This window comes from Flavobacterium sp. AK-345, from assembly GCF_058310175.1.
Window position 1 is genome coordinate 191,902 of the sequence record NZ_JBZEER010000004.1, and the last position, 57,671, is coordinate 249,572.

Here is a 57,671-nt window from a genome sequence, read left to right on the forward strand (position 1 = left end):
TTTAAAATCATAAAAATCAAAAAGCCCTTAATAAATATTAAGGGCTTTTAATTTTATAAATGTTTATTTATCCAATTTTTGAAATTTGAAGATCCAATTGAAATTTGCCGTCAGCTTCGTTTCCGTTAATCAATTCAAAAAGCTCTAAAGCTCTTCTTGCGTTCTTCTCTTCTTCTCTTTGCTCAGCTACATACCACATCATAAAATCTTCTGTAGCATAATCATTCTCAGCTCTACATTTTGCAATTACTTTATTGATTGCCTGAGTAACTGCAATTTCGTTTTGCAAAGCAATTTCAAATACTTCCCTAAAAGAAGCAAATTCTTGCTGTACTTCTGGAACAGATGGTGTAATTGCAATCCCTCCCATATCTGTAATGAATTTAAAAATTTTTAGAAAATGTTCTCTCTCTTCTTCAGCCTGCTTATACAAGTACGATGCTGTATTGGCATAACCATTTCTATCCAGCCATGCAGCCATAGCTAAATATTTATTAGAAGCGTCACTTTCTATTTTTGCTTGTAAATTCAATATATTTTCTATTCCTTCAACTAATGAAGTACTTGTTCTTAGTAAATCTTTCATAATCTTCAATTTTTATACATGTAAAATTACAAAATTAAAGACGACAACTGTAAATACCTGAAAATTTGGATTTAATCTAAGTAAGAATCTAAATAAGCTCGACGTTGACAGTATTACAAAGCAACGAATGTAAAGTAAGGGTAAATTTAGTTCCGTTTAATAAATCTCTCAACTGCACTATTTCGCAGATCGTAAGATTTCTGGAAAAATTTCTTTTGGTAGTTTCAATCAATTGTGCATCTGACTGATCAGACAAGTCATAAAGCATATTGAGAATGTCAACGCTATTAACCTTTCTTTGAAAAATCAAAAAATCATGAATTTTATAGCTTGACACTGTATCAACAAAATTGATAATTATACTATTAGTCAAATCACATTGATAACTGTATCCTTTTTCGGTTTCAAATAATACTTTGGTGGTCAAATCACTAACTAATCCCATTCTGATAAAATATAATAATGGTGCAAAAATATAGAATTTAAAGCAATAAAAAATATAATTAAGACTAATTTAAAATAACAAAATCATTTAATGTACTTAAAAACAGCTGAAGTCTCTCAAATATTGTAACATTCTACAGTATTATTAGTCTAATTTTAAAAACAAAAAATTAGAAATTATGCAAGCGCACGAAATAGATTATCAGATTTTTGGAGAAGAAATGCAGTACGTTGAAATTGAACTAGACCCTCAGGAAATTGTAATTGCCGAGGCTGGGAGCTTTATGATGATGGAAAACAACATCCAGATGGAAACTATATTTGGAGACGGTTCTCAACAACAAGGTTCAGGTTTGTTTGGCAAACTTTTAAACGCAGGTAAAAGAGTTCTTACTGGTGAAAGTTTGTTTATGACGGCTTTTTTAAATCAAGGAAATAGCAAAAGCAAAGTTTCGTTTGCATCCCCATATCCCGGAAAAATCCTTCCGATTGATTTAACTCAATTTCAAGGTAAATTTATCTGTCAAAAAAGTTCCTTTTTATGTGCTGCCAAAGGTGTTTCTGTCGGAATAGAATTCTCTCAGAAATTAGGACGCGGATTATTTGGTGGAGAAGGTTTCATTATGCAAAAAATAGAAGGAGATGGAATGGCTTTTGTCCATTCTGGTGGAACAATGGCAAAAAAAGAACTAGCGGCAGGTGAGGTCTTAAAAGTGGATACGGGTTGTATTATTGGTTTTACCAAAGATGTCGATTATGACATTGAATTTATAGGCGGAATTAAAAACTCTATCTTTGGAGGAGAAGGTTTGTTTTATGCAACCTTAAAAGGCCCTGGTGTTGTTTACATACAATCTTTACCATTTAGCAGATTAGCTGACAGAATCATTGCATCGGCACCGAGATCAGGTGGAAATGACCGTGACGAAGGAAGCTTGCTAGGCGGAATCGGGAATCTTTTGGATGGCGATAATCGCTTTTAAATTAATACGATTTACAAACGGCTTTCAGAAATGAAAGCCGTTTTTTTTATTTCAAAACAATTTATACTATAATAAAAATGATATCACTATCGAATAAATATTAACTCAAAAGCATATATGTTTCTTACACAGCCTATGCTTTCTTATATTTGTACTTTAAAATTTAAATTATCATTTTGAAAAATATCCTATATAAAAACACCAAAATATCCTTTACTGATTCTGGCGAAGGGACAGCAATTATATTTCTTCACGGCTTTTTGGAAAACAAAAAAATGTGGAAGGATTATGTTGCTCTTTTCTCAAAAAAATATCGTGTAATTACCATCGATTTATTAGGTCACGGCGAAACAGAGTGTCTGGGCTATGTACATGAAATGGAAGAAAATGCAAACGCTGTTAACCAGGTTTTAGAACATTTAAATATCGAAAAAGCGATTATTGTTGGTCATTCTATGGGCGGTTATGTTGGTTTGGCTTTCGCCGAATTATACCCGGAAAAGATCCAGAAATTGGTTTTATTGAATTCTACTTCGAAAGAAGACAGCGCCGAGAAAAAATTAAACAGAACACGGGCCATTAAAGCGGTAAAACAGAATTATGTAAATTTTGTTAGCCTTGCAATTGCAAATTTATTCAGTGAAAACAACAGAACGCGTTTTGCTTCTGAAATTGAAAAAGCAAAAGTACAAGCTTTAAAAACGCCTTTGCAAGGAATTGTAGCTTCGCTTGAAGGAATGAAAATAAGAAAAGACAGAGAGACTCTTTTACAAAAAAATCTTTTTCCGGTTTTACTCGTTTTAGGCAAGAAAGATCCCGTTCTAAATTATGAGGAAAGCCTTGCCCAAATCGAAGATACAACCGTAGAACTTGTTTCTTTTGAAGACGGGCACATGAGTCATATCGAAAATAAGGAAGAGTTAGAAATTGTACTGTCTGATTTTTTCAATAAATAAAAATCAAGAAAAGCTGTTCCAATAGTATTGGAACAGCTTTTTTCTTATTAGTACAGCTTAAAATCAAATCAATAATTTCAAAAACTGTTTAAGGGATTTTTTCTTCGAAAGGAATGTCAATATCAAAAATCTCGTTTAAAAGCAAAGCTATTTGTTCTAAATAATTATTGAGAATTTCCGGAGTTATTGTAATAGTAAGTTCCTTATCTTCCTTAAAACCAAAAGGGAGAAATCCGGATTTTAGATTTTTAAACGAAATAATTCCAACTTCAATCGGAATATCTTTCATTTCATTTTCAAACATAAACGCATAAGCCAAAACCTGGATAATTTTGTCGTTTTTAAGCTCTTCTGTCAATCCATTCCACGATTTCAGTATAACGTTTGTTTTTTCTACTTTTCCGGTCTTATAATCAATAATTCGTATTTTTCCGTTACGCAATTCAATTCTATCGACATTTCCTTTAATTAAAACCGGGAAAGGCAAACTCGGATGATTGAATTCACGACCAAAAGTTTGTTCTAAAGCAATAATCTGAACGGCATCTCCATTTTGAATTGATTCTAATTCCATTCTCAGAAAATTTGAAACATTTCGTTTTGCAACTTCAAAAGCCAGAAGATTACGACCTTTTTTAATTTCACCTTCTTTATAAACTAATTTGAACTGCTTTAAAACTTCATTATCCAATAATTTAAAGCAATTTGAAATATCTGTCTCTGAAATAAATTTACCAATAAATGGCTCGTATAATGTTTTTAAAGTCTCGTGAATTATAGTTCCAAGAGTATTTAGAGCAATATTTTCCTCAACTTCTTCGACTTCTCGAATCCGCAGAATTTTTTGAAAATAGAAATCAATCGGATTTCGAATATAACTTGTTAAAGCCGAAGGAGAAAAACCCGTCAAAGCAATTTCTTTTAAACGCTCCATTACTGCCTCAGACTTTGGTACCACCATCGGTTGATATGCCGTTGTAGGCAAAGCAGGATTATAAATATCAAAAGTAAGATTGTGCTTCGGTTGTTTTTCAACTTCCAATTGCGTGATAAAACGACTGCGTTCACCGGCATCCAAACCGTCGTTTTCGGTATTATATATAAGATAAATGTTTTTGGCCCTTTGCAATAAATGGTAAAAATGATAGGTATAAATAGCGTCTTTTTCTTTAAATGTTGGCAAACCTAACTCTTTCTTGACATCATAAGGAATAAATGAATTCTGGGATTTCCCGGCAGGAAATTTCCCTTCGTTCATAGAAGTTACGATAACTGTATCGAAATCTAAAACACGACTTTCCAGAACCCCCATAATCTGCAGTCCCCGAAGCGGTTCGCCTTCAAAAGAAACCTCTGCAACGTCTATAACTTGTTTGTAAATGGCATACAAAGTATCAATATTATCAATATGGTGATGTTTAGAATAATAATTAATCAATTTGTTGATTACCTTAAAGATTGCATAAACAAAAGCTTTAGCAATTTTCTCTTCTTCATTATCGTTGCTAAAATTTTCTTTTATCAAAAGCAAAAGTGCCGAAATATTCTCCAAAACAGCAACTGCACCACTTTCCCATTTTTGAAACAATAGCTGAAATAAAGCCGTAGAGTTAGATCCAAGTTCAATAAGTCTGCTATGGGTTATAAAAGTGTAATTATTCTCTTTAATAATCTTTACTAAATTGTTTGCATTTGCATAAGGCTCAACCAATGGATGTGTTAAAACATCAAGTACATCTTTATAATAAAACACATAGCTCTCCCCTTTTCTGAAAAGCGCATTAGTATGCATCTTAAACAATTTTGCAATTAATATTTGCGATGGATTATTTTTACCCGAATAACCCATTGTTATATTTAATGCTCCAACCGAAGATGGCAAAGCATACAAAACCGGCATTAATAAATTTTCTTCACCTAAAACAATTGCAACTTTGTCAAGAGATGTTTCTGGCATTTCCTTTATTATGCTATCTATGATATTACCAGCCAATTTAGCCTGCCCAATAGTCTTGGGAGTTCCAATTACCTGAATGTTTTTAGATTGAGAAAAATCATCTACAATCCACTCAAAAGGATTTGATTTATAATATTTCCAGTTCTCTTTAAAACGTCTTACAAATAAACCAGCATCATGATATGGATCATTTAAAAAAGTTTGATCAGCATCCCAATAAATTTTAGCCTGATCAAGAGCTAAAAGATGCTGTACAATTTTTTCTTCAGCTGCATTCAAAGCATTAAAACCCGCAAATACAAAAACACGATTTGAAATAGTATTCGAAAAATGATTTAGATTATTAACTGCTTCGCGATAAATTAAACCTTGATAACCAATTGCTTTATTTAATAAATGATCATACAATGAATTGTAATAAAGCGGAAGAAGTTTCCAGAAATCAATGTAATTTTCTAAAAGCTTAGTTTTATTTTCAACTTCGATTCCCCATTTTTTAATGTCTTCAATATCTTTCAGGTAAGATAAAACATGAGATGGCTCTAATAAATAACGATCGATTTCATTAAAATCCTGTAAAAGAGTTTTGGCCCAATTAGCAAACAATTCAAACGACTGTTGATTTTGTTTTTCTGTTACAGAAAGATAAACTTCATAAAACTCAAACAAAAGCTCAATAGAGTCAACAGATCTGATTGATGCCACATCCTGAACAAATTCTTCAATACTAATAATTTCAGGAGAAAGAATGGTGTGCTTAGTTTCTTTTTTGAGAGCTTCTATTAAAAAAACTTTTGCTCTTTTATTTGGGAGAATAATAGTAGTTTCCGCCAATTTAGCCGAATAGTTCTGAATTATAACATTAGCTATTTTTTCGAGAAAAGAAGAATTTATCATTTGATAAAAATAAAAAAAGCCATTCAATTAAGAATGGCTTTTCTACATTATTTACAAAGTAAATTATAGTTTACCTTGGTATTTAGAACCAATGTGTCTAATTTCAGTTCTTCTGTTTTGTGCTTTACCTGCAGCAGTTTTGTTACTTGCAACTGGTTGAGACTCACCGAAACCTTTAGATACTAAGTTATCAACATTTACTCCTCTTTCGATCAAAGCGTTCATAACAGCAGCAGCTCTCTCTTCAGAAAGTTTTTGGTTCAATTTATCAGAACCATCGCTATCTGTGTGACCTTCAATAGAGAATTTCGCGTTTGGATAGTTTTTAAGAATTTCTTTGATAGCATCTAATCTAGCTGGAGTTTCTTTGTCTCCTGTTTTGAAAGTAGCTTTACCTGAGTTGAAGTAGATTGCTCTAGCTTGAACTTTAAGATCTTCTAAAGCTTCAGAAGTAACTTCTGGACAACCTCTGTTAGAAGCAGGACCGTAAACTGTAGGACAATCATCATCTTTGTCTAAAACACCATCTTTATCAGCGTCTAAGAAAGGACAACCACCATTTTCTTTAGGACCAGCAACTGTAGGACATTTGTCATCTTTGTCAGCGATACCATCACCGTCAGCATCTGGACAACCTTTTAAAGCAGCTAAACCAGCAACATCTGGACAAGCATCATCTTTATCAGCAATTCCGTCTCCGTCAGTATCAGGACATCCGTTTAATGCAGCTAAACCAAATACATCTGGACAAGCATCACTAGCGTCAACAATTCCGTCTCCGTCAGTATCAGGACATCCGTTGAATTGTTTTAAACCTGCAACATCTGGACAAGCATCATCTTTATCGTAGATTCCGTCTCCGTCAGTATCTTTACCTCCAAATTTGAAGATAAGACCTGCAGTGTGTTGAAAGTGAGATGGAGCATCTGGAACACCAGCAGCATCTTGTCTATCTCCACTAACTGCCCATTTGTATTTTGAAGCAAGTTCAAGACCAATAGCATCTGTAAACCAGAAAGTAACTCCAGCACCTGGATTTACTGTTCCGTAGCTACTATCACCAAAGAAAGTATAACCTCCACCAACAGATAACGAAGGATCAATTACTTTAGATTTGATTAATTCCTGGAAGCTATATTTAATAGTAGCATCAATTCCATAATACATCAAATCACCAGGATTACTAACAACGTTACCTCTCGTATCATGCCCTGGAGCAGTTGGAAGAAAAGTAACATATTTGTCAATTTTGTTTACTGATCCTTGTAAACCTACAGAGAAACCACTCCCTACGTATCTAGACACACCAATGTAAGATAAAGAAGGAAGAATATTCCAGTTGTCTTTTACAGCAAATGGCTGCGAAAAATGTTGATCAAAGAACCCACTTCCAGCACCAGAACTGGTTCTAGTGTCTACGGCATTAACTCCAAAAGAGATAGCCCATGGATTGTTACTGTCTTGCGCGTGAGAAGTTAACCCCATCACCATCATCACAGCAACTAAAAGTTTGTTAAGATGTTTCATACTTAATTTTTTTAATTACAATTTAGTTAATTACAGACAAAAGTAACACCAAATTTTTTAAATACAAAATGAAATGTTAAAAAAAACCTACAAAAATTATTTAAAATGGGAATTATATAACTTTTAACATTTTTCCTACTGATATAAACGCATTTATTGCTTTATCCAAATGTTCTTTAGTATGAGCAGCCGATAACTGAACTCTAATTCTTGCTTTTTCTTTTGGAACAACCGGAAAGAAAAACCCAATTACGTAAACTCCTTCTTTCAAAAGCTCATTAGCCATTGTCTGTGATAACTTTGCATCATATAACATAACAGGTACTATAGCAGAATCACCATCTATAATATCAAAACCGGCTTTCTTCATACCTTCTTTGAAATAGTTGGTATTCCATTCTAATTTATCTCTTAAGGAAGTATCTTTCTCTAGTAACTCAAAAACTTTAATCGAAGCTCCAACAATTGCCGGAGCAAGTGAATTTGAAAACAAATAAGGACGTGAGCGCTGACGTAGCAATTCGATAATTTCTTTCTTCGCAGTAGTGTATCCTCCCATCGCACCACCTAATGCTTTACCTAGAGTTCCAGTGATAATATCGACTCTGCCCATTACACCTTTTGCTTCAAGAGTTCCTTTTCCTGTTGCACCAATAAATCCGGCAGCGTGGCATTCGTCAACCATTACCATTGCATCATATTTATCTGCCAAATCGCAAATTTTATCCAAAGGCGCCACAAGACCATCCATTGAGAAAACACCATCGGTAACAATTAATTTAAAACGGGCACCAGCTTCATTGGCTTTAATTAATTGTTGTTCCAAATCTTCCATATTGCTATTTTCATAACGATATCGAGCCGCTTTACACAAGCGTACACCATCTATAATAGAAGCATGATTTAAACTATCAGAAATAATAGCATCATTTTCTCCCAATAAAGGCTCAAAAACCCCACCGTTAGCATCAAATGCTGCTGCATAAAGAATCGTATCTTCGGTACCATAAAATTCTGCAATCTTTTTTTCCAATGTTTTATGAATATCCTGTGTACCGCATATAAAACGTACAGACGACATTCCGAAACCATGTGTATCCATCGCGTCTTTTGCAGCCTGAACAACATCCGGATGCGAAGAAAGTCCTAAATAATTATTGGCACAAAAATTCAAAACTTTTTCTCCTGTCGAAATTGTAATTTCTGCATCTTGTGCAGATGTTATAATTCTTTCTTTTTTGAAAATCCCGTTTTCTTCAATTGTCTGCAGCTCACTTTGCAGATACTCTTTAATTTTACCGTACATTTTAATATATTTAATATGTTAAAAATTAACAAGTTAACCTCATTAAACTCTTAACACCTGATTAATTTTATCACAAATTTACCACATCGATTTCGGTTCCGATGTACACTAATGCCCTTTTTAACACTTTGTATCCTAAATCCTCAATTGCATCCTGGTATTCTTGAATTTGCTGTGTGTATTTTGAATTTATTGCTCCGGTTTTATAATCCAACAAATATGCTTCTTTGTTTTGGGTTAAAACGATTCGGTCCGGCTTTAAAATCTTCCCTTCTTTTTGTACGATTGTCTGTTCGTTCAGAATTTTATTTTTTCCATCAAAACAAATATTCAATTCAGGATGATTTACTATTTCCAGAAGTGTCTGCAAAACCTTTTCGGACTGATCAAAATTTATCAAACCATTTTCTAATGCTTTTGTCACCGCCAAATCAACATCTGATTTATCTTTTATAAAAGCTAAAATCTCATGAACTATATTCCCATAAGATATAGCCTCCTGTTGATGTGTTCCCCACATTAAGGATTCTCTTTGTGCAATTTTTATATTTTTAGGATTTAAAACTTCTGAAACAACAGGAATAGTTTTAACCAAATTTAATACTTCACCTGAAATGGAAAGTCTTTTTCTATCTCCAAATTCGTATTCTAATTTTTCCGAATCATAAACTCCTTTGTGTATCAAATATTTAATAAAGAAAGAGGCCATATTATTCGGAAATTCTCCATCCTTTTTCTCGTTTAAGGATTGGGATATCACATATAGTTGCTCCTCGGCACGAGTTAATGCGACATACAAGACATTAATATTATCCAGTAATTCTTCTTGTTTTTTCAGATTAAAAACCGCCGAAGCACTTTCGCCAAAACCTTCAACTGCACTGCTATTATCTATCAAAGCTTTTGGAACGCCTAAATCAGCATCTTCGGCATCAAGCCATAATTTATCTTTTGGTTTTCTACTATAATCTTCTTCTGCAAAGGGCATAATTACGACAGGAAACTCCAAACCTTTTGATTTATGGATAGTCATAATTCGAACAGCGTTATTTCCTTCCGGAGATGGGATACTGAATTTGTGTGCATTTTTATCCCAATAACCCAGAAAATCAGCAATTCCGGCTTGGTTTCGAATATCACGTTCCAAAACAATATCCAGAAAATATTGCACATAAGCATTTCCTTCTGAAGGAAGAACAAATTTAGAAATGATAATCTCTACACCTTCGTACAGTGATTTTTTTCGAATATCTTCAAATGAAAGCGAAACATCAAACGATAAAAGCCATTTTTCGAAATCATTTTCAAATCTTTGAGCCATTCCCTGTGCGATAAAATCATGAATTGGCATTTCAATTTCTTTCGTATTTCCTAAAAAATGCAGGAAGTTAGCTTTTGCCTCCAGATCTATACTATTGTTAAGATATTTTAGCAGATGGACAATCAAACGAACTTCTGTCGCGTTTTGAATCATCAACGTTTCTGATGACAAAAGCGGAATATTTTGTTCTGTTAAATAATTTGCAATCGCAATTCCCTGATCTCTTTTTCGGGTCAAAATCACAATATCCCGATATTCAAAACCTTCACGAAGAACATTCTGAATTGTGTTTAAAGTTGCCAGAACATACAGATCTGATTTTTCAACAACATCTTCCTCATCTGCAAAATCACTTTTTTCAATTATTGGAAGGAAAGAAATATTCACATAACCGCCTTTTTTAGAATTTGAATTCTGAAAACTATGATTCTCGTACAAATCCTTATAATCTTCATTAGAAAATTCAGTCGAAATCAATTTAAAAAAAGCATTATTAAAATCAATTACTTCACTATAACTTCGGTAATTTGTATCTAAATGCTTGATTAACTTATCCGGGTTATTGAAGGGATTTACATCTTTACTTAATTCAATAAACTGCTCTGCTTTTCCTCCGCGCCAGCGATAAATGGATTGTTTAGGGTCTCCAACAATCATTAGCGTTCCCTTATTTCCTAAATCATCCTGGCCAGAAAGTGCATTGTCAATTAACGGAATTAAATTTTGCCATTGCATCTCTGAAGTATCCTGAAATTCATCTATAAAAAAATGACGATAACGCTCCCCCAAACGCTCATAAATAAAAGGCGCTGGCTGATTTTGGATTTCGCGATGAATTATGGCATTGAATTCTGAAATTGATAAAATATTTTGTTCTGATTGTATTTTGGCCAGTTCATTACTAACGGTATTTAGCAATGAAAGTGGCGTAATATTTTTTAAGAATGCTTTATAAAAATCTCTTTTTTCAAAGTTTTTATAAACCTTATCCAGAGATTGAAGCAACTCAGGAATTATATTTTCAATTAATGTTCTGTCTTTAGCTGTTTTATTAATGGCAATATCATCAAACTCATGAAATGTTTTATTTCTCGGATTGAATTTTCCATCGCGAATACTTTCTAAATGATTTGGAAAAGTTCCTCTTGAAAATGATTTCAAATCAATTCCGTTTTTCTCAATTAACGAAAGAAGCTCCAAAGCATAATCAGCATTTTCTTTTTCTAAATCGCCACATAAAACCGACATTTTCTTTTTGATGGCGACAAATTCTTCAATTGAAGTATCATGAAAATGCGAAATTTCATTTCGATTATTTTCATTGAGAACTAATCTTCCTGTTTCAAGAATTTCACGCGAAACATCCCAACTTTTATCATCATCGGTTTTTTCCATCGTAAAATCGATCAATAATTTTGTCAGTGTTTCATCCTGGCCGGCTTGAGCAATAATTGCATCTACAGCTTCAACCAATAAATTTTCGGTATCCAAAGTAACCTCAAATGTCATTGGCAAATTAAGATCATGAGCAAAAGCACGAATTACTTTGTGCGTAAATTTATCTATGGTAGAAATATCAAAAGCAGCATAATTATGAATTAAGTGCTTTATAATATTTTGAGATTTTGTTTTGATTTTAATTATAGAAAGTCCTGTTTCACGAGACAAATCTTCCATTAAATCCATGGCTTTCGCCGAAGGTGTATCTTTTGTAAATTCAGACAAACTGCCAACAATACGGCTTTTCATTTCGTGAACCGCCTTATTCGTAAAAGTTATTGCCAGAATATTACGATAAGCGTCATTTTTTGGGGATGAAAGGATAATTTTCAGATATTCTCTAACCAAAGTATAGGTCTTTCCCGAACCGGCAGATGCATCATATATAGAGAAAGACGGACTTTGCATAAGTTTGGTTTTAATATTGTAAAAATAGGATATTAATATTAAAAACAAATCCAAAAAAAATCAAATTCGAAATTCAAACAACTATGTAGTAAACACAAAATCCAATAATAAAAATTCCAAATCCCAATATCTGTATGTAATTAATACTTCAAATTTTGGAATTTGGAATTTGATTTTTTTGAAATTTAATTTTTTGGAAATGCTCTTTTATTGAAAACAAGCAAAATACCTACTCCTGTAGAAATCGCCATATCGGCAACATTAAAAATAGCATTAAAAAACATAAAGTGTTTACCTCCAAAAAATGGCAGCCAGGCTGGAAGATTTCCTTCCCAGATAGGAAAATAAAACATATCGACTACTAAACCATGAAACCATGTTCCGTATGGTTGTGGAGAAAAAAGTGTTGCTAAATTATTTGTGCTGTCATCAAAAATAACTCCGTAAAAAACAGAATCTAAAATGTTTCCGGCAGCTCCGGCAAAAATCAATGCGATGGAAACGATCAAATAAGTGGAGTGACGTTTTTTAATAGAATCTGCCAACCAATATCCGATTCCAAAAACTGCAAAAATTCTGAAAACAGTTAAAATTAGCTTTCCGTATTCGCCAGGAATTTTTGTTCCCCATGCCATTCCTTCGTTTTCAATGAAATGGATTTTAAACCAATTAAAAACTTCAACTTCTTCGCCTAAAATAAAATTGGTTTTTACATAGATTTTCGAGATCTGATCAACAAGTAAAACTAAAAATATGAGGAAATACGCTTTTCGTAATGACATTTTATGATTTTTTGATGCGCAAAAGTAACAATTTAATCAAAAAAAACCCTCATTACGAAACGTTAATTCTTTCATATTAAAACGAATTAAACAAAGTCTGATCTCTTTTTTCAAGGCAGACTTCTCCCAAAAGCAATTTTACTTTATATAATAATAAAAAACGCCCCTAAAAGGAGCGTTATTATATATTATCGTTGTAGATTTTTTGCTTCGATACTCATTGTTGCATGAGGTACGATTTTCAGCCTTTCTTTGCTGATCAGTTTACCTGTTACTTTACAAATACCGTATGTTTTATTTTCTACACGGAATAAAGCATTTTTAAGGTCACGGATGAATTTTTCCTGTCTGATAGCCAACTGCGAGTTCGCTTCTTTGGACATTGTTTCACTTCCTTCTTCAAATGCTTTAAAAGTTGGTGAAGTATCATCTGTTCCGTTATTCAAATCATTCATGTAAGCACTTTTTATTAAATCCAGATCGGCTTGTGCTTTTTGTATTTTATTTTGAATTATTTCTTTGAACTCTGCTAAATCAGCGTCAGAGTATCTTGTAATTTCATCTATCATGGTATTTCTATTATTTTGAAATTAATATCACTGTTTTAATATCATCAAACTCAATTTCTGTGCCGTTTTCTAAAGCGTCTACAAAAACCAAATCGTCTGTTAATGTCTCAGACTTAATATAGTCTTCATTTTTCAAAATTGCTTCTTCTAAAAGACCGCTTCTTTGTATTTGAACTTTAATTTTATCAGTAACTTCAAATCCTGAATCTTTACGGATATTCTGAATTCTGTTTACTAATTCTCTCGCGATTCCTTCGTTTTTCAATTCTTCAGAGATTGTAATATCAAGCGCAACTGTAATTCCGTTTGAATTTGCAACCAGCCATCCTTCGATATCCTGAGATGTTATTTCGACATCTTCTAATGATAAAGTTACGTTATTTCCAGCAATAACAATATCTAGCGTTCCCTGCTTGTCCAATTCATTGATCTGATCTGCAGAAAAAGCTTGTATCTCCTTAGAAATCAATCCCATATCTTTTCCAAAACGGGGTCCTAAAGCTTTAAAATTAGGTTTAATCTGTTTTACCAAAATTCCTGAATCATCATCTAAAAGCAGGATTTCTTTTACATTTACCTCTGCCTTTACTAAGTCAGAAATAGCTAGAATTTCAGCTCTTTGATTCTCGTCAAGTACTGGAATCATTACCTTTTGCAAAGGTTGACGCACTTTTATCATTTCCTTTTTACGCAGTGAAAGAACCAAAGATGAGATAGTTTGCGCTTTCTGCATTTTGCTTTCCAACGTTTTATTAACAAAGTTTTCGACAAATTTTGGGAATTCTGCCAAGTGAACACTGCTATATTGCTCAGTTTGCGTCGAACTTGTTAAATCACGGTACAATTTGTCCATGAAAAAAGGAGCGATTGGAGCGCTTAATTTACTGATCGTTAACAAACAAGTATAAAGCGTTTGATAAGCTGCAATTTTATCGTGAGCATATTCGCCTTTCCAGAAGCGACGACGACATAAACGAACGTACCAGTTACTTAAGTTTTCCTGAACAAAGTCAGAAATCGCTCTTGCTGCTTTTGTTGGCTCATAATCTTCATAACATTCGTCAACAAATTTTATTAATGTATGCAATTCAGATATAATCCATTGATCTATTTCAGGTCTTTCGTTTAACGGAATTTCCGCTTCAGCGTATTTAAACCCATCGATATTGGCATATAACGAAAAGAATGAATAAGTGTTGTATAATGTTCCGAAGAATTTACGACGCACCTCAGCAATTCCCTCAATATCAAATTTTAAGTTATCCCACGGATTTGCGTTTGAGATCATGTACCAACGTGTGGCATCAGGACCGTATTCTGCAATTGTTTCAAAAGGATCTGTCGCGTTTCCTAAACGTTTCGACATTTTTTGTCCGTTTTTATCCAGAACCAAACCATTCGAAACTACATTTTTATAAGCTACTTTATCAAAAACTAAAGTTCCGATTGCGTGCAGCGTGTAAAACCATCCACGAGTCTGATCGACACCTTCTGCAATGAAATTTGCAGGAAAATCTTTGTTCTCGTCGATTTTGTCTTTGTTTTCAAAAGGATAATGCCATTGTGCATAAGGCATTGCTCCAGAATCGAACCAAACATCAATTAAATCACTTTCGCGTTTCATTGGTTTTCCTGAAGCCGAAACTAACGTAATTTCATCAACTACATTTTTGTGTAAATCGATTAAATCATAGTTTGACTCAGACATGTTTCCGATTTCAAAACCTTTAAACGGATTTTCTTTTTGAAAACCTGCTTCGATAGATTTCTCGATCGCATTGTATAATTCTTCAACAGAACCAATAAGAACTTCTTCTTTTTTATCTTCTGTTCTCCAAATTGGCAACGGAATTCCCCAATATCTAGAACGAGATAAGTTCCAGTCGTTGGCATTTTTTAACCAATTTCCAAAACGTCCTTCACCAGTAGACTTAGGTTTCCAGTTGATAGTTTCGTTCAGGTCGAACATTCTATCTTTTACATCGGTTACTTTAATAAACCATGAATCTAGTGGATAATATAACAACGGTTCATCAGTTCTCCAACTGTGTGGATAACTATGTACGTATTTTTCAACCTTAAAGGCTTTATTTTCTTCTTTTAATCGAATCGCAATTTCAACATCAACAGAACGCTCTGGCGCCTGACCTGCATCATAATATTCGTTTTTCACATATTTACCGGCCAATTCTCCTAAATGCGAAGTGAATTTTCCTTGCAAATCTACTAAAGGAACTGCAGTTCCGTTTTCGTCTAAAACTAACATTGGCGGTACTTCAGGAGTTGCTTCTTTTGCTACTTTAGCATCATCAGCACCAAAAGTTGGAGCTGTATGTACAATTCCTGTTCCGTCTTCTGTAGTTACGAAATCTCCGGCGATTACTCTAAATGCATTTTCAGCATTTTGATAAGGTAATACGTAAGGTAATAATTGCTCGTAACGAATTTCAACTAAATCAATTCCTTTCGCTTCCGCTAAAATTTTATACGGAAGTTGTTTGTCGCCATTTTTTACCTTTTCGAAATCAGCATCGTCTTCGCTTGCAAAAAATCCTTTTCCGAATTGTTTTCCAACTAAATTTTTAGCCAAAACAACATTTACAGGTTCAAAAGTATATTGATTGAAAGTTTTTACTAAAACATAATCGATTTTTGGACCAACTGTTAAAGCAGTATTCGAAGGCAATGTCCAAGGCGTTGTCGTCCATGCCAAAATGTGAATATCTCCAAAACCTTGTAAAAACGAAGGCAATGTTTCCGGTAAAGTTTTGAATTGTGCTACAATCGTAGTATCTGTAACATCTCTATAAGCTCCAGGCTGGTTTACTTCGTGAGAAGACAATCCTGTTCCTGCTTTTGGAGAATAAGGCTGAATGGTGTATCCTTTGTACAACAAACCTTTATCATAGATTTGTTTCAAAAGCCACCAAACCGATTCCATATATTTTGGTTTATAAGTTACATACGGATCTTCCATATCTACCCAATACCCCATTTTTTCGGTCAAATCATTCCATACGTCGGTATAACGCATTACGGTTTTTTTACACGCTTCGTTATATTCTTCGATAGAAATTGTTTTACCAATATCTTCTTTTGTAATTCCTAATTCTTTTTCGGTACCCAATTCTACAGGTAATCCGTGTGTATCCCAACCTGCTTTTCTTTTTACCTGAAAACCTTTTTGAGTTTTATATCTGCAAAAAATATCCTTAATTGCGCGTGCCATCACGTGGTGAATTCCCGGTAATCCGTTTGCTGAAGGCGGACCTTCAAAAAACACATAAGGCTCTGCGCCTTCGCGGGTTGTTACACTTTTTTCAAATATATTTTCTTTCTTCCAAAAATCAAGAACTTCTGACGCTACTGTTGGCAAGTCAAGTCCTTTGTATTCAGTAAATTTTGTACTCATTTTATCCTTTTCTTAAACGAGGTGCGAAAGTAAGAAATTTTGAATTATTGACCGCCAATTTCTTGAAATTTCACAAACTTTTGTTGAGATAATAAATACAAAAACAAAAGAATCGATTAGTTTCTGGTATTATTCTCAAAACTTTGAGCAAATAAACCAAAAACTAATCGATTCTAAATATCCGTAACAGGATGGTAACAATTATTTAAATCCGCCGAAATATACTTCTTTCATAAAAATTCGATTTCCAAAAACAGGATTAATTTCAATCTTCTCCCTTTGTTCCTGAAAAATCGTTTCTCCGTTAAAATCTTCAATTTCATAATTGATTTTGTACGGAATTTTTCCAGAATTTAATGCTGCAACCGGACGATAATCTCCAAAAAGTTTTTTCTCGAAAAAGCTCTTGTTTCCGTTATCAAATTCAGTTTTTTCGGTAGAAACGATATTGAAATTTTCTTTATCAATAAAAACGTGATAATCTGTTTTAGGAATTGTTCTGTTTCCCGTACTTAATGTTTTCTCAAAATAATTCAAATGATAACACATTCTTCCTTCGTACATTTCATCTTGCAGAACTTCAAAATTATTCCACAAATCAAGTCTTAGATCTGTAAGGAAATTTATTAAGTCTACATTTTTAGACAAATTGCCAAAATCATACGGTGTTAATTTTGTCCATTTTGCATTTAATCCGCTTTCGCGATCGTCATGGCTCCAGGCTTCGGCTCCATTAACGATTTCATAATAGCTTTCGGGCATTTTTTTTCTAAGAAGATAATTCGAGTTCGTTGCCCATTTTTCTTCTGTTTGAGATACATTATTTCCTTCAATTTTTAATTTCGAAAACAAATGTGCTTTTTCGACTTTTTTTAAGGTTTCACTTCCTCCTAAATTAGCAATCACTTTTGAGAGTAAATTAGCATTTAGCTGATACGGAATAGAATCAAGCATATTAAATCTTTGCATCCTTGCTTTCTCTACGCTTGCTTCTCTGTTTGCTTTTTCAACTTCCCATTCTGCTTCTTGTTGTGATATTTTTTCAAAAAAAGCTAATCTTTTTTCTTCTTTTTCCTCGGCAATTTTAACACCTAATTTTTTAAGATCGGCAAAACGGGTGGTATGGCTTCTTATTTTTTTATCAGCAAAATAACCATTATTTACTTTTTTAATAATCGAAGATCCTCTTGAATCCTGTTTGTCATTCTCGACAAGTAAATTGGCATATGTTAATGCTTTTTCTTTGTTTTCAAGTAAAAAATAAGTCTCAGCCAAATTGTTGGTTACAATAAAGCGGATGTTTTCGTTTGCAGGCGAAGGAGGATATTTAACCAGCAAGCTTTCCAGATATTGCAAATGTGGTGTCAACAACTTTTCATCTAAACCTTTTTCCAGGGTCACTTTTTCCATCTGAGCCGTTATTTCGTTCTCAAATGCCAACATTTGGTTGTATTCAGAATGTCCTTTAGAAGTTACAAATTCAAATTTTATTTTGGCTTCGTCTACATAATAAGCCAATTTATAATTTAGAAAATTCTGAATTCTGTCGACAGAACTAAAAATGATATGATCTATCCCTAATTCTTCTGCTGTATAATCACCGTCTTTTTCAGCTTGTGCACTTCTTTTATTACTTAGCTCAACAGCAAGTTTCACCTTACCTTTTTCGTACATACCTCCAACTATATGTGATTCCGTACTATTAAAATCCTGAGTAAATAAAATTTTATCTCCACACTTAGCATCCACTTTTATTCTTACATCATAATTAGAATAAACCTGAAATTCCCAGCTATTTCTTTTTTTATCAAATGTACTATCTACTTTCGTTGCATTGAACTTAGGCAACGCAACGGTCAAGAAAATTTTTAGTTTTCCGTTTGCAGGATCTTTTATAAAACCATCTATGTGAAAATATTTTTTCTTTAAAATAATCTCCTCTTGAATCAACTCTTTATCCATTTGATAAAAAGTGGTTTGCGTTAGAGCATTATCAAGAACAGGAAATTCTGAATATTTAATTACGGGTATATAAAATTTCTTCTTTTTTGAATTTATTTTTTCTTGTGCCTGAATTGAGGTAATTACAAGCAGAATAATAAAGAGTAAAGTTTTTTTCATAGGCAAAAAAAAAGCCATCAGAAGTAAATCCTGATGGCTTTTATATGTTTATTATTATTTCTTATTGAAGATTTGAATAGACTTGTCTGAAACATAAAAAATGTTTTGTGTCGCAGGATCTATTTCATAAAGTGGTTTGTTGTTGTTGAAGATAATTTTGTCAACTTCAACTCCGTCAGCTTTATTCACTTTAACTAATATTTTTTCTCCTGTATCTGCTTTTGCAAAAATATAAGAGTAATCTCTGTTTTGTTTCATTGCGTTGAAACGTTTGTCAAATTTAGCCGCTACCAATCCCAAAGCTGCTGAACCAGCTGCCATATCTCTTGATTGTTTCATTTTTGATGAATTCTCTTCTCTAACAACAGTAGATCTCATGTTACCGTTAGAATCACGATATGTCATTGTTAATTCAGAACCTTGTATAGCACTTACTCCAGAACCAATTCCTAAACCAATACTTCCTGCAATTGCAGCACTTTTAAGTAAACGTCTTGTTCCTTCGCCTGGTTGTGTGTATACGTGGTGGTATTTTACAGTTCCGTCCAGATTAACTCCCATTACTTCTACTGGCCCGGAAAGAACAACTCCCCAAGGGAATAATTCGATACTGTTTAATTCTTTTTCTTTTTTGATGTTTACTTTAGCAAACGGCTCTGGCTTATCGCTGATGCTTGGGTCAAATTTGTATAATTTTTCGTCGTTGTAAACTAAATACGAATTTGTTGCTTCGTCGTAAGTTGGTAAAACCGGACGGCTTTTATCAAAATTGATGTTACGTTTCCAAAGTTTAATTCCGGTTTTGTAATCAACCATGTTTCCGTAAGTACCAGTTAAGTACATTACTTTTTCACCTACTTTACCTAAGTAATAAATTGGATCTTCTTTGTCATCAGAAATTTCGATGAATTTTTTCCAAAGTTTTTCTCCGTCTTTATTGATTAGCATCATTTCATTTTCTGCAACATACAAGAAATCCTGATCGATAGGAATTACTCTTTTCAATCCATCTCCACGTGCATCTTTTTTCCAGATTTTTTCTCCTGTTTTTAAATCAAAAAAGTTAAAACCACTATTATGAGCCACTAATAACTTTGTTCCCCAATCTTCTAAATAAACAACTTGTTTTGTTTTGATAGATTCTTTCCAGATACTTTTTCCGTCATCTGTGCTTAAAACATTTAAATATTGTTTGTTAGAAAATAAACCTGCAGCGTTCACTACAACAATATTTTTATCGTTTTGTGTTTCATAGAATTTTGTATATTCTTCAGCTGCTTTCCAGTTTAATTTTCCAGTTTCTTTATCAAAAGAATATAAATTACCGTAAAGTAAATAATAAACAGTATTTCCGTGAATTTTTGCTTTGTTGGTATTAGCAGATAATTTCAAAGAAAAACTAATCATTGCTTTTGCTTTGTCAACAGTTGTAGTCCATTTAAGTTCTCCTGTAGCCATATCCAATAAAGCAATTGCCATATCTCCGTCTTTTTTCAAAGTAAGAAGATATTCATTAGTTTCAGGAATAAAATCTGATTGAAATACCCAGAAAGATTCTTTAGAAGAGTTGTAAACAACTTTTCCTGTATCTGTATTGATAATTAAATACTTTGAATTGATATAAGCTTCAACATAAGGACTTCCCGAAACAGTTGTTAAGTCTCTTTTGTCTTTGAACATGTTTCCAAAATCTGGATCAGTTAATATATCTTTAGACGTAATTGTTCCAAAATCTTCTTTAGTTAAAGTCCAGACAACTTTTTTTGTTTCAGGATCTAAACCTTTTACAGTTCCACCTTCTTTAAAAACAACAATTCCTGTTATTTCGTTTTGAACAATATCCTGTACACTGTTCTCTGTTGTGATTATTTCATCGTATTTTCTTTGAGCAGTCGCCGAAAAGGCAACTAAGAAAAGCAAAATAATCGAAAAAGTAATTTTCTTCATAGTTGTTAGCTTATAAAATTAATAAATTAAGTATGGGCAAATTTTTGATCTCACTAATCGTTTGCGAATATATATAAATTATACTTTAATTAAGAAAAAATTTCCCTCAAAACATCTAGCGATTTTGGCCTCTTAAATCCCTCTAAATGAAAACTATAATACTCAATTAAGACTTTTAGTAAGACTTGTCTTTCAACCACATGAAATACCCTTTGATCGTTGTCAAATTTTAGGTCAATTAATTTTTTAAACAGATTTGTTTCATGCTCCGTTAAGGCATTTATTCCATGAAAAAGTGTAAAAACGCCATCGTTCATTTCAAAAAAAGGCAAATCAATTTCGGAAACATCCGGATAAAAACCCAAATATTTTGTTGCCTCTAAAAGTAGGATTAAATGAAAATTGGAAACTTCGTCGTGATGGTCAAACCAGATTAAAGCGCTTTCTAAAAATTCAAAAAGTGATTCGTTTTTTTCTTCTTCCTGAATAGAATGATGCAGCATTTCTGAAAGAAACATTACAATAGTACTTTTTACAATGTCAGTATGAATGGTTTGAAAAGGAACTGCCGTTTTTATTTCTTTTAAATTCTCAAGCGTGCCTTTGTTCTTATGAACAGCTTCAATCTCTAAAATCGAAAATGGCTGGAAATAAGCAATCTTCTGACTGGTTTTTCGATTTGAAAAAGCGTCACGCACAAAATAAGATTTCAGTCCGCTTGAAAGTGTAAAACATTTTACGATCAAACTTTTTTCCTGAAATTTTAATGCTGAGATAACAATTGCTTTGGTTTTGACTAACAACTTTTAATTTAGATTTTAGATTATTAGACTTCTTAGATATTAGACTTTTGATTGTAGTCATTAATTAGATTATTTAGTCCAAATAATTATCTAATTATCTCCATTTCCACATTATCTAATTATCATTACTTTCTTCACTTTCGTTTCGCCACCGTCCTGAGCAGAAATAAAAATCATATACACGCCAGAAGCCACTTTATATCTTCCAAAAGCTGTTGTATCCCACTCAATTGTTCCTCCGGCCGAAGTTGCTTCGTAAACTAAACTTCCGGTAATATCGGTAATTTTTACATTGGCTTTATCCAGCAAACCTGCAATTTTTACAGTTCCTGTAAACTCCGGACGTACGGGATTTGGGTATACATATACACTATTCAGATCTTCGTTGGCACCTGTTGCAATACCGCCAAAAGAAATTAATCCTTTATTGGTTGCAATAAAAACTTCTCCGGTTGTACTGTTGATTTTTATATCGTTGATGGTATTACTTGGTAAAGGTGAATTATTTATAGTAAAATGATATTTCGTTTCCTGACCATTTGGTGAAACCATAAAAACTCCCGAATCTGAAGTTCCAATCCATTTATTATTGGCCCCGTCGACCACAATCGAAGTAATAAATTGCTCATACAATAATTCCTGTGCCAGATTATCATCTATAATAATGATTGCATTTGCCGTTAACTGACTTTCTGTTTGAAAACTGCTTACGTTTGACAAAACCCGTAATCCTTTTGTGGTTCCAATCCACAATTGGTTTTTAGTATCAACTGCCAATGCACGAACATCTACAGAAGGTAAATTCCCAACATCGGTACCAAAAGTCATTTTTTTAAAGGTATTGGTAGTTTCGTTAAAACCCACTACTCCTTCTCTGTAAGTAGCGATCCATTTTGTATTATTTTTATCTACAACAAGCCCGCCGTAAGAATTGTTTTCAACATTATTAAGAATCGTTGCCAGCGAGTAACTGCCCCATTGTCCGTTTGTTTTTAAAACTTTCAATCCATTTTTAACCCGGCTATTCGTTATCCATAGATTTCCTGATTTATCAAAAGCTGTTGCGTTGGCACGAATGTCTACAACATTATAATTATCAGCTTTTAAACTTTCCAGACTGCTGTTTTTTTCATTATATAAAATAGTCGGAGTATCGTTTTCTAATTTTAATAGACCTGAAAAAAAGGAACTTGCATAAACCTGATTGTCATTATTCGGATTAATAATAACACGAGACATTGATTTTGCATCAAAAACATCTTCGTAAGGAATATTTAGCCAGCCTGAAGTATTGTATTTACTAATACCGTAACTATCTAAAGGATAAGGATTATAACTCAAATCATAATCGCCGTAAACGGCCCAAACACTGTTTGGACTAACATCTAGTGAGAAAATATTGTTTCGTACCGGCCCAATTGGTGTTATATTTTCGAAAGCTGAATTCCCGGAAAGAGTTGAAGAAAATAATCCGTTTTCTTTTGTCCCGATGTAAATCACATCTCCAACAGCAGTTGCACAACTAAAACTTAAGGTATTATCTAAAACCTGAGTATTGCTTATTTGACGATGTAAAACCATTTTATTGTTATAAACAAAAACTGAATTTGCGGTTGTAATAAACAAATTATGATTTTCTGCTTTCATATCTGTAGAAGGCTGCGAAAGCTGTAAAAACCCAACAAATGTATTTGAATTAAATCGATGAATGTATCCTACAGAATTAATTGCAATAAGTTCTGTATCCAACGTTTCAACGCTTGACCAGTCGCCGGAATTTACAATGCCCCATTGATTAAAGTCAATTAAGTTAGGACTTGTACTATTTGCTCTTCGAATACCGCTGGAAGTTGCTGCGTAAATAAATCCGTTAAAAAATGCGGTTTGTTTTACACTAATTTCGGCTCCGTTATCGCCTATAAAATAAGTATCCCCAAACTGAGAAGTAGTTAAATTAAATTGTACAATACCAAAATCACATGAAACATAAACCAAACCATTATATTCCATAAAATGATTGACTTTTTTAATATTGGCCGCCAATTGTTTATTAATGATATCGACTTTTTTTATTATACTTCCGTCGGTTTCATTAATTACAATAATCATCCCGTTTTCGTAACCAATAATTGTCTTTTTGAAGGTTTCACTATGATATACTGCCGAAATTGTTTGTCCCGAAAGTCCGTCAATCGTAGTGGTTGTTTTAACAGTATTTGAAATATTACTTTTAGAGAACAAAGCATTTTCTGAAGCAGCAAAAACAGTTGTAGAACTTTCTGAAATATCTTTTATTTCATTAAATGAAAAATAACCTTGCCACGATAGAGTATTCTGTGCAAAACTTAATTGCATAAAAATAAAAAACAAAATATACAGAAACCTTCTCATCATATTAAATATATTCGGATAGGCAAATATACTACAAACCAAAGTATTTGAATTTTGTTCTGTATAAAATGATTTTCCTTATAATTATCCGCCACGAATTCACGAATTATTTCATTATTTGAAAAAAAACAAATTCGTGAATTGGTGGTGAAAATAAAAAAGCCCTCATCTTACTTTACGAAAAATGAAGGCTTTTGAAAATTGTATTTAAAAATTATACTACACCTTGCGCAAGCATAGCATCGGCAACTTTAACAAATCCGGCAATGTTTGCTCCTTTTACGTAGTTTACATAGCCATCTTCGCCCATTCCGTATTTTTTACATTGGTTATGAATTCCAACCATAATATCTTTTAATCTCAAATCTACTTCTTCGCTTGTCCAGTTTAAACGAATTGAGTTTTGTGTCATTTCAAGACCAGATGCAGCAACTCCACCGGCATTTGCAGCTTTTCCTGGCGCGAATAAAACTTTATTATCCAGGAATAATTTTATAGCGTCTAATGTTGAAGGCATATTTGCAGCTTCGGTTACACATAAAACACCATTATCGATCAATTTTTTAGCATCTTCGCCTGTCAATTCGTTTTGAGTAGCACACGGAATAGCGATATCAACTTTTACTTCCCAAGGGCTTTTTCCTTTATGAAAAACTGCATTTGGATATTTCTTAGTATAAACTTCGGCTCTGTTATCACCAGTTGCTCTCATCTCTACCATATGTTCGATTTTTTCTCCAGAGATTCCTTCTTCATCATAAATGTATCCATCAGGTCCGGAAATAGTAACTACTTTCCCACCTAATTCATTTATTTTTAAAGCAACTCCCCAAGCCACATTTCCAAATCCGGAAATTGCTACTCTTTTACCTTTAATTTCATGTCCGATAGTACGCAACATTTGATCAGTAAAATAAACAACTCCATATCCTGTAGCTTCAGGACGAATTAATGAACCACCATATGCAAGTCCTTTACCGGTTAAAACACCTGTAAATTCATTTCTTATTCTTTTATATTGACCAAATAAATAACCAATTTCTCTTGCACCAACACCAATATCTCCGGCAGGTACATCTAAATCAGGACCAATATGGCGACATAATTCTGTCATAAACGATTGACAGAAACGCATGATTTCACCATCAGATTTTCCTTCAGGATCAAAATCAGAACCACCTTTTCCACCACCCATAGGAAGTGTTGTCAAACTATTTTTAAATACTTGTTCGAAAGCAAGAAATTTTAAAACAGACAGATTTACAGTGTGATGAAATCTGATTCCGCCTTTGTATGGCCCAATTGCAGAGTTCATTTGAATTCTAAAACCTCTGTTTACAATTATTTCTCCTTTGTCATCTACCCATGGAACTCTAAAAATTATAGAACGTTCTGGCTCAGCAATTCTAAGAAGTAAGTTTTTTCCATCATACTTTTTTCGCTCTGCAATAAATGGAATTACCGTTTCTGCAAATTCTCTAACGGCTTGAAGAAATTCTGGCTCGTTTGGATTTTTTGACTCGACTAGAGCCATAAACTCATTAATTTTTTGTTCCATTTTGAAATAAATTATTCAAGTAAATATTTAAATTTTAGCACAATAAACAAGAAAATACGTTTAAGAAAACGTTTTCGCTTTAACAAACAAAGATATAACAAAATGCTAACCGAATGTTATTTTTTTTAATTCTAAAGAGTGAATTATATAATTTTCAAACATTCCTAAATATAGCATTTACCACATCTCTATTTAATTCAAATCATCACAATTAAAGTTAACAAATTAAGTATTTTGTTACTTATTTTTTAATACGTTAATTTTATATTTTGAATCGTACATGTTTTTTATATATTTGCCAAGATTTGAAAGCCCAAACAACATGCTTAAACCAATAGTACTCACATTATTCGCCTTTTTAGGAATCACTACAACTGCCTTTGCTCAATCTGATTTAGCACAAGAAGTAGGAATAATATTCGGACCTGTATCTTTTCAATCTGATTTTGGAGAACGCCACGATATGAAAACCAATGTTGGTAACTCAGGTTTTGGTGTAGGATTAGTTCACTTTATTAACTTTTCTGCAAATAATAACAGAGAAAGTTTCTTTACAGAACATTTTAAAGTTAGATCTGAATTATCTTTTAACAAAACCAATCTTGAGCATTATGGTCAATGGGTGGATAGAGAAGAACAAAAGGGACTTGTCCAACATCTAAGAGCGATGAAAGGAAGCACAACTTTAGTAAACCTTGGATCTCAATTAGAATTTTCTTTTATAAAAATTCATGACTTCGAAAACTCAGTTGGCAGCTTTAGTCCTTATTTAAGTTTAGGATTTCAGGCAAGTTATTATTCTACAAAAGTAGGATCAAGATTGGGTCAATTAGGACTTCCTTCAACAACTTTTGCAAAATACCTTACTCCTTCGGATGGTCGCCCTTATGGTTTTTCTAGCGAAAACGGCGTTGTACTATCTGTAGTTACCGGAGTTGGGGTTCATTATAAACTAACCGAAATGAGCGATTTAATGTTTGATATTCGTTATCAAGGATTCAATTCTGACTGGGTTGATGGTTTAAATCCAAACAAAGATATTTATAAAGAAAATAAATCAAACGATTCTCAGGTTTGGTTCAACGTAGGATACATTATGTATTTAGAATTTTAAAGAAATCTCAAAATAAAAAAAATCCCAAATTCCAATGTTAATCATTTTGGAATTTGGGATTTTTTATTTGTGATAATTTTTATGCTAAAGCCTGCTCTATATCAGCAATTAAATCTTCTGCATCTTCAATACCAACACTCAATCGAACCAGGTCGTCGGTAATACCAACTTCGGCTCTCTTATCTGCAGGAATAGAAGCGTGTGTCATCAAAGCCGGGTGATTGGCCAAAGATTCAACTCCACCTAAAGATTCTGCCAGAGTAAACACTTTCAATTTCTCTAAAAACGCAATCGAATCTTCTTTTTTACCAGAAACAAATGTAAAAGAAACCATTCCTCCAAAAGCTTTCATTTGCTTCTTTGCAATTTCATGAAACGGGTGACTTGCTAATCCAGGATAATAAACAGTTTTGATTTTTGGATGGTTACTTAAAAATTCAACCACTTTTTCTCCATTTTCACAATGTCTCTGAACTCTTAATGAAAGCGTTTTAATTCCTCTTAAAACCAAAAAACTATCCATTGGCCCAAGAGTTGCACCGGTTGCAAATTGCTGAAAATGCAATTGTTCTCCTAAAGCTTCATCTTTTACAATTAAAGCTCCCGCTATTACATCAGAGTGTCCTCCTAAATATTTCGTAGCAGAGTGCATTACAATATCGGCTCCCAAATCAAGAGGCTTTTGTAAATAAGGTGTTGCAAAAGTATTATCAACAGCAAGCCAAATTTTCTTCTCTTTGGTGATTTTTGAAATTTCTTCAATATCAGCCAGTTTCATTAAAGGATTTGTTGGTGTTTCAACCCAAATCAATTTTGTATTCTCATTGATTAATGATTTCAATTTTGCAATATCAGTCATATCAACAAAATGAAATTTAATACCTGAATCTTTATAAATTCTCGAAAACATTCTATAAGTTCCACCATATAAATCATCCATTGCGATGACTTCATCTCCAGCTTTAAATCCTCTTAAAATACAGTCTGTTGCCGCCAATCCAGATGAAAAAGCCAATCCGCGAGTTCCATTTTCAATACTTGCCAAAGCATTCTCTAATGCTGTACGAGTTGGGTTCGATGCACGGCTATATTCATAATCGCCCAAGGGTTGTCCCGGACTTGTTTGAATATAAGTTGAAGTTTGATATACCGGAGGCATAACGGCTCCTGTACTTGGATCATGATGTTGACCACCATGTATTACTTTAGTATTGAATTTCATATAGTTACGTATTTTAAACTCTGTTTTAGATTACAAATTTACCGTTTAATTTATTTTAATCCTGATACAACTTCTTACCTTTGTATATAATTAACACTTTTAGATATGAAACAGTATAGTTTTTTAGTCTTCTTGTTTCTATTATTCACTAGTTGTAACAAGGGGCTTTCATTTGAAAATGAAACATTTGAAAAAAAATCTACCATACCATGTAAAATCGATTGCCCTCAAATTACGATTGATATTCCTATTGCAAAAAATATTCCTGTCGTTGCAGACAGCATAAATAAAAAACTCTTTTTAGTAATAAAAGAAATTGTTTATTTTGGAGAAGAACCTCTAAAACTAAACGATTACAACACATTGGCCACATCATTTATTGCTTCTTACGAAGAAATGCATGAAAAATTCCCCAACGAAACATTTGGATGGGAAGGGAAAATTAAAGGAAATATAGAATTTGAATCCGACCAGATTATAAATATTAAACTAGATCATTACACTTTTACCGGAGGCGCTCACGGATATCAGGGATATCGCTCTTTATTATTTAATCCGAAAACTGGAAAAACCATTTTTAATGATCAGATTTTTAAAAATGAAAAAGAATTTAAGGCTTTCGCCGAAAAGGAATTCCGCAAGAAATATAAAATTCCATCAAAATCAAATATTAATGCAACTGGCTTAATGTTCGAAAATGATAAATTTCACCTGCCCCAAAATATTTTTTATACAGAAGAAGGTTTGCTTTTATATTACAACTCTTATGAAGCCGCTTCGTATGCAGATGGCCCAAAAGAAATACTTTTCCCTTATGAGGAGGTTAGTAGATATTTGAAATATAAATAAATTCTACAATATTCATATTTTAAAAGCTAAAGGTTTTTCTTACATTTGGCATTATTTTAATTTTGCCATATGTTAACCTTCAATCATTCAGGATTGTTAGTACCTGATAATAAAATTACTTCAACAATTGAAGAATTAGAAAATGAATTTGTATTAAAAATTCCTTCATTTAAAAGGAGAGAAATTTTTGAAGCTTATGTTAAATATAACGAGGATTTCAAAAAAGTATGTAATTTAGACGAGTTACACCAATGGATTAACGGATCTTACGTAACACAAAAGAATAATCCAGGAGATATTGATTTAGTGACATTTTTAGATTATAAAATTGTTACTAAGTTAGGCTCAAAATTAGATGCTTTTAAATATCCTAATTCAGAAATTATTTATGGTGTTGATGCTTATATAATTGAGGTTTATCCTCAAAATCATATTAATAATTTTAGATATGTAAGTGACAGAGCATATTGGCTGGATCGTTTTACAAAAACAAGAAGAATTAGAGGAAACAGGTTATCAAAAGGCTTTTTGGAAATAAAATTTTAATTTACAACAAATGAAAGATAACAAATTATATCATATTTTAGACTTAATAGAAGAAATAGATAAGGTCGATAAAATGCTTATCTTACATAAAGACTCAGATTCTGATTTAATGTTAAGCCAGTATAAAAATCAAAAACTAAAACTAAGCAATTATTTAGTTAAAGAACTTTTGACAAATAGTGACAATAGAACTGAAGTTATGTATATCATTAAGCTTTTTATAGAGAAATTCTATAATAATGAAATGAGTCATTTACAATTTGAGGAAAATGATAACTTAAAAAAAATTGAAAACGTATTTATTGAAAATTACGCTTAATAAACTCTGGCTAAAGACAATCCAAAAATCACTTTGATTTAGACACAATGCTGTGCGTCTCTACGGAAAAACCTTTGCCTCTTTGAACCTCTGCTACTTTGCACCTTCCTGAAAATCATATTTCATCTTTCTCAAAATCCGCAGTGCTTCTTTAAAAGATAAATAAACTTGCGAAAAAGGTTTTAAAAGCAATTTCGAATCAATTAATTTTTGTTTTGCATCATCAAAACCATTCAAATAACAAATCATAAAAGTCGACGGAAGATTCTCTAAATCTTTCATCTCTCGTTCTGACAAGGCAGAACCTTTTTGCAGTTTTTGAAGCAATGCCATATTCGAATTATAAATATGAAAAAGCATTGGTCTGTTGAATTCCGGAGGCTGAAAAAGCATTTTTCGATCGATTTTATAATAACCGTTGTCAAAAAACCGAATCGTTTGCTCTTCCAGAGGATAATAACTCGTTTTATCATTTAATCCTAACGGAACATATTCGGTTATTGTAAAACTATCATCATCAAAAACAATTGTAACAACATCCTGAGCTGAGTAAAAAAGTTTAATTTGTTCGTTGATTAATTCGATATCAACGCGGGAAAGAAAGGTTTTATCACGGGATTTTTTAGGAACTCCAGCCCAGCAAATCACAAATAATTCCTTAAAAACATAATATTTGGGCGACATGTCTTTATGCCTGAAATTCATAAAATCGATGACGCCGTCAAGGGTATATTGAATACTGTTGCGCGAACTATTTTCGATCCCAATAACAGTTTCGGTATTTTGGTAATTTTTCTCTACTTCACCTTCAAACGGAATAGAATTACTGCCACGCCTCACAAAAACACTATTGGCCAGAATAGTATGAATTCCTTTTTTGAAATAAGAAACTTTGTTTTTAGGTTTAATAGTTACCAATCCAATTACTCTGTCTTTTGGAAGATTTGGGAATGGGACGTTTTCGTATTGAATTTTTGGTGGATTTTCTAAAAAGGCATTAACGAGATTCTGAATTCGGCTATCGTCAAAGAAATCGTCGCCAACTATTTCATTATCCTGATCCTCAACACCAACAACTATATAAGAATTATTGGTTGGATTAGAATTTGAAAGCGCGCAAATGTGTTTCAGGAATTTTCCTTTTCCTTCGCGGGTGTGCAGGTTCAATTGTCTTTTTTTATCATAAAAACTGCTCTCGTCATTATGAGCGAGTAAGTTTTTGATTAAAAGACGTTTGTTGATCATTCTTTTTAGATTGTTAGACTGGCTTAGATTTTTAGACTTCTTAGAATATTGACTTTCAGATTTCTAAATTAATCTAATTTTCTAAGAAGTCTAAAATTCCAGATTATTTTATTGACAATAATAATGCTCCAGCGGAGCATTATATTTATAGCTAATTAACACACCTCTATAAAAAGCTCCAGAGGAGCGATATTAGACTTTCTATATAATCATTCAAATATTTCACCCCGCTGGGGTTCTATCGGATAAATTTATAAACATCTATAAATATAATGTCCCTCTAGGACTTGATATTATGAGCTTCTTTAAGAATTTAAAATCTATAAATTAGATATTTTTTTTCACAATTGTCGACGATGCCTGCGCCGTACTCATTACCATTAAATCTGCAATATTAACATGATACGGTCTTGAAACCACAAAATGAATAATATCTGCAATATCTTCTGCCTGCAACGGATCAAATCCTTTGTATACATTCGAAGCTCTTTCTGCATCGCCTTTAAAACGCACTTCACTAAATTCTGTCGCCACCATTCCCGGATGAATTGCGCCTACGCGAATGCCAAACGGATTCAAATCTATTCGCATTCCTGCCGTGATTGCGTCAACAGCATGTTTTGTTCCGCAATACACATTTCCGTTAGGGTAAACTTCTTTTGCGGCTGTTGAACCAATATTGATAATATGTCCGGATTTTCTCGCTGTCATTTGCGGAATCACAGCTTTTGAAATATACAAAAGACCTTTTACATTGATATCAATCATCGCATCCCAATCGTCCAAATCTCCGGTTTGAATCGGATCTAAACCATGAGCATTTCCGGCATTATTAATTAAAACATCAATTTGTGAAAATTCTGCCGGTAATGAATTGATGTTTTCAAAAACAGCCTCTTTATCACGAACATCAAAAGAAAGCGAATGTACTTCTGTAAATTCAGAAAGCTCTTTTTCAAGTTCTGTTAAACGTTCTTTACGTCTTCCGCAAAGGATAATTTTATAGTTATTTTTTGCCATTATTTGAGCAGTTGCTTTTCCAATTCCGCTTGTGGCACCAGTAATTAAAACTGTTTTTTTCATTTTATTTATTGTTTTTTGCCACAGATGAAAAGATTCTCACAGATGAAAAAATCATTTTTATCTTGTAATCTGTGGCAAATATTTTGCTGAATATTTAGAACTAAGATTGTAAACTGTTCTTAAGGCACATCATCGCCCATACTTTCTGTCCAGATTGCAAACCAGTCTTCTTTATCCATTTCTAATTCAACTGCTTTCATCAAAGATTGAATTCTGGCAACATTAACAGTTCCTGCAATTGGAACAACTTTAGCAGGATGTTTTAAAATCCAGGCCAATAAAAGTGTATCAGAACCAAAACTATATTTTTGAACCAATTCTGAAAGTAATTTTTTTAAACGACGTGTTTTCTTTGTATCTTCTCTAAAAACAGTTCCAAGCGGATTCCACGACAACGGACAAATCTTGTGCGTTTGCATATAATCTAAACTTCCGTCAGTCATTGCTTCATAATGAGTTGCAGAAAATTGCACCTGATTATAGCTCACTTCTGTTTTTGATCGAATTAATTCTGTTTGAGAACTCGTAAAATTTGAAAGTCCAAAATCAATAATTTTTCCTTCTGATTTTAATTTTTCCACGGCTTCAGCAATTTCATCTGCCTGCATTAACGGACTTGGTCTGTGCAATAAAAAAACATCAATAAAATCTGTTTTTAGTTTTTTAAGAGATTCCTCAGCCGACCAAATAATGTACTCTTTCGAATATTCATAATGTTTGATTTTGTTCTCCGGACGTTTTTCAGCAATCATCTGAATCCCGCACTTGGTAATTAACTGTAATTTTTCGCGTGAAATCTTGCTGGCGTGAAATGCTTTTCCAAAATCTGCTTCGGTGGTATAATCTCCGTAAATATCGGCGTGATCAAAAGTGGTAATTTTGTTTTCGATACAAATTTGTATCATGTTTTCCATTTCCTTAGTTGTAAGGTTTTTATCCCAAACTCCCCAATTCATAGTACCCGAAATTATGGGCGATAATGCTGTTTTGCTCATGGTTGTATTGCGTTATTTTTGGTAATAAATATGCTTTTATAAAACATATTGACCAAAGTTCTTAAAAATATAAAAATAGATTCACAATTCGTCCTTAAAATTAGGTCTTTGGTCGAAGTTTTAACCATTCTTTAACATCTTACTTCTCAAAAAATATTCAATTTGCACTCTCAAAAGTTAGACATAAAAATCAGCGTTTTAAAAAAGGTTTTAAAAATATTTATATGGAAGAAAATACAACGACTTTAGACATTAGAGCGATAAATGAAAAAATTGAAAGAGAAAGTGCTTTTATAGACCTTCTTACAATGGAAATGAACAAAGTTATTGTGGGCCAGAAACATATGGTCGAGCGTTTATTAATCGGACTTTTGGGTCAGGGACACATTTTACTGGAAGGTGTTCCGGGATTAGCCAAAACTTTAGCGATAAATACATTGTCGCAAGCGGTGCAAGGATCTTTCAGCCGTATTCAGTTTACTCCTGACTTATTACCTGCCGATGTTGTTGGAACGATGATTTACAACATTAAATCTAACGAATTCTCAATTAAAAAAGGACCCGTTTTTGCAAATTTCGTACTTGCTGATGAGATTAACCGTGCTCCGGCGAAGGTTCAATCTGCTTTATTAGAGGCGATGCAGGAAAAACAAGTTACTATTGGCGACACAACTTTCAAACTAGACCGTCCGTTTTTAGTATTGGCTACTCAAAACCCTGTTGAGCAAGAAGGAACTTACCAACTTCCGGAAGCACAAGTTGACCGTTTTATGTTGAAAACCGTAATTGATTACCCAAAAATTGACGAAGAGCGTTTTGTAATTCGCCAAAACTTAAAAGGATCTTACGAAAAAGTAAATCCGGTAGTTTCTGTAGAACAAATTTTGCGTGCGCAAGAAGCTGTTCGTGAAGTTTACATGGACGAAAAAATCGAAAAATATATCTTAGATATCATCTTTGCTACTCGTTACCCAGAGAAATACAAATTGGCAGACTTAAAACCTCTTATTAGTTTTGGAGCATCTCCACGTGGAAGTATAAACCTTGCCAATGCGGCAAAATGTTACGCTTTCATCAAACGTCGTGGATATGTAATTCCAGAAGATGTTCGTGCCGTTGTACATGATGTTTTACGTCACAGAATTGGGATAACGTATGAGGCTGAAGCCGAAAACATTACTTCTGTAGACATTATCAACAAAATCGTAAACGAGATTGAAGTACCTTAAAAAATTTTAGATTTTAGATTGCTGATTTTAGATTTAAAATCAGCAATCTAATTTGGAATCTAAAATCTAAAAATCTAAAATCTGCAATCCGAAAAAATGGATACAAAAGAGCTTTTAAAAAAAGTACGGAAAATAGAAATCAAAACCAAAAGACTGAGCAATCATATCTTTTCGGGAGAATACCACTCATCATTTAAAGGGCGAGGGATGACTTTTAGCGAAGTGCGTCAATACCAATATGGCGATGATATTCGTAACATCGATTGGAATGTAACCGCACGCTACAACGAAGCCCACGTAAAAGTTTTTGAAGAAGAACGCGAATTAACCATGATGTTAATGGTTGATATCTCGGGTTCTGAAGGGTTTGGTTCAAAAAGTCAGTTTAAAAAAGACATCGTCACCGAAATTGCGGCAACGATGGCTTTTTCGGCTACACAAAACAATGACAAAATTGGTTTAATATTATTTTCTGATAACGTTGAATTATACATTCCTCCAAAAAAAGGGCGTTCGCACGTTTTGAGAATCATTCGTGAATTGATCGAATTTGAACCAAAAAGCAATAAAACCGATGTTGGAGCAGCTTTAAAATTTTTATCAGGAACACAAAAAAAGAAAGCGATCGTTTTTGTTATTTCCGATTTCATGTCTGAAAATTATGAGCAAACATTAAAAATTGCTTCAAAAAAACACGATATTACTGGAGTTCGGGTTTATGATATCCGCGAAGAAAAAATCCCAAATTTAGGAATGGTAAGTATGCTTGACGCTGAAACGGGAAAAATTCAACTGGTTGATACTGGTTCGAAATCAGTGCGAATGAATTACGAAAAACACTATCAGGAAAGAGTCAATTATTTCAAAGATATTTTTAGTAAATCCGGAGCCGGTGTTGTAAACACAAGAGTCGACGAAAATTACGTAACAAAATTATTGGGTTATTTTAAGTCTCGTTAATTAGAGACTTCTAAGGTTATAGATTATTAGGTTTTAAATAAAATCCAAAAATAAAATCCGCTTAAATCAGCATCATCCACGTGCCATATTAAGCAATACGTTTTAGACTAAAATCTGAAAACAAAATCAAATGAAATTAAAGTTTTACATATTTTTATTTTTACTTTCCTCGGCTATTTTTGCACAGCAAAAGCAGATTGAGACAAGCATTGATACTACAAAAAATAAAATTGGAGCTGAATTTAAGTTAACACTTAAAACAGTTGTGAGTTCAAAATCGAAAGTTGTTTTTCCTAAACTAAAAAACATTGGTCCGCTTGAAGTGATTCAATCCTATCCAATTGATACGGTTAAGAAAAATGATACTTATGAATTGATCAAAAAATATGGTTTAACGCAATTTGATTCAGGAAAATATACCATTCCCAGCATTAAAATTTTAATTGACAAACAACCTTTTTCAACCGATTCAATTCGTGTTGAAGTCAACAATATAAAAGTAGATACTTTACAGCAAAAAATGTATGACATTAAAGACATTACAGCTGTTGATAACGGTATTGGCGATTGGTGGATTTATGTTTTAATCGTAGTTCTTATTATCGGAATTGGCGTTTTTGTGTATTGGTTTGTTAAGAAACGTCAGCAGAAAAAAATTGAAGAAGAAGTTTACAAAACACCAATTGAAAAAGCGACAAGTTTATTGAACAACTTAGAGCAAAAAGAACTGGTTCAAAAAGGTGAAATTAAAGAATATTATAGTGAATTGACGGATATTGCCCGTAATTATATTGAAGAAGCAATTCATATTCCGGCAATGGAAAGCACAACTTCTGAATTGATTCAGGCAATAAGACTCGCTTCTACCAAGAAGAAAATGACCTTAACGCCAGAAACGGTTGAGAATTTAGAGCGTGTTTTACGCCAGGCCGATTTAGTGAAATTCGCAAAATCGAAACCGCTTGATTTTGAAATTACAGATGACAGAAATAAAATCCAGAAAGTAATTTTAACGCTGGATAACGCAATTCCAACTGAAGTACCTGAGGAAATAGAAGATCAGTTATTGAATGAAGCTCAGAGACAAAAGCAAATTAAACTGCAATTACAGAAAAAACGCAACAAACGTATTGCAATTGCTGTAGGAACGGTTGTCTTTTTATTGGCTGCAACAACAACTTTTTTCATTACGACCAAAGGTTTCAAATATGTAAAAGATAATGTAATTGGTCATAAAACCAAAGAATTATTAGAAGGAGAATGGGTAAAAAGTGAATACGGAAATCCAGGTGTTTTAATCGAAACTCCAAAAGTTTTAAAACGTATGGATACTCAAAAAGTACTTCCAAAAGAGGCAATGGCCCTTATTAAGGAAATGCAGCTTTTTGCGTATGGAAGCATGATTGATAATTTTTACATCACGGTTTCAACAAGTAAATTTAAAACTCCAACTGATATTGATTTAGCAAAAGCGCTGGAAGGAAGTTTAAAAATAATTGAAGCTCAGGGCGGTCATAATATCATTGTAAAACAAGAAGATTTTCAGACTAATGAAGGTGTTCAGGGAGTAAAAGGATATGGAACAATGACGCTTTTAAATCCGGTTGATAAAACAAGTGCAAAAGCATATTACGAGATTTTATTATTCAAGCAAGATCAGGGATTACAACAAATCATGATTTTGCACGAAGAAGGCGATACGTATGCAAACGATATTACAACCCGAATTTTAAATTCTGTTGAACTTAGAAAAGCTAGTAACTAATGAATAAAATAACTTTTTTAAATCCGGAATTTTTTTGGTTGTTTCTTTTAATTCCAATTGCAATTGCTTGGTTTTTCTGGAAACGCAACCAGCAATCGGCTACGTTAAAAATGAGTTCAACTCAGGGTTTTAAAAACAGCGAGTCATTTTGGACAAAAGCAAAACCTTGTCTATACGTTTTTAGGATTATTGCTTTATGTTCTTTGATAATTGCATTGGCAAGACCAAGAACGGTAGACATTAGCAACCAGACTAAAACCACAAAAGGAATTGATATTGTAATAGCAATTGACGTTTCAGGAAGTATGCTTGCCAAAGATTTAAAGCCAAACCGTATGGAAGCTTTAAAAAGAGTGGCTGCAGATTTTGTTGAAGAAAGACCAAATGACAGAATCGGGTTGGTTTTATATGCTTCTGAAGCCTATACAAAAACTCCGGTAACGAGCGATAAACCAATTATTCTGGAGGCTATAAAAGAAATCAAATACGATAATCTGTTACAAGACGGTACAGGAATTGGAATGGGATTGGCAACTGCCGTAAATCGCCTTAAAGACAGTAAAGCAAAAAGCAGAGTAGTCATTTTAATGACCGATGGTGTTAATAATGCCGGTTTTATCGAGCCGGAAACGGCTGCTGATATCGCTAAACAATATGGAATAAAAGTATACACAATTGGTTTGGGAAGTAACGGAATGGCATTGTCTCCATATGCATATGCACCAAACGGAGGATTTTTATTCAAAAATCAAAAAGTAGAAATCGACGAACAATTGATGAAAAGTATTGCCCGTAAAACTGACGGAACTTATTTTAGAGCAACAAGCAACGACAGGTTAGCACAGATTTACAGCGCAATTAACAAATTAGAAACAACTGAAATTCAGGAATTAAAATTCTACGATTACGATGAAAAATACAGACCTTTTGTTTTACTCGCAGCATTTTTATTATTATTAGAAGTTGGTTTAAGAAATACAGTTTACAGAAGTTTTATTTAATTTTTTCAAAATTAAAAAATTACAATTTTTAAAATTCCAAATTCCAAATTGGATTGGGTTTTAAAAAAATGAAGTAGGCAAAAATTTGGAATTTGGAATTTATTCCCACAATAATTGGGATTGGAATTTAAAAATTATATGGAATTAGACGAAAAAAAATATTTATACTTTTTATTCTTACTGCCAATTGTGGTGTGTATTTTCTTTTTCAATTTGTATTGGAAAAGAAAAAAACAACGTGAATTTGGTGACATTGAAATGGTTAAAAAACTAAGCCCTGAAAGTTCTGTTTTTAAACCTGTATTGAAATTATCGGTTTTACTTTTGGCACTTGCGTGTATCATTATCGGATTGGTAAATCCGAAGATTGGGACTAAAATGGAAACCGTAAAACGTGAAGGTATTGATATTGTTTTTGCAGTCGACGTTTCTAAAAGTATGCTCGCAGAAGATGTTGCACCAAGCCGTTTAGAGAAAAGTAAACAATTGGTTTCGCAAATTATTAATAATCTTGGAAGCGACAGAATTGGAATCGTGGCTTATGCAGGAAGTGCATTCCCGGTTTTACCCATTACATCAGATTATAGCGTTGCCAAAATGTTCCTGCAAAGTATGACTCCGGATATGGTTTCATCGCAAGGAACTTCGCTTGACGAAGCTATCAGATTATCATCTACTTATTTCGATGAAAAAAGCAAAACCAGTAAATTATTGATTTTGATTTCTGATGGAGAAGATCATTCTGAAGGCGCTTCTGCTGCTGCGGAAGAAGCCAATAAATTAGGAATGAAAATTATAACGATTGGTATTGGAACTGAAAAAGGAGGAACAATTCCGTTAAGAGAAAATGGAATAATAAGAAATTATCAAAAAGACCAAAACGGGCAAACTGTTATTACAAAACTGAATCAGGAAGGCTTAAAATCAATCGCCAAAGCAACAAAAGGCGGATATGTTTATGGCGGAAACACTAAAGAGGTTTTAGAATATATCAAAAACGCTTTAAATAACATCCAGAAAACAGAATTTGAAGCTACGCAAATGGCCGATTTTCAATCGCAGTTTCAGTGGTTTCTTGGTTTAGGATTCTTATTGTTATTTGTAGACATTTTCCTTTTGGAAAGAAAAACAAACTGGATTAAAGAGTTGAATTTATTTAACGAAAAGAAATAATTGTTTCTAATAAAATTTGAAACAAAAAAATAAAAACATTAGAATGAAAAATTTACTTCTTTATATTTTACTAACGGTTTCCTTGGCGGTTTCGGCTCAGGAAAAAGATAAAACATTGCCTGAAGGTAATGAAGAATATAAGCAGAATAAATTTGTTGATGCTGAGGCAAATTATAGAATTTCGGAATCAAAATTCGCAAAACGCGGTGTTGCTTCTTATAACTTAGGAAATACAATTTACAGACAAAATCAGGCGTCTGAAGCTAAATTGGCTTACGCGAAAGCAATTAAAAATTCCAAATCAAAATCGGACAAACATAAAGCCTATCATAACTTAGGAAATGTTTTCATGAAAGAGAAAGATTATACGCAGGCAGTTGAAGCTTACAAACAAGCATTGCGTAATGATCCGACGGATGATGAAACGCGTTACAACTATGCGTACGCCAAACAAAAGCTAAAAGAAAATCCTCCAAAAAACGATAAAAACAAAGACAAGAATAAGGATAAGGACAAAGACAAGGATAAAAATAAAGATAAGGATAAGGACAAAGACAAAAATAAAGACAAGGATAAAGATAAAGACAAAAAAGACGACAAAGGAGATAAAGACAAGGACAAAAAAGATGGCAAAGATGATCCGAAAAAAGATGATAAATCTAATAACAACGGAGAACCAAAACCACAACCTGGCGGAATTTCAAAAGATCGTGTTCAAAATTTGTTAGATGCCGTAAATAACGAAGAAAAGAAAATTCAGGATAAAGTAAATGCTCAAAAAGTAAAAGGAAATCCTAGAAAAACAGAAAAAGACTGGTAAAATTAAGTTGAATCGTTTAATCGTTGATTTGTTTAACTGTTAATTCGATTAAACAATAAAACGGTAAAAAAAACGATTAAACATATTAACAATTAAACGATTAAACCCCAAAACGATTAAACAATTTTAATGAAAAGATATTTAATTCTATTACTATTCACTTTTCAGGGGCTTATGGCTCAAGTTCAATTTGAAGCCAAAGTAAGCAAAAACACGCTTGGACTTAACGAAAGACTTCGTATTGACTTTATTATGAATGTTGATGGAGATAACTTTGACCAGCCAAATTTTGAAGGATTTAGAGTGGTTGCAGGTCCGAGTCAGCAAGTGAGTCAATCGTGGATAAACGGCCGAAGTTCTTTTCAAAAAATTTACTCTTATATTTTACAGCCTGCGCAAAAAGGCACAGTAACTATTAAACAGGCCACAATTGAGTTTAATGGTCAAATCTACAAAACAGCACCTATAAAAATTGTGGTTACCAATGCTGTTGCTGAGGAAAGAGATCCGAATGACAGACCACAAGGTTCCGGAAGTGAAACCTTAAATCTTGTTGCCGAAATTTCGAAAACAAGTCCATATTTGAACGAACCTATTACGGTAGTTTATAAATTGTACTTTAATAATATTGGTGTTACCGGTTTTAAAGAGCTGTCAAAACCAAAATACAATGATTTCTGGAATCAAAATATTGACATCAAACAATTAAAGATCGAAGAAGGAACTTATCAAGGTCAGAGATGTTATTTTGTGGTCTTGAAAAAAACGATCTTATACCCTCAAAAATCGGGGAGATTAACAATAGAACCGCTTTCATTAGATATTGGTGTTCAATTGCCAACAAATCGCCGCGATATGTTTGGGCAAATGATTTTATCTGATGATAATAAAATAGTTTCGGCCGGAGCAAAAACTATTAATGTAAGACCTCTTCCTGAAGCTACTAAACCGGAAGGATTTGGCGGAGCAGTTGGTAAATTTAATTTTACGGTTACACCTTCAAGAACAACTTTAAAAAGTGGCGAAAGTCTTGATTTATATGTAAGTGCCAGTGGAAGCGGAAACATGAAACTGTTTACTTTACCAAAACCGGTGGTGCCAAATGCACTTGAAATGTATGATCCTGTTCATGACGAAAAAGTAACCACAACATTGTCTGGAATGTCTGGAAAAATCTCAGACAAGTACACCATTATTCCGCAATACAAAGGGAAATATGCCATAAAAGCAATGCAGTTTTCTTATTTTGATTTGAATTCGGGTTCTTATAAAACCATAAATTCTCCGGAAATTATGATTGATGTTCTCGACGGACCAATGCAGGCAGAAGCAAATGCAACAGCAAGCGCGTCTAAAAATGTGATTTCGAAAACAGAACAATTTAAATACATAAAATCAAAAACCAATCTGGTTTCGATTGCCAAAGATGATTTTTACGGTTCGAATTTATATTATACCCTATTGTTCCTGCCTTTCGTAATTTTACCGATTATTATCTTGGCTAAGAAGAAAAAAGAAGCTATTGATAGTGACGTTACCGGAAACAGAATCAAAATGAATAATAAACTGGCGAAGAAATATTTATCTGAAGCCAAGAAACAGCTTAACAATAAAGAGCCGTTTTATATCGCATTGGAAAAAGCAATGCACAATTTCCTGAAAGCGAAATTACATATTGAAACCTCGGAAATGAGCAAAGACAATATTCGCGAATTATTATTGTCAAGAAATGCAAATCCGGAAACGGTTCAAAGCTTTATTGTTTTGACAGAAAACTGCGAATTTGCGCGTTATGCTCCGGCTTCTAGCGCTTCAATTCAGCAGGATTATGATAAGGCTGTTTTGATTATTTCGGAATTGGAAAAGCAAATCGTTTAGGTTTTTAACCGCAAATTTAGTTTTTACCGCGACGTTAATTTTACCGCAAAGTGCGCTAAGAAAAGTGATTTTGATTGCGTTGATTTTAAGTTCGCAAAGTTTAAAATCTTTTACATATTTAGAAAATGAAAAATATATTATATCTCTTTTTATTAATCTCTCAGGTTTTCTTTGCTCAAAACGGCTTTGAAAAAGGGAATGCTTTTTACCAAAAAGCGCAATATAAGGAAGCGGTTCAGGAGTACGAAAGCGTTATTAAAGAAGACAAACAGCAATCTGCAGAGTTATATTTTAATTTGGCTAATTCTTATTATAAACTGAACAAAGTAGCGCCTTCTATTTACAATTATGAGAAAGCTTTGGTTTTAAAACCGAATGATGCTGAAATTTTAAACAACTTAAAATTTGCAAAAAAACTAACTATTGACGAAATAAAAGAAGTTCCAAAAGTAGGTTTCGCTAAACTGATTCAGAATTTTACAGGCATTTTTACCTATAATACCTGGGCGGTAATTTCTGTTGGAATTGCTTTTGCTTTCCTGCTAAGTTTTATTGGTTACTATTTTTCTCAGCTTACGGTTTCAAAAAGAATTTATTTCATCGGAATGTTTGTCCTTTTGGTTGCTTTACTATTAAGCATAGCATCTGGAATATCTGAAAAAGACCATTATGATAATGATCGCCCCGCAATTGTTTTTGCTGAAGTTAGCGAAGTGCGAAGTGAACCACAAAAAGCAGGATCAGCTATTTTCTTATTACACGAAGGAGCAAAAGTTTACGTTACAGAAACTTTAGGCCAATGGAAAAAAATAGAATTAACGGACGGAACTGAAGGCTGGATTGATTCTTTGACAATTAAAGAAGTAAAGTAAAATTTTAAAAATTCAAATAAAATCCCGAAGCTTCGGGACCAAATTCCAATTGTTATTACTTGGAGTTTGGGATTTTTTGTTTTTTCAATCCCCACCCCGTAAATTGTAGAGACGCACAGCAGTGCGTCTACACCCAGCATATCGACAAAGATTGCGTACACGCACTGCTGTGCGTCTCTACGATTTTGCAGGTGGGGAATTTAAAATATATATATTTTCTCAGGCGTAACACAATAATCCAATTTTACATCAGATTCAAAGACATCATCGATTTGGTTTACGGCTTCAAAAAATGAAAGACCAATTTTGATGGTTTCCGATTTGCATTCTGCCAGGAATTTATCGTAAAAACCTTTTCCGTAACCAATTCGGTTTCCAAAAATATCAAAAGCCAAAAGCGGTACAAAAACTACTTCAATAGTTTCAGACGGAACTGGCAAACCATTTACAGGTTCGGGAATATTGTATTCGTTTTTTTTAATTTTGGTATTATCTGTCAATAAAAAATGAGACATGTTTCTGGTTTCAAAATCACTTTTTGAGATCACGATTTCTTTATCTTTTCCAGAAAGCAAATGCAAAATATATTCTGTATTTATTTCTTTTTGTTCTTCTATCGGTAAAAAAACATGATAATAGCTTTTATCCCAAATAGTCAATTGCAGTAACGCATTGGCTACAGCCAGACTTTTTTCTTCAATTTCGTCAAGCGAAAGTGCTGCCCGAAGATTTTTATAATGTAATCGTAATTCTTTCTTATTCGTCGGCATCTTCTTCTCCTGGATTATTTTTAGAAATATGATAAATCGCATCGCCTTCATACACAATTGGCGAATGATTGGCATTGATTACATAACCTTCATGCGGTGCTTTTACCTTTTGTTCAAATTTACCAAACGGATCTGTAATAATTGCCAAAATGGTTCCTTTGGTCACAAACTTGCCAATCAAATTATAATCGTGCAATAAACCGGAACATTTGGCACGAAGCCAAACTGAATTTTTAATAAAAATTGAAGGGCTTTCTGGTTCTTCTACAATCTGAATTGGATCAAGCATGCCCAAATAATTCAGCAAACGCTTCACTCCCATCACACCTTCGTTGGCAATAACATTATTGATGTCTAATGATTTTCCACCTTCAAAAAGCAACATTTTTACATTGGCTTTTTCTGATGTATTTCTGAAAGAACCACCAATATTTTTAGAATAAAGGGTAAAAGGCGCATTAAAAACATCTGCTAATAGTTTTAACTCCTTGTTATTTTCTGTAATTCTGATTTGCGGAGCGTTAAATCTGCTTGCGCCTCCTGCATGAAAATCGACTGCGTAATCTATAATCGGTAAAATTTCGGCTACGATATGAAACGCAAAACGACTTGCTAACGAACCTTTTTTACTTCCTGGAAAAACACGATTTAAATCACGTCCATCAGGAAACTCTCGGGATTTATTTACAAAACCATAAATATTAATAATCGGAATACAAATTATGGTACCCCGAATTGGTCGATTTATTTTCTTGCTAATAATCTGGCGCACAATTTCGACACCATTTATTTCGTCGCCGTGAATTCCTGCAGAAAATAAAACCACAGGGCCATCAAGCTTTGAGCGACGTACAATAATAGGAATATTCAGTTTTGTAGTCGTGTGTAATCGGGCAATTTCAACGTTGATTGTTTTATGTTCTCCTGGCAAAACCGGTTCGCCAAAAATAATCATGGGCTTGTTATTTTTCATATGAATTATAAAATCTAAATATAGAAATTATTCTTTTGATTTCGTAAATTTGGAACTAAATCAATGTTAAGCTTCAAATGAAAATCGGAATGGTTTTTGGAACGCTTTTCAGACATCTTCAGAAACAAAAAACAGAATGCAAAAACCGTCTTTAGAACTTCAAATACAAACCTTGCCGGACAATCCCGGCGTGTATCAATATTATGATAAAGACGATAAAATATTGTATGTTGGCAAAGCCAAAAATCTAAAAAAAAGGGTTTCTTCTTATTTCAATAAAATTCATGATACCCGAAAGACAAATGTGCTGGTTCGAAAAATTGTAACCATCAAACATATCGTTGTTCCTACCGAAACCGATGCACTTTTATTAGAAAATAACCTGATCAAAACATTGCAGCCACGTTATAATGTGTTGTTGCGTGATGACAAAAGTTACCCGTGGATTTGCATTAAAAAAGAACCTTTTTCGAGAATATTTTTAACCCGAAGAATGGTCAAAGACGGATCTGAATATTTTGGGCCTTACACAAATTTCAAAATGGTACATACAATTCTGGATTTAATCAAAGAATTGTACCCGTTAAGAACCTGCAATTACGATTTAAGTCAATCAAATATCAATTCGGGTAAATTTAAAGTTTGTCTCGAATATCATATTGGCAATTGCAAAGGTCCTTGCGAAGGTCATGAATCGTTTGAAGACTATCAAAGACAAATTGATGCAATTCGCGAAATCCTGAAAGGAAATTTTAAAGAAAGCATGAAAGATTTTAAGCGTTTGATGAACGATTATGCGCAGAATTTACATTTTGAAGAAGCACAGAAAATCAAAGAAAAAATAGAAATTCTTGAGAATTACCAATCGAGATCAACAATTGTAAATCCGAAGATTACCAATATCGACGTATTTTCGATTGTATCAGATGAAAGTGCGGCTTATGTGAACTTTTTACAAATTTCGCATGGATCCATCATTCGTTCACATACCATGGAAATCAAGAAAAAACTGGACGAAACGGATGAAGAATTATTAGAACTGGCGATTATAGAAATGCGCGAACGTTTTAATTTATTATCAAAAGAAGTAATTGTTCCGTTTGAAATTGATTTGGGAGAAAAAATAAAAACCTCCGTTCCGCAGCTTGGTGACAAAAAGCAAATTCTGGATTTATCAATCAGAAATGCTAAGTTTTACAGAATTGAACAACTCAAACAATTGCAAATTGTAGATCCTGACCGACATGTAAATCGTATTATGGCACAGATGCAAAAAGATTTGCGCTTGCCTGTGGAACCACGACATATTGAATGTTTTGATAACTCAAATATCCAGGGAACCAATCCAGTTGCGGCCTGCGTAGTTTTTAAAGACGGAAAAGCAAGCAAAAAAGATTATCGCCATTTTAACGTAAAAACAGTTGAAGGCCCCGATGATTTTGCTTCGATGACCGAAATTGTGTATCGCCGTTATAAAAGATTACTGGATGAAAATGAACCGCTTCCGCAATTAATTATTATTGATGGAGGAAAAGGACAATTATCAGCAGCTTTAAAAAGTATTGACGATTTAGGTTTAAGAGGAAAAATTGCCATTATCGGGATTGCAAAACGTCTCGAAGAATTATTTTACCCGGGAGATTCAATTCCGTTATATTTAGATAAAAAATCTGAAACGTTAAAAGTAATTCAGCAGTTAAGAAACGAAGCGCACCGTTTCGGAATCACGTTTCATCGTGATAAACGAAGCAAAGCAGCGCTCAATTCTTCTGTAGAAAGCATACCGGGCATTGGCGAAAAAACGATGCTTACGTTAATACAACATTTCAAAAGTGTTAAAAGATTAAAATTGGCTACCGAAAAAGAAATATCTGACGTTGTAGGAGTATCAAAAGCCAAAAAAATTGTCGACTTTTACAAAACCAACTAGTTATTTCTTATGCGCCCAATTCAGCTGTACATTACGAATACTTGTTCAAAACAATTTTTTTCCATTTCCAACTGGTTTGTTCAGTTGGTAGTTCTCGCATTTTTATTTTTTAATTCGCAACAAACATTTTCGCAGGAACAAAAACAAGACAGCGTAAAAAGACCCAAAATAGGTTTGGTTTTAAGTGGTGGCGGTGCCAAAGGATTTGCGCATATTGGAGTTTTAAAAGTTTTGGAAGAAGCCGGAATCAAAATCGATTATATTGGCGGAACCAGTATGGGTTCTATAATTGGCGGACTTTATGCTTCTGGCTACAACGCCTCTCAAATTGATTCTATTTTCAAAAAAACCAATTTTGACGAATTGATAAACGATTATATTCCGCGTTCGTCTAAAAACTTTTATGGCAAAAAAAATGATGAATTGTATGCCATTGTTTTGCCTTTCAGTAATTTCAGAGTCGGTATTCCCGAAGCACTTTCAAAGGGAATGTACAATTATAATTTATTAAGCAGTTTAACCCGCAATGTTAGGCATGTACGCGATTTTAATAAATTACCAACTCCGTTTTTATGTATTGGTACAAACATCGAAACGGGTGAAGAAGTTTTATTAAACAAAGGAAATCTTGTTCAGGCAATGATGGCAAGTGCGGCTTTTCCTTCCCTTTTTACTCCGGTAGAAATCGACGGAAAATTATTGGTTGACGGTGGCGTCGTTAATAATTATCCTATAAAAGAAGTTCGTAATCTTGGTGCAGACATTATAATTGGTGTTGATGTTCAGGATGATTTACTGAACCGAAAAAGCCTGAAAAATGCAACCAGAATTTTGGTACAAATCACCAATCTTCAGTCGATTGACAAAATGAAAAAGAAAATCAAAGACACAGATGTTTACATAAAACCCGACATTCGTGATTATGGCGTAATTTCATTTGATAAAGGTGAAGAAATAATAAGAAAAGGTGAAGAAGCTGCTTTTGCTGTTTACGAAAAAATCAAAGCCCTGACAAACGAAACTACTTTTTATAAAAAACCAAAGCTAAAAATAAGCTCTGATACTATTCAAATTAAAAAAATAAACAGCGATAAATTAGATAATTATACTAAAGAATATATTCGCGGGAAACTTCGTTTTAAACCCGAAAGTACTATTACTTATGATGATTTAAAAGCCGGAATGAATAATCTGGATGCAACACAAAACTTTAGTGCGATTTCTTATTGTTTACAACCAAATGGAAATGAGGATGATTTAGATTTAGTATTAAGAGAAAATCCAACGCAAACGTATTTGAAATTGGGCTTGCATTATGATGGACTTTATAAAAGCGGAATTTTATTAAATCTTACACATAAAAAAACATTCTTAAAAAATGATGTAACTTCTTTAGACATTATTTTAGGGGATAATTTTAGATATGATCTTAATTATTATGTTGAAAATGGTTTTAATATAAGTTTTGGATTTCGTTCGAGATTAAATCAATTTAATCGAAATGTGACCAATAGTTTCAGCAGCTTAATTACAGAAAGTCCGGGAAATCTAATTAACGTTGACTTTATGGATGTTACGAATCAGGCTTATTTTCAAACTATTTTTGTGCAAAAATTTTTAATGGGCGGCGGGTTTGAATATAAATACTTGAAAATAAATTCGCCAACACTTTCTAATGAAGATAACATCATCGAAAAAAGCAGTTATTTTAGTGTTTTCGGGTATTTAAAATACGATTCTTTAGATAATAAAAGTTTCCCTCACTCGGGAATATATTTTTCTACAGACGTACAAACCTATTTGGCATCTTCAGATTATACACGAAAATTCAAACCTTTTTCTACAGCAAAGGCAGAAATTGCTTTTGTTGACAGATTATTCAAAAAAGCTACTTTTAAAATCGAAGCCGATGCCGGATTTAATATTGGCAGTGACAGCGTTCCTTTTTTTGATTATATTTTGGGTGGATATGGATATAATAAGATCAACAATTTTAATTATTTCTACGGTTATGATTTTTTAAGTATTGCCGGAAACAGTTATATAAAAACAGCATTGACGCTTGATTATGAAATATTGAAAAAAAATCACGTTAATATTTCTGCTAATTATGCTAATCTTGGTGATGATATTTTTACGACTGTTGATTGGGTTTCTATGCCAAAATATTCTGGTTACGCTATAGGCTACGGTCTGGAAACAATTATAGGACCAATCGAAATTAAGCATTCGTGGTCGCCGGAAATGTCAAAAAGTTTTACCTGGTTTAGTATCGGATTTTTGTTCTAATCTCAATTCTTTAAATGTTGTGGAAAAACGTAATTAATTAACCGCAAAGTCCGCAAAGTTTTTTAAAATATTTTAAGTTTTGTCAAAATGCAAAGCTCGCAAAGCTAAATCAATACAAAGCTTTGCGAACTTTCCCTTCTTTATAAAATCTAATAGTAAAAAACTTTGCGGACTTTGCGGTTAAATTTTTTGCTTTTCAAATTTGCTTTAATTGAGAAAAAAATTGAATTATTTTGCAACTATATCGTTGTAATGTCAAAAATTTTAGATTAATTTGCGGTTATTAAATGGTATGATTTATAATTTAAATCAATAAAAATTACGACATTTGTTATAATGAAAACAAAATGGACAGGTTTATTAGAATATCTTCAATTCCTCATCAAGAGAAATCCTGAGTGAAACCAACGAATTGAGATGATTAGTCAATAATAAATTGATCTGATTATCTGTTCACACAATTCACCTTTTTCGAATTATCTAATTTACAAATTATCTAATTGAAAAGCCATGCCATTATATCATAAACTTGGAGATTTCCCTCAAAAAAGACACACACAATTCGAAAAACCTAACGGAGGTTTTTATTACGAACAACTGTTTGGAACCGAAGGTTTTCACGGACATTCGTCATTATCATATCATGTTCACAGACCAACTCAGGTTAAAGAAATTTTAAACTCTTATTCGGTTGAACCAAAAATTGCAATCGGAAAAAACATAAAGTCATTACTATTTAAAGGTTTTGAATTAAAACCGGAGAATGATTTTCTCGACAGCCGAAAAGCCATGATGGTCAATAAAGACTGTATCATTGGATTGGCCGCTCCAAAAGAATCGCTTCGAAATTATTTCTACAAAAATGCCGATGCCGACGAAATGCTTTTCATCCATAAAGGAAAAGGAAAATTAAGAACCATGTTAGGAAATATTCCTTTTGAATATGGAGATTATCTTATTATTCCGAGAGGCATCATTTACCAAATAGAATTTGAAACGGAAGAAAACCGACTTTTTTATGTCGAATCTTACTCTCCTTTTTATACTCCAAAACGTTATAAAAACCAATCAGGTCAGCATTTAGAGCATTCGCCATTTTGCGAACGTGATTTTATTTTGCCAGGCGAATTGGAAACACATGACGAAAAAGGTGATTTTTTAATTAAAATCAAAAAAGAAGGTATGATTCACGAAGTGGTTTATGCCACACATCCTTTTGACGTTGTGGGTTGGGATGGTTACAATTTCCCATACGGATTTTCAATTCATAATTTCGAACCTATAACGGGACGTGTTCACCAACCGCCTCCGGTACATCAAACATTTGAAACGGCAACTTTTGTCGTTTGTTCTTTCTGCCCGAGACTTTACGATTATCATCCGAAAGCAATTCCGGCACCTTATAATCACAGCAATATAGATTCTGACGAAGTTTTGTATTATGTTGATGGCGATTTTATGAGCCGTAATAATATCGAGCAGGGTCATATCACTTTACATCCAAAAGGAATTCCGCATGGTCCAGCACCAGGCGCAATGGAACGCAGCATTGGTCACAAAGAAACCCAGGAATTGGCCGTTATGGTTGATACTTTCAGGCCATTAATGGTAACTGAAGAAGCGATGGGATTAGATGATGGACAATACTATAAATCTTGGACGGAGTAATTAATTAGATAATGTGCCAATTAGAAAATTAGATAATGTTCTTGAAAACGCAAAAATTAGAAAATGCGGCAATTAGAAAATTAGATAATTATAAAAAATGATTTAATTTGTAAATTTAAACTTACATAAAAATAATTATCTCATTATCAAATTCTCTAATTATCACATTAAATTATGACTTTCAACGAAAAATACAAGGACAACGCTCTTTTAATAAAAACTTTCGATTTTGCCTTAAATATTATTGACTATACAACTGAATTACAAGACCAGAAGAAGTTTGTAATTGCAAATCAGTTACTAAAAAGCGGAACATCAATTGGAGCAAATTCAAAAGAGTCACAAAACGCAGAAAGCAAAGCAGATTTTATTCATAAATTAAAAATTGCAATTAAGGAAGCTGACGAAACAGAATATTGGTTGTTTTTGTGTGATGCGCACAGAGAATATCCAAATTGCAAACGTTTATTAAATGATCTATCAGAAATTTTAAAAATTTTAAATAAAATAATATCAACATCAAAAATGAAATAATAATTAGATAATTTGTCAATGTGCCAATTAGAAATTAATCTAATTAAGTTCATTTTTAGGAATTATCTCATTATCTCATTCTCAAATTATCTCATTATGAAAGAAGTAAAATCAGTAGAATACGGTTTAGAAAAAATCTTTGAAGGAGCACAAGATTTCCTTCCGTTATTAGGAACCGATTATGTAGAATTCTACGTAGGAAACGCAAAACAATCTGCACATTATTATAAAACTGCTTTTGGATATCAGTCATTAGCGTATGCAGGACTAGAAACAGGAGTTAGAGACAGAGCGTCTTATGTTCTGAAACAAGACAAAATCAGAATTGTTTTAACAACGCCATTAACGCAGGATTCACCAATTCATGAACATCTAAAAAAACATGGCGACGGTGTAAAAGTTGCCGCTCTTTGGGTTGAAGATGCAAGAAGTGCTTATGAGGAAACCATCAAACGAGGTGCCCGCTCTTTTATGGAACCAACGGTAGAATCAGATGAGTTTGGAGAAGTTGTTCGCTCAGGAATTTACACTTACGGAGAAACAGTTCACATTTTTGTAGAAAGAAAAAACTATAATGGTGTTTTCTTACCAGGTTACAAAGAATGGAAATCTGACTATAATCCGGAACCAACGGGATTAAAATATATTGATCACATGGTTGGAAATGTGGGCTGGAACGAAATGAATACATGGGTAAAATTCTATGAAGAAGTTATGGGATTCGTAAATTTCCTTTCTTTTGATGATAAACAAATCACTACAGAATATTCTGCATTGATGAGTAAAGTAATGTCGAATGGAAACGGAAGAATTAAATTTCCAATCAACGAACCAGCCGAAGGAAAGAAAAAATCTCAAATTGAAGAATATTTAGATTTTTACGGCGGACCAGGAATTCAGCACATTGCCATTGCTACAGATGATATTATAAAAACAGTTTCGCAGTTAAAAGCACGCGGAGTTGAATTTTTATCTGCTCCTCCACATACTTATTATGAAGCAATTCCTGAAAGATTGGGTGTACATATGGGTATGATGAAAGAAGATATTAACGAAATTGAAAAATTAGCCATCATGGTCGATGCCGATGAAGATGGGTATTTATTACAAATATTTACGAAGCCAGTTCAGGACAGACCAACGCTATTTTTTGAAATTATTCAAAGAATGGGGGCAAAAGGATTTGGCGCAGGAAACTTTAAAGCCCTTTTTGAGTCGATCGAAAGAGAACAAGAATTAAGAGGAACTTTGTAAAACCGCAATATTTTTACATTAAATCGAAGAATTCTCGGTAAAACGATGCTTTTTATGCAAATGTTATGTTAAACTTACTTTTTGCTATTTGTTTTTTGAACTTTATATCTACCTTTGCACTCGCAAATCAGAAAGGGGTGGTTTCCTTTCGAATTGATATAAATTTCATAATTTATAGTTTTTTGGTTAGTTAATAGCATAAAAACTCAGTCATTTTTGACTGAGTTTTTTTGTTTTGGTACATTTGGAATAGAATTTGCATTTAATTACCTTTATAATGAAATGTAAAAATTGTACTATGAAAAAGTTAGTTCTCATCATATTAGCCCTTACCGTTCTCAGTTTCGACGCCCAAAAAGAAGATGCTTTTGATACTGGTGAATATTTTAAATTCAGAATCCATTATGGAATTGTAAATGCCGGTTATGCCACACTCGAAGTTAAAGATGCAACCATAAATAATAAAAAGGTTTTTCACGCCGTGGGTAAAGGATATACCACCGGAATGTCAAAATTTTTCTTTAAAGTTGAAGATTTATACGAAAGTTATTTCGACAGACAAACGGGTGAACCCTATCGCTATGTTAGAAAAATCGACGAAGGCGGTTACACCAAAAATCAGGAAGGTATTTTTAACCACGGAGAAAATAGAGTTTTAGTAAAAGATTACAAACGAAAAACCGAAAAAACAATTCTTCTTACTGATAATGTGCAGGATATTGTTTCGTCTTTTTATTACCTGCGAAATCATCCCAACATTGATAAACTAAAATCTGGAGAGTCAATTACAATCGACATGTTTTTTGATGAAGAAATCACAAAATTTAAGTTAAAATATGTAGGTCGTCAGGATATTACAACTAAATTTGGAACCGTTTCTACGATGGTCTTTAAACCATTGGTACAAACAGGAAGAGTTTTTAAGGAAAAAGAAAGCTTAACACTTTGGATATCAGACGACAATAATAAAGTTCCGATTAGAATAAAAGCAGATCTTGCAGTAGGATCCCTCAAAGCAGATCTTGATGAATATAAAGGATTAAAAAATCCATTTAAAGTAAAAAAATAATGAACACCACAGATAATTCTGAATCACTTTTAAAAGAAATTGACCTTAAATTTCAAGCTATAAATCAGAAAACAGATGTACAACTTGAAGGTTTGCTTTGGTCAAAACCAATTACATATTGGGATTACATTCAGACTGATGCACTTTTAAATTTACAGATTCAGCGTACTACGCTTCCTGACGAAATGGTTTTTATCATGTACCATCAGGTAAACGAATTGATTTTTAAAATGATCTTGTGGGAAATTGACCAAATTGCTGATACAGAAAACATTCAGGTAGATTTTTTTAGCGAAAGATTGTCCAGAATCACACGTTATTTTGACATGCTTACGAATTCGTTTAGTATTATGGAAAACGGAATGGAAGTGGATCAATACATGAAATTCAGAAATACTTTGACTCCGGCAAGTGGTTTTCAAAGTGCTCAATACAGATTAATCGAATTTGCATCTACTGATGTTATCAATTTGACAGATCGCAGATACAAGGAAAGTTTTGATGAAAATACAGATCCTGAAACCACTTTCGAACATTTGTATTGGCAGGCCGCAGGAAAAGATTATCAAACCGGAAAAAAATCTTATTTGCTTCAGGAATTTGAAAACAAATATAAAGAGCAGTTTTTGCGTCAAATGTCATCTTTCAAAACAAAAAACATTTGGCAAAAATTTACTCAGTTGCCCCAGGCAGATCAGCAAAATGAGGAATTAATTAAGGCAATGCGTCATTACGATCAAACGGTAAATATTACTTGGGTAATGCAACACCTTAATACTGCAAGAAAATACATACTAGAAAGCGGAAAAGGCAATGGCGAGGCAACTGGCGGAAGCGATTGGCAAAAATATATGCATCCAAAATTTCAAAGACGCATCTTTTTTCCTAAATTGTGGACCGAAGAAGAATTGTCCAATTGGGGAAATGAAACCACTGTTTAATTTCTCAAAAATTTTAAAAGTTTGAAAAAAGCATTCGTAATTATAATAGTATTATTTTCCATATTTTCATGTAATAAAACTGCTGAAAAGGTAGAAACTAAAATTAGCAAACCAAAATCTAAAAAAATAGAATTTGGTTTTAATTACGCTGACTTTAATGTGCTTCACGATACTATAAAAAAAGGAGATTCGTTTGGATCTATTTTCCAAAGTCAAAATATTGGTGACAAAAAAGTGTATGATATTGTCGGGCAGGTTAAAGATTCTTTTGATGTAAGAACAATTCGATACAACAAACCTTATACACTTCTTCGATCTAAAAATAAAACCAACAATTTAGAAGTTTTTATTTATCAGCCTGATGCTTTAACTTATTATGTAATTGATGTTAGGGATAGTATTGCAAAAGCTTATAAAAAAATAAAACCTGTAACTTTTAAACGTAAAATAATTGGCGGTGTTTTAAAAAGCTCATTATCTGAGACTTTAGGAAACGAAAGTGTAGAAACAGCGCTTGCCAGCAGAATCACTAAAGTATTCTCCTGGTCTATTGACTTTTTTAAATTAAAAAAAGGAGATCGTTACGGATTAATTTTTACTGAACGTTTTATAAACGGAAAAGTTTATGATGGCGTTGAAGAACTTGAAGCGGCATTTTTTGAATATAAAGGAAAAATTATTTATGCTTTTCCGTTTGAAAAAGACACACTTTCAGGAAAAGTAGAATATTATGACGATGAAGGAAAAACACTGAAAAACTTCTTCTTAAAAACTCCAATTAAATTTAGCCGAATCACTTCACGTTTTACGATGAACAGATTTCATCCGGTACAACACACCTGGAAAGCACACAAAGGAACTGATTATGCAGCTCCAACAGGAACACCAATTTCTACAACTGCATCCGGAGTTGTTGAAGCGACAGGTTATACGGCCGGAAACGGAAACTTTGTAAAAGTAAAACACAACGGCACCTACTCTACTCAATATCTGCACATGTCCAGAATTTTAGTAAAACGCGGACAAAGAGTTACACAGGGACAAAAAATAGGATTAGTTGGAAGTACAGGACTAGCTTCTGGCCCACACGTTTGTTATCGTTTCTGGAAAAACGGAATTCAGGTTGATGCACTTCGATTAAATCTTCCAACAGGAGAATCTTTAACAGGAAATGACAGAAACCGTTTCTTAAAGCAAATGGAACCTTTAAAAAGAGAATTGGATAGTATTGGGAACTTGTAATAACTTTTTATTTAAAAAATCAATAATAAATCTATGATTGAAAATTTTATTGCTTTCCGAAATTTCCCAACATTAAATCAGGCCAAAGAAATTGAATTATTATTAAATAAAAACAACATTAAGACCCTTTTAGGAGATAATATTCCTCCTCTTGATGTAACTTTTTCAGGAAGTACTTTACAAAATCAATATGAAATAAAAATTGATCAATCAGATTTTGAAAAGGCGGAAGCTGTTCTTGAAAAAGACACCGAAAATCTTCTTGACACGATAGATAAAGATTACTATTTGCTGAGTTACACGAATGAAGAACTGTATGAAATTCTTTTAAATTCTGACGAATGGAATGTTTTCGATTATAAACTAGCGCAAAAACTTTTAACCGATAGAGGAAAAACTATCGATCCTGAAATGCTGGCTTCTTTAAAAAAGGAGCGCTTAAAAATCTTAGCTAAACCGGAAGAAAATCAAAAACCCTGGATTATTGCCGGATACATATTTGCACTTTTAGGCGGCGGAATTGGAATTGTTATTGGATATTCTCTTTGGAGATCTAAAAAGACGCTTCCGAATGGAGAAAGAATTTATTCTTATAATGCTGAAGACCGAAAAAATGGACTGAGAATTTTTTTGATTAGTATCATTATTTTTCCAATATCATTTATCCTGAGTCTTTTATCCAGAGTATAATTGGCGGATTTTTAAACTTTCAATTCTAAGATTAAAAGCTATTTGGAAAATGTTTTCCTAAACTCCGACGGATTCATTCCTTTATGCTTTCTAAAAACCTTATTCAAATGACTTTCGTCTGAAAAATGAAGTTCGTCGGCAATTTCGTTTATTCTCATATCAGTATTTAAAAGTCTCGCTTCGATTAATCTTAATTTATAATTTGAAATATATTCCTGTAATGTTTCTCCGGTTTGTTTCTTAAAATACTTTCCGAGATAATTCAGCGAAATATTAAAATGCTCACTTATTATATTTGCTTTTAATTGTTTCGGATTATAAATATTTTCCTGGATATAATGTAGTATTTCAAGCACAACTTCACCCGTCGCTTCTTTAATATTCTTTGGTAATTTTAAGGCAATATTTCTCGCTACAATTGTAATTATAGCATTCACAATTTGCTCTGTTATCTTTTGATGATAAATTTGCTGATTTGTTTGTTCGTTTATAATACTTTGAATAAGCGAAGCAATCAAGGGTTTGTCGACTTTATTTTTTAAGATACATCCCGGACGATGACTTGCGTTTTGCAAAATATATTCCATACGCTGCACTGTTTCCTGCAATCCGTTTTGAGAATTTGTTTTGATATAATATTCATTAAAACGAAGAAAGAAAAATTTGGTTGGCGTTAAAATTTCAAACGAATGTATGTCCTGAGGCGTAACAAGAAATAAATTTCCTGCACGATATTGAAATTGATTATTATTAATAACCTGAATTCCGGTTCCGCTCACAACATATATCAATTCAAAAAAATTATTCTTCCGCGTTGTTTTCGGGAACTGCTCCAGTTCTTTTACATCGACTTCAAAAGGGAGATATAAATTTGTGTTTGTCATCATGCTAAAATACAATTTTAGTACCAATAAGTACAATTTTGATTGAAAGCTAACCCGCTAATTTTGTATCTGATAACAAACAAAATTCGTAAAAAATGAAAATACTTTTAATTGGAGCAAATGGTGAAATTGGTAAAATACTAAAACCTGAGTTTGCTAAAAAACACGAAATTATTTCTGCCGGAAGAACAAGCGGAGATTTTAATGTAAATATTAGAGATGTAAATTCGATTGAGAAATTATTTCAGCAAATCGGAAAAATTGATGCCTGCATTTGTGTTGCCGGCGATTGTTACACGGGAGAATTACTTTCGCTTGACGAAGAAAAATTAAACATTGGCATTCAGAATAAATTATTGGGGCAAATAAATCTTGTCTTAATCGGACAGAAATATCTAAATGACAACGGCTCTTTTACTTTAACTTCTGGAAAAATGGGAGATAAACCGGTAAAAAACAATTCGGCAAAAGCAATTGTTAATGGCGGAATAAACAGTTTTATTCTCGCCGCTTCTTTAGAACTTGAAAGAGGAATTCGCATCAATGCTATAAGTCCGGCAAAAGTTGCAGATATTCCGATTCATGAATTAACAAATGCTTATTTTAAAAGCGTCGAAAGTACTGTAAACGGAGAAATTATTAAAGTAAACTATTAATCATTTTAAGATGAAAAAACTAAAAACGGTTGCAATAGTATTATTTATCGCCAATATTACTTTTGCCCAAAAAATCGAAAAAACATTCATTGGCACGTGGAAATTGATTTCTGTTGAAAACACAAATGCTGATGGAACTAGAACATTCCCATACGAAACAAATCCAAAAGGGTTATTATTTCTTGACGACAAAGGAAACTATGCTGTTCAAATTTACAAAAATGAAAGGCTT

47 protein-coding genes (2 of these 47 only partly in view) are annotated in these 57,671 nt (G+C 33.1%); 26 read left to right on the forward strand and 21 right to left on the reverse strand.

The window, feature by feature from the left end:
* Window positions 1–13 carry the end of an alpha/beta fold hydrolase gene (locus tag AC4FQ3_RS10015; protein WP_491181752.1) on the forward strand. 887 nt of this gene lie to the left of the window's left edge, so 13 of the gene's 900 nt are visible here — the last part of the coding sequence; the start codon falls outside the window, past its left edge; the stop codon is at window positions 11–13.
* 54 nt (window positions 14–67) lie between these two features.
* Here the strand turns inward: AC4FQ3_RS10015 and AC4FQ3_RS10020 are convergent, their stop codons facing one another.
* Window positions 68–586 carry a ferritin gene (locus tag AC4FQ3_RS10020; RefSeq protein WP_042565527.1) on the reverse strand — a complete coding sequence of 173 codons (519 nt, stop codon included), beginning with the start codon at window positions 584–586 and terminating at the stop codon, window positions 68–70.
* Window positions 587–674: 88 nt separating this feature from the next.
* Window positions 675–1,031 (reverse strand): hypothetical protein, encoded by a 357-nt coding sequence (locus AC4FQ3_RS10025; RefSeq protein WP_491181753.1) that lies wholly within the window; start codon window positions 1,029–1,031, stop codon window positions 675–677.
* Window positions 1,032–1,209: 178 nt separating this feature from the next.
* On the opposite strand from AC4FQ3_RS10025, the gene AC4FQ3_RS10030 reads away from it, so the two are divergent.
* Both AC4FQ3_RS10030 and AC4FQ3_RS10035 read left to right on the forward strand, forming a co-directional pair.
* The gene (locus AC4FQ3_RS10030; protein WP_491181754.1) at window positions 1,210–2,013 is read left to right on the forward strand and encodes a TIGR00266 family protein; all 804 of its coding nucleotides are present in this window, start codon (window positions 1,210–1,212) and stop codon (window positions 2,011–2,013) included.
* A 176-nt stretch (window positions 2,014–2,189) separates the two neighbouring features.
* Complete coding sequence (locus tag AC4FQ3_RS10035) at window positions 2,190–2,969, forward strand: alpha/beta fold hydrolase (protein ID WP_491181755.1); 780 nt, start codon at window positions 2,190–2,192, stop codon at window positions 2,967–2,969.
* Window positions 2,970–3,057: 88 nt separating this feature from the next.
* Here the strand turns inward: AC4FQ3_RS10035 and AC4FQ3_RS10040 are convergent, their stop codons facing one another.
* The 12 genes from AC4FQ3_RS10040 to gdhA all read right to left on the reverse strand — a co-directional run bounded on the left by AC4FQ3_RS10040 (window position 3,058) and on the right by gdhA (window position 25,468).
* On the reverse strand, window positions 3,058–5,823 hold the full coding sequence (locus AC4FQ3_RS10040) for a PD-(D/E)XK nuclease family protein (RefSeq protein WP_491181756.1): 2,766 nt from the start codon (window positions 5,821–5,823) through the stop codon (window positions 3,058–3,060).
* Between the two features lie 63 nt (window positions 5,824–5,886).
* Window positions 5,887–7,350 carry an OmpA family protein gene (locus tag AC4FQ3_RS10045; protein ID WP_491181757.1) on the reverse strand — a complete coding sequence of 488 codons (1,464 nt, stop codon included), beginning with the start codon at window positions 7,348–7,350 and terminating at the stop codon, window positions 5,887–5,889.
* A 112-nt stretch (window positions 7,351–7,462) separates the two neighbouring features.
* On the reverse strand, window positions 7,463–8,656 hold the full coding sequence (gene kbl, locus AC4FQ3_RS10050; protein WP_491181758.1) for a glycine C-acetyltransferase: 1,194 nt from the start codon (window positions 8,654–8,656) through the stop codon (window positions 7,463–7,465).
* 70 nt (window positions 8,657–8,726) lie between these two features.
* The gene (locus tag AC4FQ3_RS10055) at window positions 8,727–11,885 is read right to left on the reverse strand and encodes a UvrD-helicase domain-containing protein (RefSeq protein ID WP_491181759.1); all 3,159 of its coding nucleotides are present in this window, start codon (window positions 11,883–11,885) and stop codon (window positions 8,727–8,729) included.
* 185 nt (window positions 11,886–12,070) lie between these two features.
* A complete protein-coding gene (locus tag AC4FQ3_RS10060) occupies window positions 12,071–12,667 on the reverse strand; it encodes a lipoprotein signal peptidase (RefSeq protein ID WP_491181760.1) in 597 nt (198 codons plus the stop codon).
* A 188-nt stretch (window positions 12,668–12,855) separates the two neighbouring features.
* On the reverse strand, window positions 12,856–13,236 hold the full coding sequence (locus AC4FQ3_RS10065) for a TraR/DksA family transcriptional regulator (RefSeq protein ID WP_026983623.1): 381 nt from the start codon (window positions 13,234–13,236) through the stop codon (window positions 12,856–12,858).
* 10 nt (window positions 13,237–13,246) lie between these two features.
* Window positions 13,247–16,648: an isoleucine--tRNA ligase gene (ileS, locus tag AC4FQ3_RS10070; RefSeq protein WP_491181761.1), complete on the reverse strand. Its 3,402-nt coding sequence runs from the start codon at window positions 16,646–16,648 to the stop codon at window positions 13,247–13,249.
* Window positions 16,649–16,849: 201 nt separating this feature from the next.
* Window positions 16,850–18,769 (reverse strand): hypothetical protein, encoded by a 1,920-nt coding sequence (locus tag AC4FQ3_RS10075; RefSeq protein ID WP_491181762.1) that lies wholly within the window; start codon window positions 18,767–18,769, stop codon window positions 16,850–16,852.
* A gap of 54 nt (window positions 18,770–18,823) precedes the next feature.
* Window positions 18,824–20,716: an outer membrane protein assembly factor BamB family protein gene (locus AC4FQ3_RS10080; protein ID WP_042565517.1), complete on the reverse strand. Its 1,893-nt coding sequence runs from the start codon at window positions 20,714–20,716 to the stop codon at window positions 18,824–18,826.
* 89 nt (window positions 20,717–20,805) lie between these two features.
* Window positions 20,806–21,519, reverse strand: coding sequence for a DNA repair protein RecO (gene recO, locus AC4FQ3_RS10085; protein ID WP_073397502.1), 714 nt, complete (start codon window positions 21,517–21,519; stop codon window positions 20,806–20,808).
* A gap of 111 nt (window positions 21,520–21,630) precedes the next feature.
* On the reverse strand, window positions 21,631–23,913 hold the full coding sequence (porZ, locus tag AC4FQ3_RS10090) for a type IX secretion system anionic LPS delivery protein PorZ (protein ID WP_491181763.1): 2,283 nt from the start codon (window positions 23,911–23,913) through the stop codon (window positions 21,631–21,633).
* Between the two features lie 211 nt (window positions 23,914–24,124).
* Entirely contained in the window at window positions 24,125–25,468 is a 1,344-nt protein-coding gene (gdhA, locus tag AC4FQ3_RS10095; RefSeq protein WP_042565514.1) for an NADP-specific glutamate dehydrogenase, read from the reverse strand.
* A 322-nt stretch (window positions 25,469–25,790) separates the two neighbouring features.
* Here gdhA and AC4FQ3_RS10100 point away from each other — a divergent pair, with 322 nt between their 5' ends.
* Window positions 25,791–26,582, forward strand: a complete 792-nt coding sequence (locus AC4FQ3_RS10100; protein ID WP_042565574.1) for a THC0290_0291 family protein — start codon at window positions 25,791–25,793, stop codon at window positions 26,580–26,582.
* Between the two features lie 79 nt (window positions 26,583–26,661).
* On the opposite strand, the gene AC4FQ3_RS10105 is transcribed toward AC4FQ3_RS10100, so the two are convergent.
* A complete protein-coding gene (locus AC4FQ3_RS10105) occupies window positions 26,662–27,804 on the reverse strand; it encodes a cystathionine gamma-synthase (RefSeq protein ID WP_491181764.1) in 1,143 nt (380 codons plus the stop codon).
* Between the two features lie 105 nt (window positions 27,805–27,909).
* Here AC4FQ3_RS10105 and AC4FQ3_RS10110 point away from each other — a divergent pair, with 105 nt between their 5' ends.
* The 3 genes from AC4FQ3_RS10110 to AC4FQ3_RS10120 all read left to right on the forward strand — a co-directional run bounded on the left by AC4FQ3_RS10110 (window position 27,910) and on the right by AC4FQ3_RS10120 (window position 29,518).
* On the forward strand, window positions 27,910–28,653 hold the full coding sequence (locus tag AC4FQ3_RS10110; RefSeq protein ID WP_491181765.1) for a DUF3298 and DUF4163 domain-containing protein: 744 nt from the start codon (window positions 27,910–27,912) through the stop codon (window positions 28,651–28,653).
* Window positions 28,654–28,722: 69 nt separating this feature from the next.
* Window positions 28,723–29,199: a DUF6932 family protein gene (locus AC4FQ3_RS10115; RefSeq protein ID WP_491181766.1), complete on the forward strand. Its 477-nt coding sequence runs from the start codon at window positions 28,723–28,725 to the stop codon at window positions 29,197–29,199.
* Between the two features lie 10 nt (window positions 29,200–29,209).
* A complete protein-coding gene (locus AC4FQ3_RS10120; protein WP_491181767.1) occupies window positions 29,210–29,518 on the forward strand; it encodes a hypothetical protein in 309 nt (102 codons plus the stop codon).
* A gap of 93 nt (window positions 29,519–29,611) precedes the next feature.
* Here the strand turns inward: AC4FQ3_RS10120 and AC4FQ3_RS10125 are convergent, their stop codons facing one another.
* From AC4FQ3_RS10125 to AC4FQ3_RS10135, 3 genes are all read right to left on the reverse strand, one after another.
* Window positions 29,612–30,763, reverse strand: a complete 1,152-nt coding sequence (locus AC4FQ3_RS10125) for an ATP-binding protein (RefSeq protein WP_491181768.1) — start codon at window positions 30,761–30,763, stop codon at window positions 29,612–29,614.
* Window positions 30,764–31,090: 327 nt separating this feature from the next.
* A complete protein-coding gene (locus tag AC4FQ3_RS10130; protein WP_491181769.1) occupies window positions 31,091–31,846 on the reverse strand; it encodes an SDR family NAD(P)-dependent oxidoreductase in 756 nt (251 codons plus the stop codon).
* 119 nt (window positions 31,847–31,965) lie between these two features.
* Entirely contained in the window at window positions 31,966–32,841 is an 876-nt protein-coding gene (locus AC4FQ3_RS10135; protein ID WP_042565507.1) for an aldo/keto reductase, read from the reverse strand.
* Window positions 32,842–33,065: 224 nt separating this feature from the next.
* Here AC4FQ3_RS10135 and AC4FQ3_RS10140 point away from each other — a divergent pair, with 224 nt between their 5' ends.
* The 8 genes from AC4FQ3_RS10140 (at window position 33,066) to AC4FQ3_RS10175 (ending at window position 42,539) form a co-directional block, all read left to right on the forward strand.
* Window positions 33,066–34,070, forward strand: coding sequence for an AAA family ATPase (locus tag AC4FQ3_RS10140; RefSeq protein WP_302093881.1), 1,005 nt, complete (start codon window positions 33,066–33,068; stop codon window positions 34,068–34,070).
* A 96-nt stretch (window positions 34,071–34,166) separates the two neighbouring features.
* Complete coding sequence (locus AC4FQ3_RS10145; RefSeq protein ID WP_073397484.1) at window positions 34,167–35,030, forward strand: DUF58 domain-containing protein; 864 nt, start codon at window positions 34,167–34,169, stop codon at window positions 35,028–35,030.
* A gap of 130 nt (window positions 35,031–35,160) precedes the next feature.
* Window positions 35,161–36,795, forward strand: a complete 1,635-nt coding sequence (locus AC4FQ3_RS10150; RefSeq protein WP_491181770.1) for a hypothetical protein — start codon at window positions 35,161–35,163, stop codon at window positions 36,793–36,795.
* Complete coding sequence (locus AC4FQ3_RS10155; RefSeq protein WP_463459507.1) at window positions 36,795–37,796, forward strand: vWA domain-containing protein; 1,002 nt, start codon at window positions 36,795–36,797, stop codon at window positions 37,794–37,796. The genes AC4FQ3_RS10150 and AC4FQ3_RS10155 overlap by 1 nt, the downstream gene beginning before the upstream one ends.
* A gap of 138 nt (window positions 37,797–37,934) precedes the next feature.
* On the forward strand, window positions 37,935–38,969 hold the full coding sequence (locus tag AC4FQ3_RS10160) for a VWA domain-containing protein (RefSeq protein ID WP_491181771.1): 1,035 nt from the start codon (window positions 37,935–37,937) through the stop codon (window positions 38,967–38,969).
* Between the two features lie 43 nt (window positions 38,970–39,012).
* Window positions 39,013–39,789 (forward strand): tetratricopeptide repeat protein, encoded by a 777-nt coding sequence (locus AC4FQ3_RS10165; protein WP_491181772.1) that lies wholly within the window; start codon window positions 39,013–39,015, stop codon window positions 39,787–39,789.
* 129 nt (window positions 39,790–39,918) lie between these two features.
* Complete coding sequence (locus AC4FQ3_RS10170) at window positions 39,919–41,667, forward strand: BatD family protein (RefSeq protein ID WP_491181773.1); 1,749 nt, start codon at window positions 39,919–39,921, stop codon at window positions 41,665–41,667.
* Between the two features lie 125 nt (window positions 41,668–41,792).
* Window positions 41,793–42,539 carry a tetratricopeptide repeat protein gene (locus AC4FQ3_RS10175; protein WP_073397478.1) on the forward strand — a complete coding sequence of 249 codons (747 nt, stop codon included), beginning with the start codon at window positions 41,793–41,795 and terminating at the stop codon, window positions 42,537–42,539.
* A gap of 200 nt (window positions 42,540–42,739) precedes the next feature.
* On the opposite strand, the gene AC4FQ3_RS10180 is transcribed toward AC4FQ3_RS10175, so the two are convergent.
* Both AC4FQ3_RS10180 and AC4FQ3_RS10185 read right to left on the reverse strand, forming a co-directional pair.
* A complete protein-coding gene (locus tag AC4FQ3_RS10180) occupies window positions 42,740–43,309 on the reverse strand; it encodes a 5-formyltetrahydrofolate cyclo-ligase (protein WP_491181774.1) in 570 nt (189 codons plus the stop codon).
* Window positions 43,296–44,282 (reverse strand): succinylglutamate desuccinylase/aspartoacylase family protein, encoded by a 987-nt coding sequence (locus tag AC4FQ3_RS10185; RefSeq protein WP_073397475.1) that lies wholly within the window; start codon window positions 44,280–44,282, stop codon window positions 43,296–43,298. The genes AC4FQ3_RS10180 and AC4FQ3_RS10185 overlap by 14 nt, the downstream gene beginning before the upstream one ends.
* 136 nt (window positions 44,283–44,418) lie before the next feature.
* Here AC4FQ3_RS10185 and uvrC point away from each other — a divergent pair, with 136 nt between their 5' ends.
* The 9 genes from uvrC (at window position 44,419) to AC4FQ3_RS10230 (ending at window position 55,899) form a co-directional block, all read left to right on the forward strand.
* On the forward strand, window positions 44,419–46,212 hold the full coding sequence (gene uvrC, locus AC4FQ3_RS10190) for an excinuclease ABC subunit UvrC (RefSeq protein ID WP_491181775.1): 1,794 nt from the start codon (window positions 44,419–44,421) through the stop codon (window positions 46,210–46,212).
* A gap of 9 nt (window positions 46,213–46,221) precedes the next feature.
* Window positions 46,222–48,501 (forward strand): patatin-like phospholipase family protein, encoded by a 2,280-nt coding sequence (locus AC4FQ3_RS10195; RefSeq protein ID WP_491181776.1) that lies wholly within the window; start codon window positions 46,222–46,224, stop codon window positions 48,499–48,501.
* 510 nt (window positions 48,502–49,011) lie between these two features.
* Window positions 49,012–50,169: a homogentisate 1,2-dioxygenase gene (locus tag AC4FQ3_RS10200; RefSeq protein WP_463459501.1), complete on the forward strand. Its 1,158-nt coding sequence runs from the start codon at window positions 49,012–49,014 to the stop codon at window positions 50,167–50,169.
* Between the two features lie 174 nt (window positions 50,170–50,343).
* Window positions 50,344–50,703, forward strand: coding sequence for a four helix bundle protein (locus AC4FQ3_RS10205; protein WP_463459500.1), 360 nt, complete (start codon window positions 50,344–50,346; stop codon window positions 50,701–50,703).
* 93 nt (window positions 50,704–50,796) lie between these two features.
* Entirely contained in the window at window positions 50,797–51,957 is a 1,161-nt protein-coding gene (hppD, locus tag AC4FQ3_RS10210; RefSeq protein ID WP_042565494.1) for a 4-hydroxyphenylpyruvate dioxygenase, read from the forward strand.
* A gap of 298 nt (window positions 51,958–52,255) precedes the next feature.
* Window positions 52,256–53,026, forward strand: a complete 771-nt coding sequence (locus AC4FQ3_RS10215; RefSeq protein WP_042565572.1) for a DUF3108 domain-containing protein — start codon at window positions 52,256–52,258, stop codon at window positions 53,024–53,026.
* A complete protein-coding gene (locus tag AC4FQ3_RS10220) occupies window positions 53,026–53,967 on the forward strand; it encodes a tryptophan 2,3-dioxygenase family protein (protein WP_491181777.1) in 942 nt (313 codons plus the stop codon). Before AC4FQ3_RS10215 ends, AC4FQ3_RS10220 begins: the two co-directional genes overlap by 1 nt.
* Window positions 53,968–53,988: 21 nt before the next feature.
* Complete coding sequence (locus AC4FQ3_RS10225; RefSeq protein WP_491181778.1) at window positions 53,989–55,209, forward strand: peptidoglycan DD-metalloendopeptidase family protein; 1,221 nt, start codon at window positions 53,989–53,991, stop codon at window positions 55,207–55,209.
* Between the two features lie 33 nt (window positions 55,210–55,242).
* Window positions 55,243–55,899 carry a hypothetical protein gene (locus AC4FQ3_RS10230; protein WP_491181779.1) on the forward strand — a complete coding sequence of 219 codons (657 nt, stop codon included), beginning with the start codon at window positions 55,243–55,245 and terminating at the stop codon, window positions 55,897–55,899.
* 38 nt (window positions 55,900–55,937) lie between these two features.
* Here AC4FQ3_RS10230 and AC4FQ3_RS10235 read toward each other — a convergent pair whose 3' ends face one another.
* Entirely contained in the window at window positions 55,938–56,786 is an 849-nt protein-coding gene (locus AC4FQ3_RS10235) for an AraC family transcriptional regulator (RefSeq protein WP_491181780.1), read from the reverse strand.
* Between the two features lie 92 nt (window positions 56,787–56,878).
* Here AC4FQ3_RS10235 and AC4FQ3_RS10240 point away from each other — a divergent pair, with 92 nt between their 5' ends.
* Window positions 56,879–57,439, forward strand: coding sequence for a short chain dehydrogenase (locus tag AC4FQ3_RS10240; RefSeq protein WP_491181781.1), 561 nt, complete (start codon window positions 56,879–56,881; stop codon window positions 57,437–57,439).
* 10 nt (window positions 57,440–57,449) lie between these two features.
* On the forward strand, window positions 57,450–57,671 hold the 5' portion of the coding sequence (locus tag AC4FQ3_RS10245; RefSeq protein WP_491181782.1) for a lipocalin-like domain-containing protein. 270 nt of this gene lie beyond the right edge of the window; the window shows 222 of its 492 coding nt (coding positions 1–222); it begins with the start codon at window positions 57,450–57,452; its stop codon lies beyond the right edge, outside the window.

Excerpts from the sequence above, each read along its gene's own strand:
- AC4FQ3_RS10020 (WP_042565527.1), bottom strand. The coding sequence starts at position 586 with ATGAAAGATTTACTAAGAACAAGTACTTCATTAGTTGAAGGAATAGAA.
- AC4FQ3_RS10025 (WP_491181753.1), bottom strand. The coding sequence starts at position 1,031 with ATGGGATTAGTTAGTGATTTGACCACCAAAGTATTATTTGAAACCGAA.
- AC4FQ3_RS10030 (WP_491181754.1), top strand. The coding sequence starts at position 1,210 with ATGCAAGCGCACGAAATAGATTATCAGATTTTTGGAGAAGAAATGCAG.
- AC4FQ3_RS10040 (WP_491181756.1), bottom strand. The coding sequence starts at position 5,823 with ATGATAAATTCTTCTTTTCTCGAAAAAATAGCTAATGTTATAATTCAG.
- AC4FQ3_RS10045 (WP_491181757.1), bottom strand. The coding sequence starts at position 7,350 with ATGAAACATCTTAACAAACTTTTAGTTGCTGTGATGATGGTGATGGGG.
- kbl (WP_491181758.1), bottom strand. The coding sequence starts at position 8,656 with ATGTACGGTAAAATTAAAGAGTATCTGCAAAGTGAGCTGCAGACAATT.
- AC4FQ3_RS10055 (WP_491181759.1), bottom strand. The coding sequence starts at position 11,885 with ATGCAAAGTCCGTCTTTCTCTATATATGATGCATCTGCCGGTTCGGGA.
- AC4FQ3_RS10060 (WP_491181760.1), bottom strand. The coding sequence starts at position 12,667 with ATGTCATTACGAAAAGCGTATTTCCTCATATTTTTAGTTTTACTTGTT.
- AC4FQ3_RS10065 (WP_026983623.1), bottom strand. The coding sequence starts at position 13,236 with ATGATAGATGAAATTACAAGATACTCTGACGCTGATTTAGCAGAGTTC.
- ileS (WP_491181761.1), bottom strand. The coding sequence starts at position 16,648 with ATGAGTACAAAATTTACTGAATACAAAGGACTTGACTTGCCAACAGTA.
- AC4FQ3_RS10075 (WP_491181762.1), bottom strand. The coding sequence starts at position 18,769 with ATGAAAAAAACTTTACTCTTTATTATTCTGCTTGTAATTACCTCAATT.
- AC4FQ3_RS10080 (WP_042565517.1), bottom strand. The coding sequence starts at position 20,716 with ATGAAGAAAATTACTTTTTCGATTATTTTGCTTTTCTTAGTTGCCTTT.
- porZ (WP_491181763.1), bottom strand. The coding sequence starts at position 23,913 with ATGATGAGAAGGTTTCTGTATATTTTGTTTTTTATTTTTATGCAATTA.
- gdhA (WP_042565514.1), bottom strand. The coding sequence starts at position 25,468 with ATGGAACAAAAAATTAATGAGTTTATGGCTCTAGTCGAGTCAAAAAAT.
- AC4FQ3_RS10100 (WP_042565574.1), top strand. The coding sequence starts at position 25,791 with ATGCTTAAACCAATAGTACTCACATTATTCGCCTTTTTAGGAATCACT.
- AC4FQ3_RS10105 (WP_491181764.1), bottom strand. The coding sequence starts at position 27,804 with ATGAAATTCAATACTAAAGTAATACATGGTGGTCAACATCATGATCCA.
- AC4FQ3_RS10110 (WP_491181765.1), top strand. The coding sequence starts at position 27,910 with ATGAAACAGTATAGTTTTTTAGTCTTCTTGTTTCTATTATTCACTAGT.
- AC4FQ3_RS10115 (WP_491181766.1), top strand. The coding sequence starts at position 28,723 with ATGTTAACCTTCAATCATTCAGGATTGTTAGTACCTGATAATAAAATT.
- AC4FQ3_RS10120 (WP_491181767.1), top strand. The coding sequence starts at position 29,210 with ATGAAAGATAACAAATTATATCATATTTTAGACTTAATAGAAGAAATA.
- AC4FQ3_RS10125 (WP_491181768.1), bottom strand. The coding sequence starts at position 30,763 with ATGATCAACAAACGTCTTTTAATCAAAAACTTACTCGCTCATAATGAC.
- AC4FQ3_RS10130 (WP_491181769.1), bottom strand. The coding sequence starts at position 31,846 with ATGAAAAAAACAGTTTTAATTACTGGTGCCACAAGCGGAATTGGAAAA.
- AC4FQ3_RS10135 (WP_042565507.1), bottom strand. The coding sequence starts at position 32,841 with ATGAGCAAAACAGCATTATCGCCCATAATTTCGGGTACTATGAATTGG.
- AC4FQ3_RS10140 (WP_302093881.1), top strand. The coding sequence starts at position 33,066 with ATGGAAGAAAATACAACGACTTTAGACATTAGAGCGATAAATGAAAAA.
- AC4FQ3_RS10145 (WP_073397484.1), top strand. The coding sequence starts at position 34,167 with ATGGATACAAAAGAGCTTTTAAAAAAAGTACGGAAAATAGAAATCAAA.
- AC4FQ3_RS10150 (WP_491181770.1), top strand. The coding sequence starts at position 35,161 with ATGAAATTAAAGTTTTACATATTTTTATTTTTACTTTCCTCGGCTATT.
- AC4FQ3_RS10155 (WP_463459507.1), top strand. The coding sequence starts at position 36,795 with ATGAATAAAATAACTTTTTTAAATCCGGAATTTTTTTGGTTGTTTCTT.
- AC4FQ3_RS10160 (WP_491181771.1), top strand. The coding sequence starts at position 37,935 with ATGGAATTAGACGAAAAAAAATATTTATACTTTTTATTCTTACTGCCA.
- AC4FQ3_RS10165 (WP_491181772.1), top strand. The coding sequence starts at position 39,013 with ATGAAAAATTTACTTCTTTATATTTTACTAACGGTTTCCTTGGCGGTT.
- AC4FQ3_RS10170 (WP_491181773.1), top strand. The coding sequence starts at position 39,919 with ATGAAAAGATATTTAATTCTATTACTATTCACTTTTCAGGGGCTTATG.
- AC4FQ3_RS10175 (WP_073397478.1), top strand. The coding sequence starts at position 41,793 with ATGAAAAATATATTATATCTCTTTTTATTAATCTCTCAGGTTTTCTTT.
- AC4FQ3_RS10180 (WP_491181774.1), bottom strand. The coding sequence starts at position 43,309 with ATGCCGACGAATAAGAAAGAATTACGATTACATTATAAAAATCTTCGG.
- AC4FQ3_RS10185 (WP_073397475.1), bottom strand. The coding sequence starts at position 44,282 with ATGAAAAATAACAAGCCCATGATTATTTTTGGCGAACCGGTTTTGCCA.
- uvrC (WP_491181775.1), top strand. The coding sequence starts at position 44,419 with ATGCAAAAACCGTCTTTAGAACTTCAAATACAAACCTTGCCGGACAAT.
- AC4FQ3_RS10195 (WP_491181776.1), top strand. The coding sequence starts at position 46,222 with ATGCGCCCAATTCAGCTGTACATTACGAATACTTGTTCAAAACAATTT.
- AC4FQ3_RS10200 (WP_463459501.1), top strand. The coding sequence starts at position 49,012 with ATGCCATTATATCATAAACTTGGAGATTTCCCTCAAAAAAGACACACA.
- AC4FQ3_RS10205 (WP_463459500.1), top strand. The coding sequence starts at position 50,344 with ATGACTTTCAACGAAAAATACAAGGACAACGCTCTTTTAATAAAAACT.
- AC4FQ3_RS10215 (WP_042565572.1), top strand. The coding sequence starts at position 52,256 with ATGAAAAAGTTAGTTCTCATCATATTAGCCCTTACCGTTCTCAGTTTC.
- AC4FQ3_RS10220 (WP_491181777.1), top strand. The coding sequence starts at position 53,026 with ATGAACACCACAGATAATTCTGAATCACTTTTAAAAGAAATTGACCTT.
- AC4FQ3_RS10230 (WP_491181779.1), top strand. The coding sequence starts at position 55,243 with ATGATTGAAAATTTTATTGCTTTCCGAAATTTCCCAACATTAAATCAG.
- AC4FQ3_RS10235 (WP_491181780.1), bottom strand. The coding sequence starts at position 56,786 with ATGATGACAAACACAAATTTATATCTCCCTTTTGAAGTCGATGTAAAA.
- AC4FQ3_RS10240 (WP_491181781.1), top strand. The coding sequence starts at position 56,879 with ATGAAAATACTTTTAATTGGAGCAAATGGTGAAATTGGTAAAATACTA.